The following is a 57,671-nucleotide window of genomic DNA, read 5'->3' on the forward strand; positions in this document are numbered from 1 at the left end:
CCTAAATTTAAAATAAATATTTACTTTCTGCTGCACCAGCTCAGCTCCTGTGGGACTTAAACAGCGTCGTTTAAGAGATTTCAAGAGTTCTTTGACTGTCTTGGCGCCGGGCATTACCCATTGCTTCAATTGATTACTGCGGGGAGAACTTCCCTATTTCTTTCTATCCCCATGTCCTGCTGTCTCCGGCCGGAGGCCATAGCCTTTAGAAACGATAGATTTTGTTTACAATATATTAATATATAATATATATTATATGCGCGCTTCAATATATAAATGTTCTTTTATTTAACTAGACTAACTTGAGATGCGCGTTTGTTTTTTTCACCATCGTTATACAAAGGATTGTATATGACAATAAACGGTTTTTCAACTGCCCTATCGGGTACTCGGCAGCCATGTGTCCCCCCCCCTACACGCAGCGTCGGCAGCATAAATACGAGATATCCCTCTGTCGATGCTCATGCCGCCTCTCAGGCAGCACTGCTGCTCTGCCTTGATCCCGCTAATTCAGCGCCGGCCTCTCAATTAAGGCTTGAAAATCGCTCTATTCAGCATCTGTCTCCTGAACCAACCGCTAATGCGCTTTCCAAGGAAGAGCGAGACCAGATCTGGGTGATGGAACCGACGATAACCTATGATGAGATAAGAAAAGTGAACCGGGTGGTGGTCCGTAAAAATGAAAAGGTGTGGGCGGAAGGCCACCATATCGATGACACTATCGTCAAAAACACTCCCAAAGCTTTCATTGCCGATGGGACGGACACTGAATTTTATGATGAAGAAGGTAATTTTATCTGTGGGATTATCTACAACATCGATGTTAAGGAGGGAGCGATCGGCGAGCTGGGCTCATTGGCACAGGCAACCACGAAACGAGGTGCTGGAGGTGGATTGCTACCTGATATTGACAAGATAAAGCAGAATCTCGAATCCGATGGGGCGACCAATATATCAATTAGCGGGGGATGGGCGATCAGTTATATAGCCTCTGGTAAAAAGCGTAAAACAACGAAGGCAAATTCACATCACTCCACTGTCTATGGTGTTTCTGGTAGAAGGGGTGATGGGGATATTGCTCCAAGTAAAAGAGCGGGGCTTACTGTAGTAAAACCTTATTTGGAGCTTCTAACTGATTGTTTTAAGAAGAGTTTTCCAGCTCAGTATCTGGATCATGACAAAAAGATGCGCAAGTGTCAGGGACATGTCTATTATCAGGAAAATTCCGTTTTTTCAACGATGGCGGTTAATCGTCATGAAATTGATAAAGAGGGTGCAGTCAAGAAGCAATCGCGCGCCGCGCTTCACACCGACAAGGGGCATCACAAAGATGGTTTTGAAGTGATGCTCACACTGAAGAAAAATATCGAGGGCGGGGATGAATTTCTACCGGAGTATGGGATTTTGCTAAAACTGCAAGATCGCTCTGTGACTTGCTTCAAAGGGACCGCGATACAGCACGACGTTACAGCCATCGGACGGAAAGATTTGTCTAAACAAGCCAATCGAGTGACGGCCCTGGGGTTTATGCTTAAACTTTCCGATGCAATGCTTACTAGCGCTAAAGAGCGTGCCACTTCAGCAGAGGCAGCTTTGCCGCCAACCGAGACAAACGTCATGCCCCAGATCGGGATGGCCACTCATGCGCACTCGATTCAAGGACATGAGACCCCGTTGCCAGCAGCTACCGTCCTGCCAGAACCGATGGATCCCTACGCATTCTCTCAGGAGATGGCAAACCTTCGGCAAGCACTAACCGAGAGTCAGCATGCTTTGCAGATTCTATCGCTGCAAAAGGAGCTTCTTGAGAGTCGGTTGCAAAACGAGCAGTTAATCAATGCAGAATTGAGGCGGCAGCTCTCTCTTTCAAGTCAGGGTGCCTCTCCGGCAGTAGGAGGAGCTTTTTTGAGTATGATGTCTCCTGGAGCGAACACTACTACCACAACGACTTCATTAAGCGATCAGGAATCTCGGCGTCTCAAGCATTCGCGCTCAGATTGCGAGGATGCAGACGTTGTCGTTTTACAGTCGCCGGCAAAGAGGTTAAGGACGGAGAAATTCTAACACACCGATGCGCTTGAGGAGAGGCGGGATGGTCTTTTTAGTCCCGCCTTTTGAATGGGTCTGGCTGCCAGCCTCCATAGGGAATTTTTTTTTTCTCATCCGCTCGGCGGAGGCTGCCAGAGCAGTCGGTCTTATATCTATAATCTAGTGAAAGCATCACTCAATTTGGCCATCTCCCAGCTCTTATGTCCAATTTTGAGGTGTATTTTTGTATTTAGTAACTATATAAAACCGTTTTTATTGTAAACCTTTTTTGTTTAACATCGCTTTAATTTGTTTTAATTTATTTTTTCGTACAAAGGAATGTATATGTCAATAAACACCCATTCAACACAGGTGTCAACTCCCTCTTTTCCTCCGGACTTCATCCCCTATGGAGTGGTAGTTCCAAATCAGCCGGGACCAGCTCCGGGTCATGTGGCGATTGCGCAAACCCTGTTGAATTTAGATCCTCAAAGCAGTGAGGCGCCCCCTCCAGACGCTCTTCAGAGCCGTTCATTTACACAGATCGCTTCGACCCTACCTCAGGAGACGGAAATGAACCAGCTTTCACAGGAAGAGCGGGATCAAATCTGGGTGACGGAACCGAAAGTGACCTTTGATGCGCAGAGAAATGTCAAAAAAGTGATCGTTACAAAAAACAGTAAGGAGTGGGCGCGGGGGACGTTCGTTGATGATGTTATTGTGAAAAGCACTCCGAAGGATTACATCGCTGACGGCGAGAATACTGAATTCTACGATGAAAATGGCAATTTCATCTGTGGAATCGCCTACGGTGTTAATGTGGAAATGGGGGCGATGAAGAAGTTGGCGCCTCTGGCAAACTCTTCGGCTCAACGAGGAGCGGCAGGAGGATTGATAGTCGATATAGAGGCAGCGAAGGAAAAGCTTAAATCGGATGGCTATCACGATATAGACGTTGTTGGCGACGGGTGGGCTCTCAGGTATAGAAAAAATGAGGGTAAGGGGCAATACTCTACGTTTGCTAACCGCCACTACTCGACGGCTTATGGTGTCACTGGATCGGCTAAGAGCTATATTGTTGACAAAGTAGCACCCACTAAAGCAAGCGGTCTTCAAACCCTGCAGCCTTATTTTCGGCTACTGACCCAATGTTTCATGAATCAATTTTCCGCTCAAACATTGAGTCATCTTCAGCGCATGAAAGAATGCGAGGGACACTATTTTTTTCAGCCGAGCACCTGCTTTTCTTCTTTGGTGGTTAATTGTCATGAAATTAATGAGAAGGGAGAAGAGATCAAAAATTCCCGAGCTGCGATTCATCTCGACGAATCACATCACCCCGATGCGTATGAAGTGATGCTCACATTAAAGGAAAATATTGATGGGGGAGATCTCTATCTGCCTGAGTACGGGATATTGCTTAAATTGAAGGACCGATCCGTCACTTGCTTTAATGCAACGCTTCAAAAGCATACGGTTACCAAAATCGAAAGAGAAAATGTCTACAAAAGTGCCTGCAGAGTCACTGCGTTGGCTTATATGAAAGGATTTTCAGAAAATGCCCTCGCAATGGCTAAGGTACATGCCAAGGAACGTTTGCTCGTGGCAGCTGCAGCTGGCAGCTGCAGCTGCCATACAGCAGCGGGCGGCTGGTTTTGTGCCTCAGGGTGTGGCAGCAAACAATCCGCACCCCTCGCAATTAATGAGCCCGCTTCCAAACACACCAATTCACGTACCACCCCAATCCACAACCACCGCCCCGGCTGCCCCGCAGCAGCAGGCAGCTGGCGTTGTGCCTCAGGGTGTGGCAGCAAACAATCCGTACCTCGCGCAATTAATGAGGCCTCTTCCAAACGCACCCATTCAGGTACAACCCCAATCCACGGCCACCGCCCCGGATTTGGGTGGTCTTTATAAGGTGATTGCGGAAAGTCAGGCGCTTATAAAGCAGCTTAAAGATGAAAATGAGGTACTTTCCCTGCAAAAACAGGTCGTAGAAAGTAAATTGGAGACGGCAAATTTAAAAATAACCGTCTTAACCGAGAAATTGCAGAGGGCAGAGGCTGCCTTGACAGGTCAAGGAAATCATCAAACTCCAGCTACCTTCTCGACAACAACCGATACCGGCAGCTCCCCCGAGAGGTTTAAGCGTGTCCTCTCCGATTTGGAGCAAGGAGAAGCCTCCTTGATGGAGCCTTCTTCGAAGAGACCAAGGCTAGAGAAGTACTAATTTTAGTGGGCAGTCTCTAACAGACTGCCCACAAACTCAAATCAGTGTGCAGCGGCACGTAAAATATATACCAGATACTCGTCTCAGTGACGTAAATCAAGGAATGATCATATGAATATCGATGGAACTAAAAACAATTCTGTCAGCAATGCCTTTAGGATGTCAGCTCCAAAACCTACAGAAACTAAGTTTGTCGATGAGTTGCCAAGCAAGGTGTCAAAATTTCAGCCAAAATCCCCGCTCAAATGCTCTACCAGGCAAATTCGCTCAAGATCTATCAGATCCCTTGGAGTACCCTCCGGTGCTACACCGAAATCGGCAAGTCTTCAACAAAATTTTTACCATTCCGCTCCATCGGACGCTGCCTCATTCAATAGGAGAGAAGTTCCAAAGCCTACAGAAACAAAATTTGTCGATGAGTTGCCAAGCAGGGTAAAATCCGAGCCGAAGTCCACTGCAAAAGTTTCTGCGAGGCAATCTGGCCCGCAAGTTTTTGGAGCCAAGGAAACATTCTCGCGTGTTGCTCCTGCCGCAGCGCCAAAAACACCAAGCGTTGGCCAAATTCAAAACATCCAAGTGGTGTCGGACACAGCTTTGGTCAAGAGCTCAATGGTAGAAAAAACGGTTTCGAAAAACAATCACAACTGGGTAATTGGCCAGCATGTAGATGACGAAACAATAGCTCAAGTCACTCCAAAAGAGAATATTGCCGACGGCGAGGATACGGTGTTTGTTGACGACAGTGGCAATTTTATTTGCTCGATCGCTTATGAAGCACTAGACGTAACTGACGATGCGATTGATATCTTGGCTTCACTGCCAAGATGCAGCCGTGAACGAGGCCCTGCGGGAGGTCCTATAGATCGGGAGACGATGGATAGTTTTTACAAAGATCTGAATGAGAAAAAACGAAATAGCAAGAAGGCCGAAGAGAGAGAAAAGTCCAATCAACAGCTAGTGTACTCGGAGGACAAATCTTGGCTGGCTTATCTCAATGGTGACAAAAGCAAGAAAAGAGGAAACCCTCATTATAGTACAACATTCGGTATCGCAAGGAATTACAGGACACCTGCTGAGGTCGAGGCTGCCGAAGGTGAAAAAATGCCGAAATACCATATTGTGAAGCCCTATTTCAAGTTGATCAGCGACTGTTTTGAGAAAAAGTGGAATGATCAATACAGGTCTTACACGCGAAAGATGAAAGACAAAGGCGGAGACGCCTTGTACCTGGCAGATTCTGTCTTTTCATCCATCGCCGTCAACACTCATGAAATCGCAAGAAATGGAGAACTTCGAAAAGATGCACGGGCTGCTATTCACATCGACTCGGGACATCATGATGAGAGCTACGAAGTCATGCTTTGCTTAAACATAAATGTCGATGGAGGAGACCTCTATTTCCCCGAGTATGGCATTCTTCTTAAGCTAAGACACAGGTGTGTGGTGTGCTTTAGAGGTAAGTTACACAAGCACGCTGTAACGGAGATCAGAAGAAAAGACCTCAATTCGGAGGCTTTAAGGGTCACCCTTGTAGCTCACATGATGCGTTTTGGCAGTGATACTTTGAAAAAGGCCAAAGAGAGTAAATCTGAGCATCCTCAGCTTGCATCACAATCCACATCTCCACGGTTTAAGCCAAGTGATTTTGAAGAGGGAGGAGAGGAAGAGAGTGAGCCGCCGGCCCCTTTCCAGGCCTTGAAAACGGGATTGGCGACGGAACGGGAAAGCGGCATTTCAATTCCTGCAGAGTACAAGGAACCGGCTTTCCCGAACTTCTTTAAAGGTGCCTATGTCGATCCCACCGCAGCAAAAGCAGCTCCTCTTGTGAGCCTTGCACCGCTAACGCAGGGTTTCTTTTACCCACCGCTCTCAGGCGCTCCTGTCAATCCCATGCCAGGGTATGTTCCACATCAATCCGCTAATTTCTCAGGGATGAACATGTCATTTATTCCTACGTATGGCGGCATCTCGCACGCTCAGCATGTCCAGGCATTGCGAGAGCAGCTGTTCGAGAGCCAACGGGAGCGGGAACAATTGCAGAGAGAGATTTTAGCGATGAGAGCCTTTACTGCTTACTCACAAGCAAGTCAACAGCCTCTTTTCAGATCTAATGAATCTAGGGATGAAGTTGCGGTATCATCAGTTTGGCACACTGAGACATGCACCTCTCCAGCAGGTATAGAGGCCCGCGGGTTAAAGCGCCCGCCCGACGAATTGGAAATCGACGAACTCTTGGGCTGTATGCCGCTTGAAAAGCAAGCGCGTCATCAGAAGCAGTGATTTTGCGGTACCGTTCATTGCCTAGATTCGATGAACGGGTTCATTAAGGAGTTTTTCTCTCATCCGCTTTGCCTTCGGCTGTCATTGCAGAGCGGACGGCTGGCTTTGTGCCTCAGAGTGTAGTGGCAAGCAACCCGTGCCACTCGCAATTTCTGATGCTGCCGCAAATCCCAGCGATTCCTGTTTAAACCTTGCCCAAAGCCTAAAATTATTATGCAATGCCAAATAGTATATACGGATTGTCGTCTGTGTAGCTTAAATCAAGGAAAGATCTTATGAATATAGATGGAACTAGCAATATTTCTACTGATATTACCTCTAGCATGAAAACTTCAATACCTCCAGAAACCTCGATAGTCGATGAGTTGCAGCGAAAGGTATCTAATTTTCTGCCAAAGCCCCCCAAAATAACCTCTGAGAGGCAATTTGGTCTGCAAGTTTTGGGGCACAAGGGCGCATCCCCGCTTGTTGCACCAGCAGCTGCTGCCAATTCGCTCTGCGTTGACCAAAATCAAAACATCCAAGTCGTATCGGATGCTGCCTTAGTCAAGAACTCAATGGTAGAAAAAAGGGTTTCGAAGAACAATCACGACTGGAAACTAGCCGAGCATGTCGATGACGAAACGATAGCTAAATTCACTCCCAAGGAAAATATTGCCGATGGAGAGGACACTGTCTTTCTTGACCAGGATGGAAATTTTATTTGTTCGATCGCATATGATGCAATCAACGTAGCCGACGATGCCATTGATACACTTGCTAAAGTGCCACAATCCACTCGTGAACGGGGGGCTGCAGCCGGTGTTGTCGATCGGGAGGCGATGGATAAGTTTTATCAAGATCTCAATGAAAGAAGAAAATCCAGCACAATGGCCAAAGTGAGAGGGAAGTCCAATCAAAGGGTTGAATATTCGGAAGAATTCCCTTGGCTGGCTCATCTCAATGGCGATAAAAAGGCCAAAAGAGGAAATGCCCATTACAGCACATCCTTTGGGTGCGCAAGAAACTTCAAAACGCCCGCTCAAGTGGAGGCGGACAAAGGTGAAAAAAAACCAAGATACGAAAAAGTGAGGCCCTACTTTAAGTTGATCAGCGATTGTTTTGAGAAGAAATGGAGCGATCAGTACAGGTCTTATACGCAAATCATGAAAAAGAATGGGGGAGATAACTTTTACCTGGCGGATTCCGTCTTTTCAACCATCGTGGTCAATACTCATGAAATTGCAAGCAATGGAAAGGTTCTAAAAGATGCAAGGGCTGCTATTCACACAGACTCGGGACACCATGATGAAAGCTTCGAGGTCATGCTTTGTTTGAAAAAAAATGTCGAAGGAGGAGACCTCTATCTTCCCGAGTATGGCATTCTTCTCAAATTAAGACACAAGTGTGTGGTTTGTTTCAGAGCTAAGTTACACAAACACGCCGTTACGGAAATCAGAAGAAAAGAACTCGATTCGACAGCCTTAAGGGTCACTCTTGTGGCCTATATGACGAAATTTTCGAATAGTACCTTGAAGCAGGTCGTAGAGAGTAAGGCTAAAAGTCATGAGCCTGTATCACAGCTGCCATCTCCACGGTTTAAGCCAAGCGATTTTGAAGAGGGCGGTGAGGAAGAGAGTGAGCCGTCGGATTCTTCTCAGGTGCTGAAAAAGACGGCGCTGAAGAACGACGGAAGCGGAATTTCAACCCCCTCAGATCAAAAAGATCAAGCTTTCCCGAATTCATTTGAAGGCGTTATGAACAATACCGTTGCAGCGCCAGCGGCTCCCTTTGCAGGCATTGCACCGCCATCGCAGGGTTTATTTTACCCGCAGCTTTCGGGCGCTTCTGTCAATCCAATTCCATGGGCGTTCCCGAACCAAGCCGCTTATTGCTTCGGGCCAACCGTGCCTGTTATTCCTGCTTATCAAGGCATTCTGCAAGCTCAACAGATCTATTTGCTGCAGAAACAGTTGGAGGAGAGTCATCAGAAGTTAGAACGACTAGAGCAAGAGAATTCAGCGATGAGAGCCTATCATGCTCAGTCACAAGAGGGTCAACAGCTTCATTTCAGGTCTGAGGAATCCAGGGAAGAAATGTCGAGCCCTGCGACACTGCCCGTTTGGCACACGGAGACCACAACCTCTTCAGTAGGTAAAGAGGATCGAGGCATAAAGCGTCCGTCCAGTGAATTGGATTCCGGACAATACTTGAACCCTATACCGCTTGAAAAGCAAACGCGTCCTCGAAGGCACTAATTTTTGCAGTACCTTTTATCGTCCAGATTCGATGAAGCAGCATAGCTTTGGTTAAGTACATAAAAGTCCCTTGCAGTAGCTACTGCAAGGGACGTTTTTTTTAATGGGCCTGTACCCAGTTTTTCTTAGCTTCCGCAAAAGCCCAGGGGACGTAGTTGGCTTTTGTGACACCGTGCGGAAGAGTGAACGTTGTGCTGCCTGTGATGTGATGCTTCTTCACGCGAGCAAGGCGAGACGCGGTCGGTTTGCTCAAAGGTTCCGCCATCGCCAGGGCTTTGGCGATCGCTTCATCTTGAGATACATCTTCCATCGGTGGTCTAAACGCTTCATCGATCTCCTGCTGCAACTTCAGTGCGATCTCCAGGTCTTTGGAGGTGTCGGCCGAAGACTGTTTTGGAAGCTCCATGAATTGCGAAAGCGTGAGCTCATCCTTTTTAGTGGAGGGCAGCTCCTGGTCTTGATTTTTGTGGAGTGTACGTGTGGGTGGGCGATGGTTGACTTTGGGTCGCGTCTTTTGCGGGTGGAAAAGAGAGAGCGGTTTTTCCTCTTTTGCCTCGCTCTTCCTAGTTTCGGAAGTAGCAATCACGCTTTCTTCACTCTCTTTTGCAGTGACAAGCTGAAGGGGGGCTTGTTCTCCTTCCTTCGATTCGCTTTCATTTTTCTTGGTGAGCATCATGACTAGAAATACCGTACCGACCACAGAGGCGACAGCGGCAATTGTGCCGAGAACGGCAAGGGCGATTTTCCTTCCACTCCATCCGCTTTCTACAGGTTTTGCCTGGATAGCTTTTTGATCAGCTGATACAGCCAGCGAAGTAGTTGGGTTTAAATTAACAGACATTTGGTTCTCCTTAGTAATAAATTAGTAATACAGCGTTGTTAATCTTATAACTTAATTGTTAATGAAATGTTAAATGTTAGTTAAGTGGAACTAAATAATGTTAGTTGTTGTGTAAGATATTTTTTGTATTCTTGAAATAGGTCACCACCCATAGTGGAGTGAAGGGCCTGTCCATTAGGTTCAAGAGGTAAAGTGCGGTATGGAAAACGAGAAAGATCCAGTCTGCGGGATGCAGGTTAATGCGAATAAAACGGAGTTCAAAAGTGATTATCGGGAAAAGGGCTACTTTTTTTGCAGCGCCCGCTGCCTCCAAGCGTTTGAGCAGAATCCTGAAAAATATCTCAGCGGCACACCTTCTCAGGACATGGGTGGAAAATCGGCTCTTTGGACCTGTCCGATGCACCCGGAAATTGTTCAGGATCATCCGGGAGACTGCCCGATTTGCGGAATGCGTCTAGAGCCTAAGGAGGGAGGCTCCCTTACCGAGGATACGGAATATCTGGAGATGAGAAAGCGGCTTGTCGTGGGCACTATATTGACAATTCCTCTTGCGATACTAGCTATGGGCGGTATGCTCATTCCCCTGCAAGAGATCGAAGCTCTAGGTACGGGATGGATTCAGTGGCTTCTTTGCACCCCCGTCATTTTTTGGTCGGGATGGCCTCTTCTCAGCAAAGGTTGGAGTTCATTTCTTCGTCTCAAACTGAATATGTTCAGCTTAATTTTTCTGGGCGTGCTTGCTGCTTACATCTTCAGCGCCTTGGCGCTTGTCTTTCCCGATTTTTTACCCGATTCCCTACTCCATGAGGGAGAGCCGCCGCTCTATTTTGAGACGGCCGCCATCATTACTGTCTTGGTGCTTTTAGGGCAGGTGCTCGAACTCCGCGCCAGAAGCCGCGCAAGCGATGCTCTAAGCGCACTGATGGGGCGTGCTGCCAAATTTGCAAGACGCATCGAAAACGGCGAAGAGAGGGATGTGCCTGTCGATGAGATTCATATTGGTGATGTTTTAAGGGTAAAGCCTGGCGATAAAATCCCGGTGGATGGAGTTATCTTGGAGGGGGCAACGTTTGTTGACGAATCCATGTGGACAGGAGAGCCGGTTCCAGTGGAAAAACAGGAAGGTAGCGCCGTTGTAGGGGGGACGATCAATTTCAAAGGCAGTTTTTTGATGCGTGCATCCAAAGTAGGAAGTGACACGCTCCTCGCCCGCATCGTTAGGATGGTGGCGGAGGCGCAAAGAAGCCGTGCGCCGATTCAAAGCCTTGCAGATAAAGTCTCTGAGTACTTTGTTCCTTTAGTTGTTGTCGTCGCTATCGCGACTTTTTTTGGCTGGTATTTTTTAGGTCCCGAGCCGCGTTTAAGCTTTGCTGTTGTCAATGCGGTTTCAGTCTTGATTATCGCCTGTCCGTGTGCTTTGGGCCTCGCCACACCAATGTCGATCATGGTGGGGATGGGGCGCGGCGCGAGCGAGGGTGTGCTGATAAGGGATGCTAAAGCTTTGGAAATGCTTGAAAAAGTAAACACCGTTGTTGTCGATAAGACGGGGACATTGACAGAGGGAAAGCCTAAGTTGACAGGCCTCATTACCGTGCAGGGAGGAGATGAAATCTATTTGCTGAAGATGGCCGCTTCCCTTGAGCGGGAAAGCGAGCATCCTTTGGCTCATGCGATACTCCAAGGAGCTGAAGAGAGAAAAATTCCACTTGCCAAAGCTGAGCGCTTTACTTCGTTTGCCGGAGGAGGAATCACAGGATGGGTGGAAGGGAAATGGATTGTGGCCGGAAAAGAGAGCTTTTTAAAAGAGCAGGGATGCGCGGGGATGGAGTCCTTGGCTGAGAGGGTCGGCCAAAGTCTCAAAGAAGGCGAAAGCGTGATCTTTGTTGGAGTGGATGGAAGGGCTCAAGGAGCCATCATGGTCAGCGATCCGATTAAGAAATCGACACCGGAGGCTATCGAGGCAATTCATGGGTTCGGCATCAAGGTTGTGATGCTTTCAGGTGATAATGAAAAGACTGCCTTAGCTGTAGGAAAAAAATTGGGAATCGATGGGGTGCACGCAAACGTCAACCCGGAGAAGAAATATCATTTTGTCGAAGAGTTAAAAAGACAGGGAATGATCGTCGCGATGGCGGGAGATGGGGTAAACGACTCGCCCGCCATTTCGGCCGCGGATGTCGGGATCGCCATGGGCACCGGCACCGATGTGGCGATGGAGAGCGCAACTGTCACGCTTGTGAAAGGTGACCTAAAAGGGATTGCGAAAGCTATCCGCTTAAGCCGGGCGATGATGCGCAATATCAGGGAAAATCTCTTTTTTGCGTTTATCTATAATTTGCTGGGCGTGCCGATCGCTGCGGGAATCTTATACCCTTTGACCGGGATGGTGCTAAGCCCTGTCATCGCTGCGTTGGCGATGAGCTTTAGTTCCGTATCGGTCATTGCCAACGCGCTTAGGCTGCGCCACAAGAAGCTATAGCGCTGTCAATACAGGCTGTCTTGCTGCCTGCACTTCATCGAGCCGTTTTACGCTCATCTTGTGAGGCGCGCTTTTAACGAGATCCGGGTCTTCCCTGATTTCTTCGATGATGCGCGTAAACGCGGCAGCGAATGCGTCAAGGGTTCTTTTTGACTCCGTTTCCGTAGGTTCTACCAGCATGCACTCTTTTATAATCAGGGGAAAGTAGACTGTCGGCGAGTAAAAGCCGTAATCGAGAAGGCGTTTCGCGATATCGAGAGCGCGCACTCCCTCTTCCAGAAAACTGTCGCACTGTATGACGAATTCATGCATACAGGGACCCTGGAAGGGTACGTTGACCTCTTTTGCCAGAAGGGTTTTCAAGTAGTTGGCGTTCAGTACGGCGTTTTCGGCAACATGTCTTAGACCCTTCATCCCAAGGAGTTTTATGTACAGGTATGCACGGAGATAGACGCCAAAGTTTCCTTGGAAGCTAGCGACCCGCCCGATGCTTTGGCCTTCGGTAAAGTCTCTTCTAAAGCCGTCTTTCTCTTTAATGACGCGCGGCAGCGGAAGAAATTCCTTCAGAAAGTCTTTGACGAGGACAGGGCCGGATCCGGGACCTCCGCCGCCGTGCGGAGTAGAAAATGTCTTGTGCAGGTTCAAATGCATGACATCGAATCCCATATCCCCGGGCCTTGCGACATTCAGAATGGCATTTAAATTCGCTCCATCGTAGTAAAGGAGGCCTCCTTTATCATGTACAAGGGATGAGATCTGGAGAATATTCTTGCTGAAAAGCCCTAAGGTGGAAGGGTTGGTGAGCATCAGGGCGGCAGTGTTGCTGCTTAGCTTCTCTTTAAGCATCTCCATATCCAGATCGCCATCGACGCCGCTGCGGATAGGAATAGTTTTTAGTCCGACGAGGGCGGCAGATGCCGGGTTTGTTCCGTGGGCACTGTCCGGAATTAAAACCTCCGGGCGTCGCTCCCCGCGGCTCCGGTGATAGGCTTCGATGATTTTGAGGCCGGCAAATTCGCCTTGGGCTCCAGCCGCGGGCGCGAGGCTGCCGCCGTGCATCCCGGTAATAGCCGACAGATCTTCGATCAGCTCGTAGATAATGCGAAGGCAGCCTTGCACCTGGATGTCGTCAGAAAGAGGATGGGCTTTGACAAATCCCGGATTGGAGGCAGCTTCGTCATTTGCTTTCGGGTTGAGCTTCATGGTGCAGCTGCCCAGCGGATAGAAGGTTGTGTCTATCCCTAAATTGTTTCTGGAAAGAGTGCTGTAGTGGCGGATGATATCGATCTCTGCGATTTGCGGCAGAGGCAGCTCCTCTTCTCTCTCCAACTCTACCGGTGGCAAGAGCGCGGAGAACGCAGCTTCCGGATAGGGCAGAGAGTAAGCTTTTTGTCCCTCTTGTGACTTCTCAAAAATCGTGACAGCGCTATTCATCGTCAATCCCTCCTCCCTTCGATAGCGGATGCCGTTTCGACATATCTGTCTAGCATCTCTTTACTTTTGATTTCTGTCACCGCGACAAGAAGTGTATTTTCTTCTTTCGGCATCAGTTTGCCAAGAGGGATGCCCGGCTCAATGCCGGCTCTCCTGAATCCTTGAAGCACCTCTTGAATCGGCTTAGAGAACTTGACGGGGAACTCGTTGAAGAAATCATTGTCTTCGATCACGCTTCCGGGCAGCTCCTTGGCAAGTCTAAGCTTTAAATAGGCAGCCTTTTGATAATTCATCAAAGCCAGCTCTTTCATTCCCTTTGGACCAAACCAAAGTGCTGTCATCAAGCTGGAGAGAGCCATGAGTGTCTGATTAGTGCAGATATTGGAGGTCGCCTTCTCTCTTCGGATATGTTGCTCTCTTGCCTGCAGCGTCAGGACATAGCCTGTTTTACCCTCGGTGTCTACCGTCTCTCCGACGATGCGTCCCGGCATCTGGCGCATCAACTCCTCTCTACAGGCGAGGTATCCGGCATAGGGACCGCCAAACTGCAGGGGGATGCCAAGAGGCTGCAGCTCTCCTGCCGCGATATCCGCTCCCTGCTCTTTCGCCGATTGAAAGGCACCGAAGGTGATTGGGTTGGATGAGAGAATAGCCAAAGCCCCGGTGGATTTTGCCTTTGAAAAAGCCTGTTTGGTGTCTTCAAAACGTCCAAAGATGTTAGGGCTTTGAATGATAAGGGCTGCGGTATCTTTGTTTAAGGCTTTTTCGAGGTGGGAAAAATCGGTTTTCCAGCTTTTGGGGTTATAGGGAACTGTCTCGATCTTATAACCTATCGATTCGGTGTATTGACGAATAATTTCCCTATAGGCCGGATGGACGGACTCGAAGACGACAAGAGTGTTTCTTTCTTTCTGCTGGCGCAGTGCCATCAGGGCCGCCTCTGCAAGAGCCGATCCGCCATCGTAGACGGAGGCGTTGGAGATGTTTAAGCCCGTGAGTGCTGCGACCATCGATTGAAATTCAAATATGGCTTGAAGCATTCCCTGAGAGGCTTCAGCCTGGTAGGGAGTATAGGAGGTTAAAAACTCCCCCCTTCGAATCAGCGCTTTGACACAGGCCGGGATGTGGTGCTCATAGGCTCCGCCGCCAAGATAGCTCACCAGGTCCAAAACTTTGTTTTCGCTCGCGATCTTCTCCATCAAGGCCAGTCCTTCGAATTCGGAAAGGCCTTCTGAAAACTCGTCCTTAAGTCGAAGGGAAGAGGGGATATCCCGATACAGCTCAAGGATATCTTGAATCCCTATCGTTTCCATCATCTCTTTTCTTTGGACAGGGCTGTTTGCGACAAAATCCATCAGAGCAATTCCTTCACTAGTTTCCGAGCATTTTTTGGTAGGCTGCCTCGTCCATCAACGCATTCAGCTCTTCTTTTTGCTGAAAGTCGATTTTGTAGAGCCATCCTGCCTGCTCGGGATCTTCGCTCAGCAGCTCCGGCGCTTCTTTTAGTTTCGCGTTTACCTCTGTGACCGTGCCAGTAAGAGGGGCATAGACATCCGCGGCAGCTTTAGTTGACTCCAGTACGGCAGCTACCTCTTTGACTTGGATTGTGCGACCCACTTCAGGCAGATCGACAAAGACGATGTCGCCCAGTTCCTTCGCTGCAAAACGGCTGATGCCGACGGTGGCTTTTGTCTCTTGAATGTCGATCCATTCGTGGGTGTCGGAATATTTTCTTACCATGGTTCACTATCTCCGGATTAAGATGCTTGATGATGAATAAAGGGCAGCGATACTATTTCGCCCGGTTCTTTTTTACCGCGGATTTCGATGGTGACGCGGTCGCCGATGGCGAGTTTGGAATTTAAGAGAGCGATGCCGACCGATTTTCCCAGAGTGGGAGAGAATCCTCCGGAGGTGATGACGCCCACGTTTGTATCTTCCTTGAATACAGCGTATCCCTCGCGCATGACCCCTTTGGATGAAAGGACAATTCCTTGTTCACACCTGCTTGTGGGCCAATTCATTAGAGCATCTTTGCCCAAGAAACGCTCTTTTTGCATTTTCACGGTCCAGAAACTGACGCTTTCCAGCGGAGAAATAGTCGGAGAGAGTTCGTGGCCAAATAGCGCATACCCCATCTCCAGCCTTAGGATGTCACGTGCCGCAAGGCCGCAGGGAATTACTTGCCTTTGCGAAAGTATGGTGTCCCATAGCGATCGCATGGTTTTGAACGATATGAGGATTTCGAACCCATCCTCGCCTGTGTAGCCGGTTCTTGATAGGGCAAGAGGTCCGAATTCATGATGCTTCTCATTGGCAAGAGTGTGCTTTTTTAAATTGAGCGCTCCCGGGATGATTTCTTTTAGAACATCCGCCGCTGTTTTTCCCTGAAGGGCTAAGAGGCCATGTGTATCGAAGAGGGAATGGACGGAAACGCTTTTGAATCGGGCGGCCTCTTGTTTGAAATGGCTCAACACGACGTCCCGATTCGAGGCATTTGCCACTACCAAGAAGTTTGAGTCGGAGACTTTCATCACCATGACATCGTCTATGCAGCCGCCCTCTTTGGAGCAGAGGACAGTATACGTTGCCGATCCCGTTTTCTTCCCTTTGATTTGATTGGTCGATACCCAGTCAAGAAAGGATTCGGCTTCTTCTCCTGCGATTTCTATGACTCCCATGTGGCTGACATCAAACAGGCCGGCCCCCTCCCTCACCGCTTTCACTTCAGCGAGAGCGCCGGTGTAAAAAAGAGGCATCTCGAAGCCTGCAAAGGGCGCCATTTTAGCTTTTTGGATATGATAGGAGTAGAGGGGAGTTTTGTTCATGGAGTGGCCTCGGCTTATGTCAAGTCTGTGGTGATTATGCACATCTGGAGTGTATGAGACAATCCCAGATTTCAAGAGTTTAATTACCACCCTTTGCTGATGAAATATACCATGAGAGCCTCAAAATCGAGCATGGGGGCCTTAAAAAGCCCCCATGCCGAATTTTGAGACAGCTTTCTTTGTTAAAACCAAATTTTGAGATAATTGCGGTATAATCAAGGGCGGTTAGCTTTTTTGATGCGTTATTAATCTTAGTTTTTATCAAGATTCTCTCTTTGGAGAAAATAATCAAATTTATTGTTTTTTTTTAGATAGAGGACTATCATTACTATATTTAATATTTATTTATGCAGGTATGGATGAGTTCTCTTGTTGTTGATGGTTTTGATTTGAATTGGTTTGCCAAAAACCCTGAATACCATCCAAATAAGTTGGGCTCAGGTAACTCTTCCGAAGAGAGGAACGGGGGCGATGAAGATAGGCTAGGCACATCCGTCATAAGAGAGGGGCGGAAATATACTCAGGTTTCTTGTCTCAAGGATTTGACCTTCATGGGGAGAGTCGCCAGACTTGTAGCTTTTGTGGCCGTAACGATCCTTACAGCGTTTATTGGCCTTCTTTTTCAGGGAGTGCGCAATCTTGGAGCAGAAGCTATCCAAGGAAAAGTGACAGTCGATGTTCTCTTCAAAACTCCTGACCATACCAAAACAGGGGAACCGGATAGGCCTTTGACAAGAACAACTTCTTCTGGTGCAGGAGAATCGAGGGGGCAAACAGCGCAATTGCCAGGCGGAGCTATTCCGTCGATTGATCTAGGCGAAAACACAGGTGAGGGAGCGACTGTTTCAGCCAATCCTTTAGTTCGGCAGATACAACTTCTGCTTCAAGAAGGATATTTGAAAAGCCTATCTCAGTCTCCTGAAGAGCTAAATTTAGCAATCGAGGCCCTTAGATATGAGGTGATAGAGGGAAGTGTTGCGGCAACTCTTAAGCTTCTGTGGTTGAGAATATTGCATGGAGACGTGGATAAACTAGTCAACTGTATAAACTTCTTGATTTCCAAGAACGCCTCTCAGGAAATGTTTGATTTTGTGAAAGACTTGCATGCAAAATCGCGTCACTACCTTTCTTTAAATAGGGAAATGGCGGCGTCTCTAACGATTGAATCGAAAGAGTTGATGCAAAAGTTCAGTAGCTTGTCGGTAGATTTTGCTAGCAAGGTCGGGGTACTGAAAGGAGCAATATCGTTTCAATGTGCTGTGAACGGTATCGAATTTCCGATTGACTAAATGCCATGGTTAGCTTTGGGCTGGACCTCCCAATTCCGGCACTTAAGAGTTAGAGGGGGCCGCCTCATCGCTTGATGGCCCAGGTGAATGCAATCCGGTTGAATTCAGCCGGATTACGAAAAGCCATCAAGACATCCCATCTGTCGGCGCCAAACCTCCTATCAGTCCATTCTTAAAAAAATAATTACTATTAAGTCCTCCCCTAGCTAGTGGCATGTCCCTGGCACTCGATGTTATAAATTTTGATGGATTGACCAACCCCGAAGCTTACCTGACGGTCCATTTTTTCGGTTTTATGTAATATTTTCTCTTCGTTAAAGGGGCGTTGTTGTTTAATATGACAGGCCAATGTGTTTAATTTTTGAAAGGTTATGAATATTTTGTTAGTAGAGCGTTTTGAAGCCGACTGGTTCGAGAAGCATCCTCAGTATTTGCCCTTGCAAGACCTCAGGAACGATTTGCAGGAAAATTCCGGTGAGATGGTTTCAGGGGGCGGATCTGTAATGCGGGGCGGTCGAAAATATGTAGGGATTGACTGCCTTAAAAGGATCGGCTTTCTTGAACGAGCTCTTCGGCTTGTTGTCGCTATTGCTGCAACGATTTTGACAGGGTTCATAGCTCTTGCTTTTCAAAACGTTAGACATCTTTGGCGCGACTGCTTTCGGGGTGAAATTGCCGTCACGGTTTTAATCGACGCCTCTAATCCGTCGGATGCTCTCTTAGCTAGGTTTCCAATTGAGGGTGCCCCCTCAGAGGACGGGTCTGCGTCTCCGTTTATTCCTCGCACTCTCTCCGAGGTTATGATTCCTGGTGTGGATGTCACGCGGAATGCTTTCGCGGATCTCTCTCTCGAACAGAGAAGACAGCATATCGTGAACTTATATCGAAGCTTTGATTTGAAAATTCTATCGGAAAGAGGGCTAGAAAGAGAGAGGTTGATCGATGTCAGGCTTAACGATCCAACGAGCTTAGGATCCAGTGTGACTGATGCTCCCTTGCTCCAGAATATGTGGCTCTATGTCCTAAAGGGGAATTCGGATGCCGCTCGACGATGTGTGCAAGGAGCTTTTGCAGGGCTAGATACCAGTTTGCTGTTCTGCTTTGTGCGGGAGCGCTTAGCGATCGCTAAGTATTACCGGGATTTCTATGTGCAAAACTCATCTTCGATAACCGATACACTCGCAGCGCAATGGGAAAATCTAGGCTGTGCGATCGGTGAGTACATTCACAAAGTGGCCGATCTGACAGAGGTGGTCGACGAATACTGCAGAATCCATGGCGTTGCTTTCTCCCGGTAGCATACCCGGAGCGCGAACGGGAGGTAAAAGGGGAGGAGTGCGATTTCTAGCGGACGAGCTGCACGCTGGCCCAAAGAGAGGGCTGGTCTTCCACGCGGTAGTCGTCGCTTCTGACAGTAAAATGCTGGGGGAGGCTGCCGAATCGGTTGATCCGGTAGGTAAATCCAATCCGGTTGAACTCAGCCGTGTCGTATCCGAAAAGGCATGAGGCAGGAATGAAGATGTCCAGGACGTAGGAGCTTTTGGTTTTCTTCGGCTTCACGATGAGATCATTGTGGTCGCAAAGAGGGTGGCTGTCTTCTTGTCTGAAGCGGGATATCTCGGCACCTAGCTTGCCATCAGTCTCCTCCGCAAAAAAAACAAAATGATGGCAGAAGCGCGTTGCAAACCCGGAGGTTTTCACATCCCTGGTGTCGATGAATACTTCAAGGCTATCGCCTTCCGTCGCATCAGGGTAAAATGCGGCTTCGAAAGGTTTGTCTATTTCGGCCCGGAGTAAAATCCCCTCCTCGTTCCAACCGAGGCCAAGAGCTCCAAAGGACTCATCGCTTGTCAGAAAGGAGAGGTCAGGCAGGCAAAAGGCCTTGCCCTCTTTGGTAGTCAGGGACGGGAGCGCTTTACCCCCGTGGTAAGGAGTTTTGGTGCGGATCTCAAAAAAATTAATCGGGGCTATCGCAAGCGGCAGCCCCTCTTCCTCTTCTCGCCACATCAGTTGACTGAAACCGCTTTTATTGGTTTCATATCGAGCGCGCCTTTCTCTTCCATCATCTTCAAAAGTTCATTGAAGAGATGTTTTTGGACTTCAGCACCCAGAATTTCCTGCATTTGCATGGCGTTTTCCGCCAGCTTGCCGAGTTGAGCGGACGACCCTTTGTCTCTTAGCAAGAAGAAATAGACATCTCCTTCTGGCTGAACGACGACATCGGAGTAGGCGCCCGATTCCATGCCCTTCGTATCCGCCATGAGAGGCGGTCTGGCAGACGATTTTGTGCTTTCAAAGGGAACCGCTTCAAACAGCCACTGAGTGGTAAGTCCGCTCTCTTCGCCGTTTTTTATGAACTGCTGCTGACCTTTACCTGTGACAACGCTATTCTTCGCTTCTTTGGCAAATTGCTTGAAGCGATAGGGAGCGAGATCGCGAATTCCAATGGCTTGCCCATCACCTTTTTTGGGAGCCTCTTTTTCCATCGCTTTCAAAGTTTTTTTGAAGAGGTCTTCGGCAACACGGTTTTCCACTTCAGCCAGGCTCTTCCACGATCCATCTTTGTTTTGATAGATGTCAGGGGAGGCGCTTCTGATCTTTTCATAATGGGCTGTGAGCTTTGCGCTCAGCAGCTTTTCCAAAACGCCTGATTCTTTGGCCTCTTTAAAGGTCATGACGACTGCCTCATCGCTCTTTTCCCGGATGCGGATGCGGTAGGTATTCTGGCCGTCTTTGGTTGCAATCGATAATGGTTTATCACTGTCCGGGATTGCCTTCTTCAGGTTGGCTAAGAGCTCTTTGCTGTCGAGTCCAGCAAGCGGCGAAGTGGCTTTGCTGTTGGAGATGTTGATTGTCATCTCCTCAAATGGCGCTTTTGCGAGAGCTTCCTCCAGCCATTCGGGGTGCCCTTTCAGAATCTCTTTTCTTGATAGCTGATTGACGCGCTGCTTGGTTACGCTGTCTAGTGCATCCAGTTTTTCCTGACGAGCGCTTGCGGTCTTGTATTCCTTAAGACCGAGCTCCGGGAAGTTTTTGATGAGAAGCGTCCAGCCGGCATCGCTTACTTGCCACTGCCACATTTCCTTGAGACCGACACGTGCCAGCAGGTCACCTTCAGTTACACGCGCGACATCGAGCACGAAGCGTTCGGTCACAATGTCAGGAGTCTCTTTACTGATCAACTGCAGGCTCTTGAGGTTTTTAGGAAGAGACAGGGGTGTGTCTTTTTCTTCTTTTCCTGCGGAAATTGCCTCCAGATAGACTTCAAACAGCTCAAAATCCTTTGGGGTCCTCAGTCTAAATTCTTCAGGAAGCTGATAGAGGGTTCCGCCTGCTTTTTCGCCGGCGAACGTTTGGAATTGCCTGAAGGGGATAGCCGAAATAAAGAGCGATCCTGCAGTGTCTTGCATCAAGCGCTTGAAGAGCAGAGCTCTCTGCCAGATGCGCACTGCTGCGGCCTGATCCATCTGCATGCGGCGCAGCTGCTCCTGAAAGTACTGCGTCACGTTCGGAGCTGTCATGTAGGGGCTGGATTTGTTTTCTTTGTAGCTTTCCAGGGCAAGCCGCATCAGGTCTGCGAGCGCTTCTTCCTTAGAAACAACATAGCCTCTCTCTTCGGCGATCATCGAGCCGTTGATGATGAACGCAGTCATCGCCTTGATAAACTGATGGCCGAACCAGTCATCTAAGCCTCTATATCCAAAAAGGGAAAGGTCGGCAGTACTCAAATCGCGGTCGACCATTTTCTCGCCGTACTGCGCCTGCTGGTACATGAGAAGTTGCTTGACGTAGTGTGGGGGTAGGTTTCTTTGTCCCAGGTAGAGAGTTACCTTCGCCTGAAATGCGGCTTCTTCAAATGGGTCGTTGGAGGATTTTAAGACGGAGAGCTGACGTGTCATTTCAGGCAGGAAGTAATTCCAGGTCGACTCAACGCTTAAGAAGGGGGCTTTCGGATTTTTGTAGGGAGTGAAATTTTTCTCTTTGGCAAACCGCGCCTGAGCCTCTTCTTTCAGATCGTCTTTAAGCGCCTCGAACAGAGGGAAGGCCAGGTTGTTTTGCAAGATGCCTTCCGCGATGATGCCATCATTTAGAAAATTAGGCCCGGCAACTCCTCCGAAGGCGATTTTATCGATGGCGTCCGAAGAGAAAAAGCGGACATATTCCTCCAGCTCATGGTTTGTCACACGCGTTCCATCATAAGCTTTGAAGGCCAGGCTGTTGTCTTGGGTATCTTGCGATAATGTGCCGTAGGTTCCAAAAAAGGAAAAAGAAATAACGATCACACAAGTGACGACAATATAGATATACTGCTGGTACTTACGGAAATGGTGGAGCATGTGCCGTTTCTCCTGATGGTAGCTTGTTATATGCTATTCAAACTTAATGATTTGCGTTTATTTTGACCGAAAAAGAAACTAACTTTTTTCGATCGAATCTAAACAATTGATTGATACTATCATAAAATTCGGCAAAGAAAAAGGCTTATTTCGTACAGAGAAACCGCTGCGAGAGCATCTCGTGCAGTGCTCTCTCCGAATGGGGCCCTTCAGGAAGATGTGGGTGTGTTGTTTTCATGAAGAAAAAACAATTCAATCCATCGCAGATAGCGCAGATAGGTTCCTTTGTTCTTTGTGTTCCAGGTCCCTTTCTTTACAGTGAAACCAACGGTGGCAATCGCTTTACTTAGTTGCATTAAAGAAAGTGTTTTGTCGGTGGCAGGAAGCGGGCGTACGGTCTTATAGCCTCGGCGGAAAGCCTGGAGTTGCTTCTCATCCATCCCCCAGCTACCATCTTCGATGGGGCAAAAATCTTCTTCCGCAAAGCCTGACCTCCCTCCCGCCCAGTCGATCACTCCTGTGATCTTATTGCCGTCCGTTAGAATATTGGCCGGCCTAAAATCGCGGTGGGCAATACAGGGGCCGTCAGCAGAATCTAAGAGTGGGAGCTGCTCCTGAAAGTAGATCCGGCACTTTTTCAGCAAAGATTCCGAGAGATTGCCTGTGCACTCGGAGAGACCCTCTTCGAATTTTTTTGCGAAATAGTCCTTGGGATCGAGGCTTAAGGTTTCCGGGTTGACGGGATCTCCGAATCCATGGATGCGGAAGAGGTGAATCTTCGCTAAAATGGCTCCCGCTTCGAAGGCAATCTCTTCGCTGAGAGTTTTATTTGTGAGGAGCGTTCCGGGTATTCGCTCCATCAGAAGAGCTCCGGGATAGCTGTCGAAAGGCTCGAGTTCCTTAAAAAGGCGCGGTACGGGGATTATCCCTGAGAAATGGTTTAAGAGCAGTTTTTCTCTTTTGTAATCTTCGGCCTTAGGGCTGATTTTCAAGATAAATTGCTGGCCTCCTTCCCCGGCGACTAGGTAAACAAGGGCGACCATGGCGTTATCATGCTCGATCAAGGTGAATGAGGCATCGGGAATATTCAACCGAGGCCGGAAGTGTGAAATTAGAGAGTCCATCTGTCTGCCGTTTTAAGGAGGGGTTTTTTAGGGTATATACCGAAATTGTCTCAAAATTTGGCTTTTGGCAAAGAGAACAGTCCCCAAGACTGCAAATCGCTTAAATTACGGAAATCTGAGGAAATTAGCAGTCAATTGTAGTGCTGCGTGGCCTTCTCTCAACCTCAAGGCCAAATTTATAGATGCTTTCGGGATACTTCGTTCGCAGTTGCAGCAGGGTGCGGATAAGACAACTCGGAGCGCTACGAACAGAGAGTGGCTCGTTCCTCATCTTTTTATTTCGGCAAAATTGGGCATGTTGCGGCAAAGCATACTGATTTGAGGTTAGGGACTGTCTCTTACTCTTGGCTCCAATAGGGATGGGTTAAGTCTTTGACATAGCGGTTTTCTTGCTCATCGAAGATGTGGCAGGGGCTGATATTTTCACCATACCGGATTTTCAGGTAATTTGCCGTCTTGTTTGGGACAGGCACTTCGATATCATCCAAAGTGGCAATCTTAAGGGGAAAAATCGTGTCGAACGAGACGGGAGCGATATAGCGCCGTTCACGTTCCTTCCACTGCTCAGGCAAGAAAATGTTTTCTTCGCCCGATATGATGTAGGTCAGTGTCTTGAGATCCGGATCGATCGCGTAGCAGTAGATGTCGATTAAGGAGCCTGTGTTTTTGACATAAACCTTGAGGTAGCTGTCTCGCCTGCCGCGGCTTGACCAGTCCTGGACTTGATACAAGTCCGGGTTGAGTTTCTTTAAAGCCTGCTTGGTTCGCTTAAAGTCGGGTTGTAAAATCGCGATATCAATGTCATTATCCCATGGGATGACCCCTCTGTAGCGATAGGCGCCAAGGCATGTGCCGCAGTCGGCAAAATAGGTGATGTTTTCTTTTTGTAACAGGGCGCTGATGGCTTTCAGGGCCTCTTTTTCATCTTTGAGGTGATGCTCATCTCCAGGTCTGCGTCTAAAGTTTTGGGCGATCAGCGGCTCTTTCTCTGATCGGGCAAAAGGAATAGGAATGCCCATAGAGCGAAGGTAGAGGTTGTTGCTTTTAATCTCAGGGTTGAGAAGCTCTTCCTGAATAGCCCGATGCCTGGCCTGCGTCTCCTCGCCGAGGTAGGCAATCGCTTTGATCAGCATGCCATGAGGGGTCAGTAAGGGGGCTAAAATCAGGGAGAGGGTAGCATTCCGGATGAAGTTTCGTTGGTAGTCAAATCGTTCTCGGAGAAAGACTTTTTCTTTACCGTTTTCAAAAATTTTGTAGGCATAATACCCATCCAATAGATATTGTGCAGGAGCAAGAAGAATGTTGCCGAGATGCTCTGTGGGGCTAGCTTCTTCGGAGGCAGTGTTCAGAAAGACATTTTCTGTCGAGCGGATGTAGAGATCGACCGCCGGCAAGCCGAAAATCATAATTTGCGAGGCAATGAAATATAGCAGGCGTTCCATGGGGGCGCTCTTTTACTCTTCAGCTTTTGAAAAATTAGGTTTAACTTATGGGAGATTTCATGCACAAGGCCGGAATTTTGATGTGTTCGCTTCTTTTGAATGGATCAGCCGCTGAGTCCGCTGAGTTGCTGCTAGAAAGAGACAGCGGGGAGGTGGTCAGTCTGGAAGTGGATGATAGGGCGCCCTTTTCGGTTGTTATTGAAGAGGCTCGGACTCTCTTGGAAAATGAACGGGGTGTGGCGCTGGCTGGCTGGCTCACGCGCGTCAGTTTTGAGAATCCGGCCGCTAAAGCTGCCCTAGACACAAGAGACTACTACCGCCAGACGAACAAAACCGAGCTGGACGCAATCCGCTATATCGTGCTGACCCTTGGTAACGAACCGCTCTTTAAGCTCTACAAGTACGAGGGCGAAATGAAAAAGGCGGGAGAGAGATTTTCGACTGTTCATCCCTTGAATATCTGGAAGGAGATTTTTACCTCCAACGATACGACATCCGCCCTCTTCAATGCCCGCGGCCGTAAACTGGTGTGGAAACCCTTCATGAAGGGAATGGCCGAAAGTTTGCAGGAAGCGTATGACGGCAACAATATGAAAGAAGAGTATATTGCCGATTTCGCGGCGAAAGTCGGCATTGATCCCAGCCAGGTCAAAAAGCCGATTTATGCTCAGGATTGGTCCGGTTTTGTTCAGACGCTGCTCGACAATGCCAAAAAGCCCGGTAAAGACGACCGCTACGACATGTAGGCTGTGTGCTGATGCCCTTCATTCGATTCATATACCTGATCGCGCTACTCACCACCATGGCTCCGCTTGACGCGGCTTTGGTGTTTGGGCCCCATCGGCTTTCCGCTTTTGCCGAGGGAGGGCGTGTCAGCCGTAAAAGGCAGGGAGGAACGCACCAGAAAGGGGCACTCCTAGGCTATGGCTGCGAGTATGAACGGTTGAAAAATTCAGGAATCTACCTCTTGGGCAGGGCTGTCGGTGATGAAGGAACACTAAGGGGTAGAACAGGATCGGGATTTAAAATAAAATCTCGCTATGACTCGCAGGAGTATTTCGGACGGGGAGGCTGGTCTTTTTGTTTTGGAGAGAGAGACTCTTTTGTCGTCGCTCCCTTTGCAGGAGGAGGATACTTCCGTTCAGAAAACAGATTTGTCGATCCTTCGCCGATCCCTGTGAATATGCAGGTTCACTTTCTCTATGCCCTCGGAGGGCTGACTTTTGAGTGGAGGAAGCAAGAAGACCTGTATTACACCTTCTCTTTCCAGGGGAAAAAACCATTCGATCCCGAATGTGTCATCAAAGACGATCCCGAGCTCTTTGAAATCCATCAGCTGTTCAAAAGTAAGATGCAGTGGGATGTTGAAACTGGCTTCAGAAAAATGTGGGGCGCCTGTTTTGGCTGCAAAGGTGCCTTGGAGGGACAGCTCTTTTACCGCCACAGCAGATATGGCAAGAAGGAAAACTTTCCTTTCGACTTCGCCGATACAAGGCAGAAATTCTGGGGAATAAGAATCGGTTTTTCCGCTCTTTTTTGAAACTCCTCCATTTTATACCGAAAGCGTTTGAACGTCTCAGATTTAGATATGCTTCCGGGGATGTGTGGACGGTTTCTAATCTAAGCTGATGTTTAGCTCGTATTGGGGAGTCTGCCCCAGGTTTCTGCTGACCACCTGCTTGGCTGCCTTATCTAAGAGAACATGCCAATCGGCGGGTTTTGGTGAGTTTACATCTTCAATCAAAAACCTTAAGAGGGCCAGTGTATAGAGGCCCCCGCTTTCCGTTCCCCAGGAAAACTCTCCGGGGATCGAGCTCCCGATAAGAATGGTCCCTTTGGTTTTCAAAAACAGCCTTTTATAGTTTGCCTGCTGGTATGAGATCGGTTTTAAGTGCTTGTAGGCATGGATGGGGACAACCGGCGGAGCGCTCTTCTCCGGTAAGACGTTATTGCAGCAGTCAGATAGGGCGATTAGCAGCCTTGGCTTTTTGGCCGAGAGGCTTTGAAAGACGGCGTAGAAATCAATCCCGATCTTGTCGGAGGTGAGGTAGAGATTGGGCCACTGATTGCCGCTTTTGGAATTGGTTCTGAAGCCGTGGCCTGAAAAGTAAAAGAACACCACGTCGTCTTCGTGGATGGTGATCTCTTTGAGCGCCTCAACGAAAGGTTTGCCGGCTTTTTCATTGGTGAAGGTGTAAAGAACCAGGGGAAGGCCTGTTCCTTTCGAAATCCTTTGCAGTTCTGCCTGCCAATTTTTTAAGTCGGAGCTCACTGACTTTTCCAGGTTCTGCGCTCTAGTGTCGCAGAGCAAGATGGCCTTGATTTCGCCCGCATCGCTGAAAGAGGAAAACGCAAGGAGGATAAGAAAAAGCCACCACCTGGCGCTTGGCTGGATGCAGGCGAAAATCAAAGATTTCATGAGCGGTCCTCTTCATTCAGGCGCAGTATGCGTTCGATGGAATCGGAAATAGCATCCGCTTCCAAGATGGTTTCCTTATCTTGCCTGATCACTTTGATCTGCTTGCACCAGGGACTGAAAAGGACGGTTACCGTCTCTTGGTTACGAGCTTTGAAATGCATGGCTGATTTGGGGACAAAAAGGCAGGACTTCATCCGGTGAAACTCGAAGTTTTCATCATTGAGGATGAGTCTTTTAAGCTGTTCTGCTTGCCTGTCTGACAGAGGCTTGCCAAATCCGGTGTAGACATGTCCTTTGTCCTTGGCTGGCCCGATTTCTTCAACCTCTATTAAGCCGGCTTGATGGATAGTCTCCAAAGCCTCTCCACCTACTCTTTCCCTTAAAAGGGGGAGGCTGATCTCTTTTTTAGCTTCGCCTCGCATACCGCAAGCTGCCGCCACAAACGAAATCAGGATTAAGAGACAGGCTGTAATGGCGTACTTTTTCATGACATCACTTAAATTTATCCTACTCATAGACTACCTCTTGATAAAGTTGCAATCAGTTCATCCAGATGATCTGGTATTGGGGTTGTTGCTGCTGATAAAGGACGGAACGCGTCTCCGATAAGATATGGTCCCAATCGGCTGTGCCGGCTGGATTGTTCACTGCCTGTCCAAGAAAGCGCAGGTAATGATACGTGAAATGGCCGCCGCGCACTTCGTCGCAGTAGGAGTAGAGTTTCGGGGAGGAGCCTGATGCGATGATAACCGCTTTAGTCTCCGCAAAAAGCTTTCGGTAGTTAGCACTGATGTTCTCTTCGTCTTGGAAAAAGTCGCGCTTGATCAGGGTTTCGGGTGCATATTTTTCCGGGATGACGTTGTTGCAGATATCTCCAATCGCCAAGATGAAACGGGGGTTTTTGTTGATCAGGATCTCCGTCATGTACTCCAGATTGATCCCTTTCCAACCCGGCAGGGCGATGTTGGGCCAGATGTTGTCTTGGGGATTATCTGTTCTGTAGCCGTGTCCGGAGTAGTAGAGGATGATGGCGTCATCATCGCTAACTTGCAGGTTTTCGAGTGAAGTGATGATGTTGGTTGAATTGAGGTTGCTGCCTGTGATCACGATTTCATTGAGCTCAAGGCCCGAGTATTTCGAAATGGTCTTGCCATGCTCTTTCATTTTGTTGACATCAAGATTGACGGTGCGACCGATGCTTCTGTCTTGGGTGTCCCCTAAGATAATGGTGTGCAGGGTGGCTGAAAAAGCCGCGTGCGGCAATAGGGCAAGGCATGCGCATGCAAACGCCAGGACGAGAGACAGGCGGATCTTCTTGTTCATCTTGAGTTCCTCAGAGGATTAATTGAATTTAATTGGTTTGGAAAGTGCTTATCTTAACGTTTTTTTGTTAAGGAGGTATTAAGAAATGGTGTGGGGTAAGTAAACGATTTTAAAATTTCAACTGAGTGTGAATAGTGGAGTAAAGGACGCAATCAGTGATTTTCTGAGGGCTGACCGGGCCGCTTCCAGAGACGGAGGCGAGGGCGGGCTCGTTTTCAGCAGGGGGCATGAGCTGCTGAGCATGGCGCTGACGATTTGGGGGTGGCCGGGCAAAAGAGCGTGCAACAGGTCTGATTCCGGAAGCGCCAGGGTGATGCTCGCTTGGTGAAGGAGTCCGGATTTGGTCCTTCGCTGCGCTGCGCCGCCGATTTTTTTCCCATGGAGCATAATATCATAGACTGTCGCCTTGGCAAGGCAGAATCCTCCCAGCGGAGATCCGGTCTTTTCCCCGTCTGCTGCCAATTCTGGCTCTACCGCAAAGACCTCTTTGACAGCTCTCAGGGCGTGGGAATTGATCAGCCGGTAGCTCTCTTTGACATTTTGTGGGAAAACCGGGTGGTCGATCGGCATGAGAAAGGAAAAGGTGAAATCGAAAGTGTGAAAGATGAGGCCGCCGCCGGTAGGGCGCTTGGCGATCTGCATGTCCATTTTTGCGACAGCTTCTCGGTCGAAGAAAAGCTCGGGCTTCATGAAGAGGCCGTGTGTACACGATGCCGGGGGAAACTGGTAGAATCGAATCAACGTTCTAGGGGTGTTCTCCAAGCCATTTAACAGGGCAAAATCGAGATCCATGTTTTCTTGAGCGGGGAGAACTCCTGAGTCCATGACGTGGAGGGTGTGATGAGTTTCCCGGGAGCATGTCATAGCCAAAAAAAGATCCTGTCGACTTAGCGGATGAGGTAGGGATGCTCCACGTCATTAAGTCTGTCGCCGAATCCAAACCCTAAATTTTTCAGATGATGGGTGCATGGGTCATTTTCTTGCAATGTGTATATCGATTTCTGCTTGGCTATCACGATGGTTAAATAGTTGCAGCAGGCAGGGGGGGTGTAGTCTTCAGCGAAGTCGAGTGGAAGGCCTCCTTTGAAGAGCACGACGTGGCCGGGTTCTTTGGAGAAAAAGAGTGAGGGTGCACCCTCTTCTTTGTCTTGGGATATTGAATTGTCGCCCCCGAGGCAGATGATCGCTCCCATGAGCGTTCCCTGAAAAGGGAAGGATTTCATCAGGTTGTTGCGGAAAGGCAGGGGTTCGCCGCCAAAGAGCCACTGGTCGGCAGCGAGCCTCAAGGGCCTTTGATGGATCAGCTGTGCGGACACCTTCCCCAGCTTGCCGTTCAGCAGCACTCTTCTGATATCGGAAGAGTCGCGGAAAAGGTCGCGGCTTTTGAGGTACCACTCTTTCGGTTTGAAGCGGTAGAACTTCTCTTTGGAAGCGTCGTAGCGCTTTTCCAAGGTGCTCTCAATCGAGTCTTTCAGCCTGGTAAGCTCTTTTTCCGTAAAGATACCGGGGAGTTCTACAAATCCCTTGCTTTCAAAGGAAAAAATTTCATCGCTGCCAACAATAAGTTCCATACTGCACATTTTAATTTTTCATATCCGGAAGATCAACCATTATTGGGGTACAACCCTTTAAAATCAAATATTCACTGGGGTTGGGCACAAATTTTTGGCTAGATTAAGGCTGTCTATGATGATTTAATTGATTTCAAACAATCATTTGTAATACAATTTTTTAAAAATAAACCTGTTTTTATATGCTAGTTAATTCTGTTTGCACTTTCTTTTTTCATCCCTTGAATGAGCGGCACTCTCTGCCCGTCAAGGTCATGTCGGTGATTACCATGGTTGCTTTGTCCATTCTGACAGCCGGGATATATCTCGCGGTCTTCGCTTGCGTGAATCTAGCGGAAAGCCGCTCCATTAGTCACCTGCCGATGCATACTAAACCGATGCTTCCCTTGGGAGCTGCAACGGGTTTTGTGGGAACCGAAGAGCTCAAAAGAAAGCAGAAAAGCCACCTTATGAAACTTGAGGCGTTGGCTGCCAAGGGCGAGTGGCAGCATTTACGAGAGCATACAGCGCATAGGGACAGTGGGTTTGACTGGTGGATGTTTCCCACCGATCGCTCTAGCGCGGGACAGGGGGATAAATATCAACTTGGCAAAGAGGACATTGCAAAACTGAAAGCCGATCCCGAGTTTATGGAGTCGTACCGAAATGGGGTGCGGCTGGTTCTTCTTTCCTGGGGCTGGGATTCCTCTTACGATACTTCGGTTCAAAACAGCAAGCAGCGTTGGACAAACTATCAGGTGCGCCTTGGCAAGATGGCCCATTCACTTTTCCTTTTCGAGGAAAAGGCACTTCTTCAAAGCATCCAAAAGTTTTGCGATGAAAGGGGAATCACTCCCCATCTCGAACCGTGGATCCGGAAGTATATCGCAAGCGCCTCAAAATTCGGCATTGGGCAAGGAGAGAGAGTTTTCTAAGATTGAAAGATTCTGATATTAGGTGACTTGAGGCTTGTCATCGCGAAGTCCTTTCAAAGCCCGCCTCCTTTTGCCAAATTTTGAAAAGCTTCCGGAAAGTCTCCAAAAGGCTAGGACGATCCGTCAAAGACTTACGCTTGTTGGATAAAAAATTGCTGCCGGACCGGCTGTTTCTCTCTCTTTCCTTTTTTGACTTAAGCAAAATCAATCCTTTCGTTACGATTTAGGCCATGGAAAAAAAACATCATTCGTTAGTCAATCTCAAATTCATCGAAGAAAAGTTAGGCGCCGTCTTTCATGACAAAAGACTCTTGGAGCTCGCTTTTGTCCACCGCTCTTTTGTGAATGAAAACAAAGGGATCAAGGAGCATAACGAGCGCCTTGAGTTTTTGGGCGACTCTATCTTAGGTCTTATTGTCTCGGAGTTTCTTTTTAAAAATCTTCCGCTAACCCGGGAGGGGGAGCTCTCGTTTTTGCGCTCGCGTCTTGTCGAGGCAAAGTCATGTGCTCATTACGTCCAAAAGCTTGGAGTCGGCGAGTTTATCTTGCTTGGCAAAGGGGAAAAGCTCAATGAGGGAAAGGGAAGGCTGTCGATCCAGGCCGATCTTTTTGAAGCGATCATGGGAGCACTTTTTCTCGATGGCGGATTTGATGCCTGCAAGAATTTTTTCTTCTCCCACTTCATGAACGAAGTGGACAAAATCCTGAAGATGCCGCTGCAGAACTGGAAAGCGATCCTGCAGGATCTGTCGCAGAAAACGTTTCAGGAAATGCCTGTTTACAACGTCCTTGAGGCAACCGGGCCCGATCATAAGAAATCGTTCAAAGTTGCCGTCCTGATTAAAAATAAGACTCTTGGCGAGGGAACGGGATCGTCCAAAAAAGAGGCTGAGCAGCAGGCAGCTTGTGAAGCCCTGAAAAAACTCAAGCCTGAACTTTTTTAAAGAGACTCTCTAAAAAGGCGCTTCATGGCGATCAAAGATAAGCAACGAACTGAATACGCCTGTGCCACATGCGGCACGAGGCAGATGAAGTGGACGGGACAGTGTCCCAAATGCCTTGAGTGGAATACTTTCCATGAAGAGGTCCGCTTTGTGGAAAAGTTCGATGCCAAAAAGAGCCGCATCACCGAGAAACCAAAACCCATCCGCTTAAAAGATGTCACCCTCAAAGAAACAACCCGCTTTGAGACGGAGATAAAAGAGTTTGACCGGATGATCGGGGGCGGCATTGTGCCTGGATCGCTCGCTTTGGTGGGAGGAGAACCCGGCATCGGCAAGTCCACCCTGATGCTGCAGCTCTCGGCACGGATTGCCAATAAGGGAAAAACCGTTCTCTATGTTACGGGTGAGGAGTCCGTCGAACAGACGACAATCAGAGCCCGGCGTCTTGGAATCGAGGAAGAGGGGCTGTTTCTTCTTGCAGAAACCAATTTCAATCACATCCTCCAAGAGATCGATGACATCAATCCCGATGTGCTGATCGTTGACTCCATTCAGGTGATTTACAAAGCCGATCTTCCTTCTGCCCCGGGGTCGGTGACCCAGGTGCGGGAGACGACGCAGGAGCTGATGCTGCTTTCGAAGGGCAGAGCCATTACGACCTTCATTATTGGTCATGTGACGAAGGGAGGGGATATCGCCGGCCCGAAAGTGCTTGAGCATCTTGTCGACACCGTCCTTTATTTCGAAGGCGACAAACAGAACAATTTCCGGATGATCAAAGTGGTCAAAAACCGTTTTGGCCCGACAGACGAGGTCGCCGTGTTTCAGATGTTGAAAGGGGGCCTTGCCGAGGTGCCGAATCCCTCCGAGCTGTTTTTGGCGGAACGGGTGCTGGAAGTGCCCGGAGCTGCCGTCTCTGCCGCCCTTGAGGGCAACCGGCCGATCCTGATCGAGGCGCAAGCCCTTGTTAGTGAAACCAATTTTCCGGCTCCGATGAGAAGGTCTTCAGGTATCGATCAAAATCGCCTGGCTCTTTTGCTTGCCGTCTTAGAAAAAAAAGTCCGCTATCCTCTTTATCGCTGCGATGTCTTTGTTTCTGTTGCCGGCGGTTTAAAGATTGTCGAGCCGGGTCTTGACTTGGCTTTGGTCCTTGCCGTCGCCTCCTCTTTCCGCAGTAAGCCAATCGACAGAAATACCTGTATGGCAGGAGAGGTCGGCCTCTCCGGAGAGGTGCGCCCGGTAGCCCGGATTGAAAGCCGTATCAAAGAGGCTAAACACATGGGGTTCAAGCGCTTTATCTTGCCTAAGAGGAATATGAAGGGTCTCTCGAAAGAGGCCAGGGAAGGGATTATTCTTGTAGGAGCTGATTTTATCGAGGAGGCGATCGATGCCTGTATCAATTGAGATTAGAGTAGGAGCGAGGAGCTCCAATCTGTCTAAAGCGCAAGTGGCCGAGGTGCTCGCGTTGATCCGAACGAACTTCCCGGAGATCTCATTTGAGCCTGTTTTTGCTTTAAGCGCAGGGGATAAGGACAAGGCGACCTCTTTGAGAGATATCGGAAAAACCGATTTTTTCACAAAAGAGATCGATGAGATGCTGCTTAACGGGTCGGTCAGAATTGCCATCCATTCCGCCAAAGACCTGCCGGATCCTTTGCCTGAAGGGTTGAGTCTGATCGCCCTGACAAAGGGTGTTGACCCCGCCGACTCCCTCGTTTTAAGGCATGGTGATTCTTTAGACACCTTAAAAAAAGGGGCCGTGATCGCGACATCCTCCGAAAGAAGGGAACAGGAGTGTCTGAAACTTAAAGATGATTTTACCTTTATCGACCTTCGGGGAACCATTGAAGAGCGTCTTTTGAAGCTGGACAGGAGAGAAGCCGACGGGGTTGTTGTGGCGGAGGCTGCCTTGATTCGTTTGGGATTGACTCACTTAAACCGCGTCCGCCTCCCGGGTGAAACGGTTCCGGGGCAGGGGCGTCTTGCCATCTTGGCAAGAGAGGGAGACTCCGAGATGCAGCAGCTTTTTTCCTGCCTCCACTTCAAGCAGTGATGAAGGAAGCACCGCGCGTTCTCTATCTTGGGCTGCAGCCTCCCCTCGAGGCAAACATCACTCACTATCCTGTGATCGCTATTTTTCCGCTTCATTTTACCGTGTATGAAAAAGAGCGCCTTCGCTCCTCCTTTATTCAGGCCGAATGGGTTTTGTTCACCAGTAAGAGTGCCATCGATCCCCTTCTTCGCCTCTTGGAAGGCGCTTCCTTTGAAGGGAAGACAGTCTTCTCCGTGGGGAAGAAAACGGCTTCCGCTTTAAAAGAGAGAGGAATTCAAGTGGACCAGATTCCTGAGGAGGAGACGCAGGAGGGGCTGATCGCTCTTTTCAAGAAGCACCCGTTGCGGGGCCGGACTGTGTTTTGCGGCAGATCGTCTCTCTCCAGGAATGTCCTGAAAAAGTTTCTTCTCGACCGGGGAGCCATCTATTTCGATCCCGTACTCTATGAAACGAAAATATCCTATGATGAATCGAACAAGCCCTCGCTCAATGACTTCGATGAGGTGCTGTTCACAAGTCCCTCAACTGTCGATGGTTTCGTCCAGGCCTTCGCCGGCTGTCCCCTCCCTAAAAATCTGAAGTTGAAAGCAATCGGTCCTGTCACAGAGAAAAGACTGGAGGAGGTTTTCTCGAAGTGTTGATGTTTTATAAAAAAAGGCTCAATATCGAGGAAAAAGGAGTCTAACCATGGCGAAAAAATTTGAACTTCCCAAACTGCCTTACGCACTGGAAGCGCTAGAGCCGGTAATCAATGCCGAGATCATGAATCTGCACTATAATAAGCACCATAACGCTTATGTCACCAACCTAAACGTCGCGCTGGAGAAGTTCGAAGAGGCCGAAAAAAAAGGGGATATCGACGCACAGATCGCCCTTCAGCCACAAATTCGTTTTAATGGCGGCGGACACATCAACCACTCCATTTTCTGGAACAATTTAGCTCCCAAAAACGCAGGTGGCGGCGAGCCTCCCAAAGGCGAGCTTGCGGAGATGATCAAGAAACAGTTCGGTTCGCTCGATCAGTTTGTCCAAGACTTCAGTGCCCAGACGGTGGCGATCCAAGGATCCGGATGGGGATGGCTGGGCTTCAATCCCAAGAAAAAGTGTCTTGAGACATCCATATGCTCAAACCAAGATCCGCTCTCTATGACAGGCTTGGTTCCGCTGCTTGGCATCGACGTGTGGGAACACGCCTACTACCTCCAGTATAAGAACGTCAGGGGCGACTATGTTAAAGCCATATGGCAGATCGTGAACTGGAGCAATGTCGAGGAGCGATTCAACAAAGCAGTTTCTGCTTAATTTTCTTTCATTCCCTTAAGCTCTTGCTCTTAGAAGCAAGAGCTTGTGGGTGAACTACCCCTATATCTCTGCTGCTACCTTCTATTTACTCCTTTATAAACAGTATCTTGCCATTGCTTGCCCAGTTGGGCGATGCTCATCATACTGTTAAAAGGGGTGTGATTTTTCCTTTTTGATGAAAACCAAACAAACCACAAAAAAATTAGTGAATGTTCTCGCAATTGACTGACCACAAGTTACCTAATATTAGAAATATGAGGTGAGTGTCATTCGATCCCACGAATATCTTGGAGCTAAAAGGGTAAATCTTGAAGGTCTTTTAGTGTTAATATTGATTTATTAATTAGTATTTAAATGATTGTGTTCAAGATCTTTTTATTTGAGTGGTCGATAAAGTGGTTTTTCAATTTTATGTTATTTGGTTTATAATATAAAAAATGCATGTATTTAGAGGCTGGGTTTTTTTATGGATGTATCATCGTCTTCTTCGTTATTCTCACCATCTTCCCTTCTATCTAGTTCCTCGCTGGACACTAATTTGTTTGCAGTCGAGCCCCATGAGGTTGCTTTCACTCAAGGTTCACTTAAACTCGGAGCTGATGTTTCCGTCGGATTGGGAAATGGACTGAAGCGCGTCTTTGAATATTTGCAGGACGAATTGGCGGATCGCAAAGTAGCACTGAAGATTTCCGATGATACCGAACACATCATTTCCATCGGCATCGATGCGGATGTCGTTCCTGAAAATGAAGGTTATATTCTTAATATAACCGAGAAAGGCATTTCGATCGTTGCACATGATGAGCAAGGGGCCTTCTGGGCTGTTGTCACCCTTTTGGAGGTAGTGGATAGTTCATCGAAAATTGCGGGAAGCAGAATTAAGTTGCCATGCCTAACCGTACATGACTGGCCGGATTATTCTGTAAGGGGATTCCTTCTCGATGTCAGCAGGGACAAGGTTCCATCCATGGAAACGTTATACCGCTTGGTGGATCGATTAGCGAAGTATAAAATCAATCAGTTTCAGCTCTATTTTGAACATGTTTTTGCGTATAGAAAGCATAAGGCGGTATGGAAAAATGCGTCTCCATTTTTGCCGGAAGAGATACAGGCCTTGGATCTATATTGCAAAAGAAAAAACATTGAACTTGTAGCGAATCAAAACAGCTTGGCACACATGCACCGCTGGATAATGCATAAGGGATATAAAGAGCTGGCTGAAACTCCTTCTACGGTTTCCAAAAAAAATCTGGAACGGGAGAACTACGAGCATGAGGGTAATCCGGGGTATAGCTTATGCCCGACGAACCCAGGTACTCTTGAGTTGATTGAAGGACTCTACAAAGAGCTGTTGCCGAACTTCACTTGCCATACGATCAATGTCGGATTGGATGAGCCGAATGATTTGGTGCGAGGGGGCGAGAAATCGCGGGCTCTGATTAGAAAAAAAGGCATTTCAGAAGTCTATTTTGACTACCTTCAAAACATCTACAAGTTGGTGAAGAGTTTTGGTAACGATCGTGTCATGCAGTTTTGGGCGGATTTTATCATTACGGAAGACGAGTTAATCCGTCAACTTCCTAAAGATGTCGTGCCTCTGCTTTGGGGGTACGAGGATGAATTTCCTTTTGAGATGGGACGGAAATTTTATGAAAACGGCATTCGCTGGTTTGTATGTCCTAGTACATGCAGCTGGAGTTCAATCGGGGGCAGAGCTGATGATGCCATAAAAAATTTGTCTCAGGCTGCCTTGAAAGGCAAAGAGAATGGAGCTGCCGGATATCTTATCACTGAATGGGGTGATAACGGTCATCATCATCCTTTGTCCGTAAGTCAATTAGGACTTTATCTTGGCGCCCGCTTTTCGTGGAACACCCGTTCGGCAAAGAAGTTTTCTTCCGATAGTTTGCCGCTTTTGCTCGATAACCATGTGTTTCATGATAAAAACCACAAAATGGGCCAGATTTCTTTAAAAGTGGGCGATGTCTACAAGCAGGTGTTAAAGCCCAATTCAACTCTGACATGCTGTTCAGCTCTCTTGCGGATTCTTGTGTTTAACAATGATTTGCCGGATAGAGAGGTTTTGGAATCTCTTTCTAAAGAGGGATTGCAAAAGGCAATTGAGACACTTTCTGAATCAAAAAAACACTTGCAAGAAGCGGCTCTCGATGGATGGGAGGGTGGTTTAGTGCTCCAGGAATATCATTGGGTGATTGATGCTTTGTCTTTTGCCGCCAAATTTGGAATCGTACTTCTTGAAAATCCCGCTATTAAATCAGTGAATGATTTGAAGAAAAGTGATCGGAAAGAGCTTTTAAAAGAATTGATTCCCGTTCTTGATCTTTATAAAACAACCTGGGCTTTACGCAATAGGAAGGGGGGTTTTGAAGATTCGTTCCGGAGACTCGACCACTTAAGAACACTCTTAAAGTAACTCACATGGACCAAAATACCTGTCAGAGGCAAATCAAGAGCCAAATGGGTTTACTCCCTTGGGATCAAGCTACTCCTGCGACAGCTTGTAAAGATAAAACTATACGGCAGCGTTGGAGAGTAGGCTCTCAAGACGGCAGCGTTGGAGAGTAGGCTCTCAAGGAGATAGTTGTCGAAACCCTGCTTGAAGAATCGGATCGATTAATCTCTTAAACAAGCGATCATCACGGGTCTGTCAAAAAAAATGTGTAAATAAATTGATTAGGTAGAGTTTTTTTACTCCGCCTATTCAAGAGAAAATTACCACAGCGAAACGGAGTGTAGCTGTGGTTACTTGCACTAGGAGACAGACAAATGAATCTCTCTTTAGTTTTAGAATTAGCAGGAGCCGGTAGGGATTCTCGAAGCTTTCATGCCAAATTTTGAGATACTTTCAGTATAAAGCAACTTTTAACTTTGGAAACCTGAGTCTGCTTTAATTTTTTTCCTGTGGTAGCTTTGCAAGACCGCTAGGTGGGGGCGCCTTTTTCTGAAGTTGATGTGATTGAAAACACCTTATTCTAGTGCATGATGTCCAACGTGCCAATGAGTTTGCTGACAGGCGAAGCTAAGCTATCGACTGTTTGCTGGAATTGACCGCTCGGCATTGGTATCGGCGTGTCGGCTCTTACACGTGTGCCATTTGATCTTAACTCATCCCGAGCATCCATCTCTTCAGAGCTTAATTTCGAGGTGGTCTCTTCTATTTTCTCCAATTCCTTTTTGACAAGTGGGGTCGTGTGTGAAATCAGCCCTCTCTTCACTTTCAGCTCCAACCTCTTGCCTAAGTCAAATTCTTCCTGGACTTTCGCTCCATATTCTCTGAAATTGGCTCTTGTGCTGGGGTCTTTGAGAGCTGACGCAATGGATTCATAATCCATTTTCCCCTCAAAACACTGCATTTTTTCCATGACTTGCTGAAATTGGGGATCGATGGTGCCAGCAAGTCCGGACATTTGTTGGCCTAAGCTTATGTCGTTCGGCAATTGTTCATAAAAAAAGGATTTTGAGGCAGAAACTGCTTCACCAAAACTTTGGTTGCCAGTTATTAATGTCTCAGGTTCGCTATGTTCAACCAGCTTCATCACATCGGAATGAGGGATGGGAAAACAATCGATGATACGCAAAGTTTTACCATCGCTCGGCGCTCCAGGGACATCATGCGAGATGGAGCCTTCAAGTTTAAATGTACCGTCGTCATTTTTGACCGGAACAAGTCGGGTGACTTTGGATTTGGTCCCATCGGGGTTTTCAACTTCAATAGTTTGAATTTCCCGTTTAACTTTGATAACTTCCACTTTCGATATTCCGTTTTCTTTGAGTAAATTGAATGAGATATCATCGACCTCCCGGCCCTTTCCTCCAAAATTGTCCATAAAATGAAGTCCTTGATTGTCGACGTTCAGGTTCCAGTTAGCGCCGGGGATATGATTTTCTGTTCGCATGAAGAAATCGATGTCTTTCTTGTCATCATCATTCATTTTAATAATTGATTTCATGAAACCGGCGGAGGGGTTGGGCATGTGCGCATAAGCGAAATACAGTTTGTTAGAAGCGGAATAGTCTTCGGGAGATTTACCATTCAGAATCAGATCCCGGGCTTGGTGAGATGCCATTTCGGAAACTCCCTTGCCGCTAGTTTGCGTGTCGCTGATGTGGGTGAGCCGGGAGTCAAGAAAAATTCCCAAGGAGGCGCTGCCGAGTCCGCCGCTGGCAAGCGGTCCTCCCCAGCCATATTCTTTGACCATCAATTTTTCTGGTGGAGTCTGAAAATTACTCCACAGGTGTTCAGCTTCCGTACAGGCATTATCAGGCATGATTAGAATCATACCGGGTTCTTTTGCATCGCTCGGTCGTTTGTCGAAGGCGTTGACATTTCCAGCCGGCAATCCGGAGTTTTTTGTCTCGCCGCGGATTTTTGCGATGGCGTCATCCATTTTAATGGTTCTCACTTCCAGCGAAACCTGAATGTCTAAATTGGGAAACTTTTCCTTCAAAGCGTTGACTGTTTTTACGGCAAGCATCAAGTCTCCCATCCCATTGTCTTCCCTGACGTGAACCATGATGCTCTGGCCGTCTGGAATTTTAGCTTTGTCAAAAAGCATGTCAACGTGCATGTCGACTTTTCCAATCATACCGCGATAGTCGCTTCTGGAACTTTCGGGAACAGCGGCTTCTAGTCCACTGTGAGCCTTTTCCAAGTTTTTGGTAGCTTTGCTCATCTGCACGGTTGAGCTTTTGCTTTCCTGTACGTTTTTGGGCAAAAGGTGTTCTGCAACTGATGATTTGACTCGAGCTAGAACACTGCCTGATTTGTAACTATCTTTCATGACCTTCATCTGGCTTAGCTTATCAAGGGCCATCTTCGCTTCTTGTGGGGATAATGTTCCGCTTTCTGCTGCTTTGCCTATTTCTTTTGCCAATTTAGCCAGGGTCATCGATTTTCCGGAGATCTTAACATCCTGACCTTTATAGGATTGTGTGTTATAATTGTTAACGAAAGAATTAACTAGATTGTGGCCTATATCCATATAAACCTCTCTTTCTTTAGTATAATTATAAAACAAAAAACGAAAAAATATATAATTAAATTTTTAACTTAGTTCTTCTTGTTAAGAATTTTTAAATATTAAAAAGGGTGTATTTGAGAAAAACTTGGCGGAAGCCCTTTAGATTGCCGGGGGTATCAAGATTGTTGGTCTTTCACCTTAACGAGCTGGTGAACGCATGCCCGTCTTTGCATAAAATAAAAAACATGGTACGATTCGCGTAGTAATCGATAAAATTAAGTTGAACAGATTCAAAATGATAAATTGTAGCGACGCACTGGAGCATTTGCTTCTGTCAACCAAACAGGATATGTAAAGAAGTCAGGTATGGGTCTTTTTTCCAGAAGCAAGCCGAAAATCAAGATACAGACGACCAAAAAAGATGGTTACAGCGGCTGGCTGAAGTGTGTTGACTGCAATGAGATGATTCATGCCAATGAGCTGAGTAAAAACTACAGCGTGTGCCCTAAGTGCGGCTATCACTATCGCCTTTCGGCCGAAGAAAGGATAGCGCTTCTTTCCGACGAAGGCACCTTCGAGCTCATGTTTGACGATATCCGCTCGGAAGACCCGCTGACTTTCCAAGACACGGAGCCCTACGGTGAAAGGCTTACTAAAGCGATGGAAAATACCGGCAGGACGGAAGCTGTTTTGGTGGGGCCGTGCCTTATCGGCGGTCAAAAGGCCGCTCTTGGCGTGATGGATTTCAATTTCATGGGGGGGTCGATGGGTTCGGTGGTCGGCGAGAGGCTGACTCTTCTCATCGAATATGCCATCAAGAAAAAACTCCCGGTCGTGATTGTATCTACCTCCGGTGGAGCGAGGATGCAAGAATCGATTTTCTCCCTCATGCAGATGGCCAAGACGAGCGCAGCTCTTGCCAAACTCGAAGAAGTAGGCCTGCCTTTTATTTCCATTCTGACAAATCCCACTACCGGCGGAGTGACGGCCTCTTTTGCCTCCCTCGGCGACATCATCATAGCCGAACCTAAGGCGTTGATCTGCTTTGCCGGACCCCGCGTGATCGAGCAGACGATCGGACAGAAATTGCCTGAAGGAGCCCAAAAATCGGAATTCCTCTTGAATCACGGTATGATTGACTGTATCGTGAAAAGGCATGACCTGAAAGATACCGTTTCAGAGATGCTCGAACTTCTCGTCAACAAACAAAAGTAATAAATATATACTTCTTTCACTGTTTCAAGTATTAAATTAGGACAACACCCATGCCAGCTGCACAAAATTTGAAAAAAGTCGTCATCAGGACAAAAATGGACAAGGGAGCGGAGCTTCCCGTTTATGCATCCAAGGGTGCTTCCGGAGCTGATGTGCGTGCGGCGATTGAGGGGGAGCTTACTATGCAGCCAGGTCAGTACCTCGCCGTGCCGACAGGACTGTATATGGATATCCCGGAAGGTTATGAAGTTCAGGTCAGGCCGAGAAGTGGACTGGCTCTGAAAGAAGGTGTAACCGTTCTGAACACTCCAGGAACGGTAGATCACGATTATCGCGGGGAGCTGAAGGTGATTTTAATCAACTTCAGCAATAAGCCTTTTGTGATCACTCCCGGAATGCGTATTGCCCAGCTAGTCGTGGCACCTGTTTTGCAAGCGGAGTTTGAAGAAGCCGATGCAGTGAGTGCGACCGCCAGAGGGGCTAACGGTTTTGGAAGTACAGGGCTAAACTAGGCGAGGAAGGAGTTTTCGCCGGGCGGTTTTTATGAAAAAAATCTACAATTACATCAAAGAAGAACTGATAGGTTTTTTTGATCCGAAGTCCAGGGACGAGGCTATAGCGGACATGGTCGAGATGGCTCATGCCCAGTTTTTTCTTCAGGACCAAGAGCAGTTTTTAAAGGCCATATTCGAAAGGGAAAAGATTGTCTCTACCGGGATCGGGCTGGGTGTTGCCATTCCCCACGCCAAGCTGACGCATGTCGACGATTTTTTTATTGTGATCGGCTGTCTGAAAAATGGGGTGGAGTGGAACGCGATGGATGGCCAGCCGGTGCGCATTGTGTTTCTGATTGGCGGGCCTGATGACAAACAGACAGAATACCTGCAGATCCTTTCGGGGTTGACGGTGGCCATCAAGGACGATGCCCGCAGAAAAAAGATACTGAACGCCCAGAGCAGGGCGGAAATCATGGACGTTTTTAAGAATCTCTAATCATTTATAGCTGAACACTAGGTTCCTTTGTGGGAAAAGCGAGGATGCATCGATGGATCTGAAAGTAAAAGAGGTCGCCGATCTTCTTAATGTTTCTTCAACGGTTGTTGAAGAGTGGGTGCTGGAGGGCAGGATTCCTTGCTACCGTATTGGTGGAGAGTACCGTTTTAGCCGTATTGAAATTGAGGATTGGGTTCTTAACAAAAATAATCAATCGATCAGGGAAGAGGAGCTGAAGCCGGGTAAAGGCAATCGTCAGTTCAGCCTTTACAGAGCGATCCACAAAGGGGGCGTGCTCCATTCGATCCCGGGAAAAAATAAAGAAGAGATCATCCGTTTTGCGATGGAGATTATCGCAAACGACTTGAAGCTGGACAAAGACGTGCTTACCGAGATGATTCTCGACAGGGAAGAGCTGCAGCCGACTGCCGTTGGCAACGGCATTGGCGTGCCGCACACAAGAGAGTCTTTCATCCAGTCGCATCAAGACGCCGTTTACGTTGTCTATCCGGAAAAACCGATCACAGATTATGGCGCGCTCGACGGCATTGCAGTCGACACGCTGTTCTTCATCTTTGCCCACGACGACAAGAGCCACTTGCACCTGCTTGCCAAGGTGGCGCATTTTGCGAGCCAGGAAAAGTCGAGAACCCTGTTAAAGCAGATGCCCAACCGTCTTGCACTTCTTGAGGAGATCAAGAATTGGGAAAGCGGTCTAAACCATTAAGAGACTGTTTTCTCTTTCCGACGAGCGTCAAGTAATCCGGAGCAAATTAGGTCCACTTTATCTTGCTCAAGAACCTAGGTGGCGTAAAAGGCTGTTACCAGATTCGGCTCCTGTTGAACCAATTTTCGATCTTTTTTGGGGTCGATAACAGCTTTCACATAGTGATCTTAAAATCGATGAACTCCCAATTCGTTAACCGTCTCTAAGCTTTCCTAAGCTAGTCCGGATCGGATAATCGCACTTGATTGAAATAGCCGGGTGGAAACCATCTGTCGGGACAGCCTGAGCTTGCTATATGAGGTATGAAACCGGTCGGAGGAGGGGTGCCAAAGACCTCTTGATATTGCGAAGATGTATAGGAATCGAAAAAATCTATACCCCCATCGTCAATACTCCATGAACCGCGTGTGCCATATCCCCTTGCAAAGAAAAATATCCAAACGTTGCGCAAGAAATCACGAAAGGCACAGAAAATTCTGGTTAGAATATTTTTATCCCTAGAGTAGTTGCTCTCATAGAGTTTGCTTATCAGAGGCGTAATTTCCCTTCCAAGCTTCCGCTCTTCGTCAGTCGGTTCAAAATGAGTTTCTTGTAGCTCCATAAAACGAGCCGCTATTGCGTCTATGTCTACAGTTCCCTCATACCCTTCAGCATAAATATATCTGCCGCCGAAAAAGGAAATATCCTCTTTGGCATTTTTTACAATCGGGGCTATCTCTAAAAAATTGGATGCCCTGGATAAAGCAGTTTGCAGGTGTATTGTCATATCGTAATCTTATGTTTTATATTTTTTGATAGTCTGGATGTGTCAGATAATACTCAGGTTTTTGAGTGTATGATTTAGTTTGAGTAAACAAGACACCAAAGCCAGGCCAGCCTAAATCAATACCAACTGATTTTAAATAAGAATGAGCCCATGTAAAACAATTATGACCGCCGCCTCCGAGCGCTGAATAAGCCCCTAGAATGCTAAAAGGAGTGGTTTGTTCATCCCTTTCTTTTACCATTGCGTTGACCATCATTGTTATTTTTTTGCTTGTTAGCAGCCATACCCTGGTTCTTTCAATGAATCTTAATTTATTCTTGTCTACAAATTTCAATTTTATTTTGTTTTCATGCATTAAATGAGAAATGAGCGTGAATCTCTCTCCCAATCTTGTACGCTGTTGGTTATCAATCATAGATAATGATCCATCATAGATTCCCTGAACAACTATTAAAGCATGTTGGCCTGAATAAGCATTCGTATCATCGCAAATTAATGAAATAGCCCATCGGAATTTGCTAATACGGACATTTGCATCTAGTGTGCACGGAATGGTTCGTGGTTCGACGATTACATAAAATGGGAAGATGGATTCTACTAGAGGTCGTATCTTTTCTGACACAAGCAAATTTTTAGGAGCCGTGGAGGGTAAAAATTGACAAAACAGCTTTGTGATCAATGAAGGCAAGTGGCTTGGACCGTGTATTAAACTTTCTTGTCTGTGACCTAAAACTTGTGAACGAGAATCACTTGTCAGAAAATTACACCTAACTATTGTATTGTAAATAGCAAATCTCTTTTCTTTTTCCTCGATCCGGTTACGATTTTCTGCGCTTCCATAAATAAAGAGATCCTCTGGATCTTCATTATTATTTCCCTCGTTGTTTTCTGATGGAAGCAGAAATCCAGTAGATGGATAGGTTAGCCTGAGGTTCATGCTTCTCATGCGAGATGAGAGCCTCTCCATGTTTGGGCTCTTCCAAGCTTTTTCTTTTTTGAGATCGTATACTTTTTTTCGTTCCTCTTCGGCTTTCGCTTCTAGATCAAGAGATAATGGTAGATCTGTATCTGTTTCCTTTAAAAAAACGATATCTTTTATCAGGAAATCCTCTTCGAAGTCCTTTAGGATTCCGATAGCTCTTATATCCGCTTGCATCCACTCCTTGTGTTTTTCGAACATATTCCATGTTTTGCGGTGACAAGCATCGGAAACAAATGTGGCTGAAAATTTTTGCCATCTAGTTTCTCTGGTATTTCTATCGTACAATTGCCAAAGCGGGCCAAATCGTGAGTATACTAAGGATAGTTTTAATTGATTAAATTTTCTTTTAAATAGCAAAGGGCAAAAATCATAATGCTCTTTGTTATTCATAACGTGAATGTATATTTGATCTGTTGCATGGATTCTTCTAACAGCTGCTTCAGTTAACTCGACTCGGTTAGTTATCCTATTGTTTTCGCAGATTGTAAAATAGGGTTCTGTTCCTAGGAATAGTTTTATTTCCTTATTATTGACAACCCACATCTGATGGGGATTTTCGACAAAATCATTTGCAGTTGAATTCTGAAGCTGTGAGGTGGGACTTATATTCAAAATTAGATACTCCTAAAAACTTAATGCTCACATCGAGTTGTAATGAGCAATGATGTATTTGATCGTTCCTGCAATCAGTTGTAGTTATTCGGTAGAGTGATGTTGGTTATTTATTTGAAATTTAAATTGCAAAGGTAAATATCCACAGTTTTTTTATTTCTTCTATACGCATATTAACTTGTTTGGGCTGAAGGCAAATGGCCTAGAGCAGACAAGGGAATGTTGATTTTGTTTTCAGGCATAAATTATTAATTTTCTTAATTTTGGAGCTGTTTTAGGCAAGGCATGCAGTCGTCATCGGATTCTTAATGGTCAGCCGGAAGAGCATTCCTTATTCAACAACTAAAAATTAAATTTTTCTGCGCAATATGCTGGATTTTTATCTTTTCGCAGATAGTGAAGAGAACTTACTCGGAATCGGATTCGGAATCGGAGAAATATGGCATATTATGAACGCGCACTAACGTTTTAGTTCCATCGGGATTTTGGTGGAATTCACTTCTCATAACTAGTCTAAATGATTCAACGCCGAGGACACCAACACACTTTAAACTTGCAGCTGAAGTGGATATAGAAGCGTGGCCGATGTTTTTTGATACACTGGCCATCTTATCCACAAGAGAATCTGTTGAAGCGGAATTACACATTGATTTTTTAGAGCATGATGCGACTCTGTCAATGCTATATTTGATAGAACCTGTGTTTTTATCCACGCATTCTGCATTGAAAGTGTTATCAAGACAAAGGTGTGCCTTTTTAATGCCATCCTCGCAGGATAAACTTTTTTTGAAGCCACTGCTGTAACGATTGAAATCTCTGTCTATGTCAGGAAAAGTCCAAAATGTGTCTGTGGGGTCAGGAGTAATCATTAGTATTCTCGAGTTTGTTAAAAATTGATTTTGTAATTAGATAGAAATGCTAATTCATTTATGATAAAAATTCAATCGTTTTAATTTGAGATCTGTGCAGATTTACTACTTAAAAATTCTTGGAGAGACTGTGAGAGACGTTTAGGGATGTCAATCAATGGCAGGCAAGGTAGTTGGTCTCTGTCGAGAGGTGGCCAGAATTAGCACTTGCAAAGTGATCTTTTAAGTCGACGAACTCCCAATTCCTTAACCGTCTCTAAGTTAGACCGGATCGGATAATCGCACTCGATTGAAATAGCCGGGTGGGTACCATCTGTCGGGACAGCCTGATCTTGCCCAATGAGGCATGAAACCGGTCGGAGGAGGGGTGCCAAAGACCTCTTGATATTGCGAAGATGTATAGGCATCGAAAAATTTTATATCCCCATCGTCAATGCTCCATGAACCTCGTGTGCCATATCCCCTTGCACAGAACAAAATCCAAACGTTGCGCAAGAAATCACGAAAGGCACAGAAAATTCTGGTTAGAATATTTTTATCCCTAGAGTAGTTGCTCTCATAGAGTTTGCTTATCAGAGGCGTAATTTCCCTTCCAAGCTTCCGCTCTTCTTCAGTCGGTTCAAAATGGGTTTCTTGCAGTTCCATAAAACGAGCCGCTATTGCGTCTATGTCTACAGTTCCCTCATACCCTTCAGCATAAATGTATCTGCCACCGAAAAAGGAAATATCTTCTTTGGCATTTTTTACAATTGGGGCTATCTCAAAAAAATTGGATGCCCGGCATAAAGCAGTTTGCAGGTGTATGGTCATAGTGTTTGATGCTCTGGATGTTCAGGTTTTTTGAACCACACCATGCAAAACTATTGTTATTGTATCAAAAACCGGCCCGATTATAACAATGCTCTTATTAATCGAAGTATATCGAAAGTGTTTCTAAATTTGGTTTTTGGCAAAGAGAAGACTCTCTAGATGGGTGCGCAAATCACGTAATATTAGTGGTATGTGGTAAATTGCAACCTTTTCATCCGAGGAAGTTTTTTCAAAGCCACGCCCAAATTTTGAGGTGCTTCCGGTACAGATGGGAAATTTCATCCAGTATAAAAATAGAAGGCGGCTTGAGGATCAAGCCGCCTTTGAAGCGTAAGAGATAAAAGAGTTATGTCTTACTCTTTTGCGTGGGTATGAAGGTCGTCCTTCGAAAGAGTCTTCTCGCCATTTTGGCGGCGCACTCGTTTCTTTGACTTATCTTTTTTGATATCGACCAGTTCCAAATCCTTGAAGACAAGCGAGTCGTCTTGCGCCGTGATGAGGCATCTTCTGCCTTTGTCGGGTTCGGCAAGAAGCTTTTCGGCAAGCGGGTCTTCCAGATACTGCTCGATTGTACGGCGCAGAGGTCTCGCTCCCATCTCGGGTTGGAAGCCTTTTTCGACCAAGAACCCTTTGGCGCTGTCGTCCAGCTCGATGAAAATCTGTCTGGCCTCCAGCCTCTTCTGCAGCTTTTGCACTTCGATGTCGATGACATGGAGCAGGTGCTCGCGGCTTAAAGGATGGAAGATGATGAAGTCGTTCAGACGGTTCAAAAACTCCGGCTTGAAATGCTTTTTAACTGCCGTCTCGATCTTGTCTTTGATGGTGTTATAATCGAGAGTGTCCTCTTTCGCGCCAAAGCCCACTTCGGAGCTTTTCTTGATCAGGTCGGCACCCAAGTTGGATGTCATGATGATGACGGTATTTTTGAAGTCGATCTTGCGTCCAAACGAGTCGGTCAGACGCCCCTCTTCCAGGATCTGTAGGAGGATGTCCATCACATCGGGGTGAGCTTTTTCGATCTCGTCAAAGAGGACGACAGCATAGGGACGCGCTCTGACTTGTTCTGTCAGCTGGCCGCCCTCTTCATGGCCGACATATCCCGGAGGCGATCCGGTCATCCTGCTGACGGCAAACTTCTCCATGTACTCTGACATGTCCACCTGGATCAGGGCGTCCTCGCCGCCGAATAGGTTGATGGCAAGCAGTCTTGCCAGAAGCGTTTTACCGACGCCTGTAGGGCCGAGAAATAGGAAGGCACCGATAGGGCGGTTGGGGTCTTTGATGTCAGCACGGCTTCTGCGGATAGCGCGGCAAACGGTTTTGACAGCGTCATCCTGGCCGATGATGCCTTCTCTCAGCACCTCTTCCATCTTCAGCACTTTTTGTGTCTCGCCTTCTGTCAGACGGCTCAGCGGAATGCCGGTCTGCTTGGCGATCACAGCTGCCACATCCTCTTCATCGACGATCACTTCGTGGGACTGTTTATCGATCTCCCAGTCGGAACGGATTTTTTGCAGGTTTTCGCGGAGCGTCTTCTCTTTGTCGCGCAGCTTGGCGGCCTTTTCATACTCCTGTTTGCTGATTGCCGTCTCTTTGGCGATCCTGACCTCTTCGATATCCATCTCAAATTTGCTGATATCTTGCGGTTGGTTCATCATGGAAATGCGCATCTTGGCGCCGGCTTCATCTAGCAGGTCGATCGCTTTGTCAGGCAGGAATCTGCCGTGGACATACCGATCCGATAGGACGGCCGACGAGCGGATCGCATCTTCGGTATAGATACAGTTGTGGTGCTCTTCGTACTTTCCTTTCAGTCCGCGCAAGATCTCGATCGTCTCTTCGACAGAGGGCGGCTGAACCATGATCTTCTGGAAGCGCCTCTCAAGCGCAGCGTCCTTCTCGATATGTTTGCGGTACTCATCGACGGTTGTTGCGCCGATGCACTGAATCTCACCTCTGGAGAGCGCCGGTTTTAAAATGTTGGAGGCGTCGATGGCCCCTTCTGCCGCTCCGGCGCCGACGATCGTGTGCAGCTCGTCGATGAAAAGAAGGATGTTTCCATTCTTTTTAATTTCGTCCATGACCGCTTTGATGCGCTCTTCGAATTGCCCGCGGTATTTGGTACCCGCGATCATGAGGGCGAGGTCTAGGGTGATCAGTTTTTTCTTGAGCAGATTGTCCGGCACTTCCCCCTTGACAATCGCTTGCGCAAGCCCTTCGACGATAGCGGTCTTGCCAACACCTGCCTCGCCGACGAGCACCGGGTTGTTTTTCCGTCTTCTGCACAAAATGAGGATCAGTCTTTCGACCTCTTCTTTCCTGCCGATGACCGGATCCATCTTCCCTTCGCGGCACATTTCGGTTAAATCGTAGCCATAGGCTCTCAGGGCCGGCATCTTGTCCTGGGCATTGCCTCCGCTCGCCTTTTCAAATGGCTTGTTGGGGTTTTGTCCGCCTCTTGTTGTCTGCTGCTCTCCCATCACTGTCGAGCTGCCGATCGGGGGCAGCTGCAAGTTAAATGTCTCCAGCTCCTTAAGGACTTCTTTGCGGACTTCCTTGAGGTTGACGTTCAAGTTTTCGAGCACTTGTGCCGCAACACCGTCCGTCTGTCTTAAAAGGCCAAGAAGCAGATGCTCCGTGCCGACGTAGTTATGATTTAAGTTGGCCGCCTCTTCGTTGGCGTATTCGAATACCTTTTTTACCTTGCCTGTAAGCGCCGGGTCGCCATAGACCTGAATCTCGGGACCGAAGCCGACCAATTTTTCCACTTCACTGCGGACAGTCTCAAAATCGATATTGAGGTTCCTTAGAACGTTGACGGCGACACCCTGACCCAGTTTGAGCAGCCCCAAAAGGAGGTGTTCTGTGCCTAGATAATTGTGATTTAGTCTCTGAGCTTCTTTTTTGGCGAGTTTGATGACCTGCTTTGCTCGGTTAGTAAATTTATCAAACATAAATTGCTCGCTTTTGAATCGATGTTGAGGCTCTAAAAACCAAAATCTTAAGGCAAATGCCCCTGTTTGGTTTCATTGGCTAATGCTCGGGCGATGAGGCGGTTCTTAGAAATCCTTTTCCGGCTGGGAGTTGGCGTCTGCAAATCCCGTAGCTTAGAATGCTTAGTCGCTAGAGGCAGTATCCTCTCCTTAAGGTTTACTACCTAACTTTAATTTAGGAAGGCTCCCTATTTTTTGCAATCATTAGAGACTGTTATCGATGAACGAGGGGATGAATTGATATACCGAATGAGTCTTTGCTGCAGTTGAAGAAAGGTTGGAAAGGGGGGTGTCTGCTTTTGTCAAACAGACACTACCCCGGCATTTTTTAGAGGGACATGACAAATCCCAAGGTGACGGGAAATGTCCAGACGGGGCCGGTGTGGCCGACGGAGATGGCTTGGATATCTCCGGCATTGCCTCCCAGATAGATTTTGTTGTTGGCGCGGAACTGTCCTGCCCAGATAGCTTCGCCCATCAGCACCATGTCGATACAGTCGATGAAGTTGAACGAGAAGCCAAGCTGGAGGCCCATGGCCGGCACAGTTTCTTTTTGGAAGTATGTCAGGCCATGCTCCGAGAAGCTGAACTGGTGAGAATGGTAGTCGGCCTTGACTTTGCTCAAAAACTTGGCACCGACTTTAAAGCCGATAAAAGGATCGAAATAGCAGCCGCAGGAATCGGCCCCGACGAAGTGGTAACGGTAGCCTATCCAGAGACCTAAATCGCTGTAGCTTTTGAATTTGAATTCGCCATGGATGTCATCGACATTAAAGTGGAAATCCTTCCCTGTCGCCTTGGCGTAGGTGATGCTGAAAAACACTTCGCTGCTGTCCGTATCGGCATAGCCTACATCCAGCCCGATAGTCCAGGGAAGGTTAAACTGATCGCGGAAACCGGGTGAATCGTCCTCACCGACGATGCCGCCAATGCCGTCGGGTCCGATGAAGAGATTGTCGCTTCTATGGGAATAATAAGATGGAACGATGCCTCCATAAACCCCAATACGTACCGAGGAAGGGGGTAGGGGTCCTTGGCACCAGTAGGAACATGAATCGGCACTGAGTTGTCCAAAAAACATGCTTAGAGCGAAGCATGTAAAGGCGATGCGGCTTAATGGGAAACGCATGGATATAACCTCCCTTATCTTTAAGAAAGGAGTTATCGCAAGCTCTTGCTTTTTTCGCAAATTAAAAGACAGGCTCTTAGCGTTTCTGCCGCGGCCCGATTGGCGGTGTGAATGCAGTCTCCGACTGAAACTCCTCCTACTGAAGATCCTATCCACTGCAGCGTAGGGAGCTTGGTTTTAAGCTCTTGTTGAAAGCGCGCCATCTCCCGGCAGTGGGCGATGCCATATTGAGGGATGGCCGATGCAATCCGATGCACTTCGATAAAATCGGGCTGCAAGGGCTTTATTTTTAAATGCCGGCTAATCTCTTTCAGGGCAGTTTCCTTAATTTCCTCGTCGGTTTGCTGAAGGAAGCCAGGGTGTAAAGCTCCACCCAGCATCGCCGTCATGCGTGTTTTGAATGAGCCTTCCCCTTGGCTTGGAAAAATTGAGGAATCGAAAATCGCTCCCAAGAGCGGGCTTTTTTCCTGAGACGGGACAAGGTATCCGAAGCCTTCGGGGACTTGATGTAATTTAGATTTGAAGCCAATCGGAACGACGGCAAGAGAGGCGTAGGGGATCTCGAAGCCGCAAGCTGCTTCCGGCAAAAGGGGGCCCAGGAGTTTTTTGAGTGGGGGGAGGGGGAGGGCGGTAATGATCGAGCGCGCTTTGAACTGTTTCCCTGACAAAAGGGTGATGGTCCAGGTTTTGTCGAAAGTGAGTTTAACAACCTCCTCTCCTTTGAAGAGAGTGTCTTGCAGATCCTTTTCTAAAGCGTCAGTTAACGTGGCCATTCCTTGCCTGAAGGAAAACAGCGGTCCTTGCCGCTTGTAAACTTGCATATCGACAGGCGGTGGCGTCCTGTCTCCGAAAAGCATCCACAGGATGAGTGAGCGATGGGTCGTTTCTGCCACCGATAAATCGGGAAAACAGGCTCTTAAGGATAACTGGCGGCTGTCGCCTGCAAATATCCCCTTCATCAGGGGGTCGATAAAAGTGTCCGCCAGATCTTTTGAGAAACGCCGCGCAAAAAAATCGGCGACCGTTTCATTTTCATTGTTACCTCTGGCAACAAAGGGTTCTCTTAAAAGGGCTGGCAGGAGTTTTCGTGACAAAGGAGAGAAAATTAGGGATAGAAAGCCTGAAGGGGCCTTTTCAAGCTCTCCATTCTGGAGGATATAGCGTGCATGACTTGCTTTGGCCGGGAACAGAATCTCATTTTGAAGATTTAACGAGAGAGCGAGCCTCAGTGCCTCAAGCCCCGTGCCCCTTGTCCGGATCGTGTGAGGGCCGAGATCAAAGAGAAATCCTTCTCTCCGAAGAGTTTTGATCCATCCTCCGACTCTGTTTTCCTTTTCAAAAAGGGCTTGCTTGACTTTTCCGCCGCCTTCGGTCTTTAAAGCATAAGCTGCCGCGAGTCCGCTGATGCCTCCCCCGATGACTGCGACGTCAAGCATCCGGTCTATCTCCTGACCTCTTCGATAAGCGTTTGAACTGCAGCTATCGGAGTTTCAGGGTGTATGCCATGGCCTAAGTTGAAAATGAAGCCCGGATCGCCCTGCATGCTGTCAACTATCCTTCTCGCTTCCTTCCTGATTGCCTCTTGCGATCCAAGGAGGATATCGGGATCGAAATTGCCCTGGATGGCCAGATGCGGCATGTCCTCTCGCATCCGCCTTAAGTCAGCGTTGATGTCGAAGCTGATCCCTTGCGGATTGACTCCTTTGATAAGCTCTGCGAAAGAAGAACAGGCTTTGGAGAAGAAAATGACCGGTACTGAGGGCTCGATGGCGCGGATGATTTTTTCAATATAGGGAAGCGATAGCTCTTTCATCTGGCTTGAGGAAAGGGCACCAGCCCAGGTGTCGAACAATTGAACCGCGTTGACACCGGCATTGATTTGCATCTGAAGGTACTGGATTGTCAGGTCGCTTAAAATCTCCATCAGCTTTTTAAAGGCCTGAGGATTGTTGACGACCCATTTTTTAGTCTTTAAAAGGTTTTTAGAAGTGCCCCCCTCGATCATGTAACTGGCAACGGTGAATGGAGCTCCGGCAAACCCGATCAGGGGAACGTCCAGCTTATTTTTGATCAGCTCAATCGTCTCGGGGATGTAATCTAAGCATGGGGGAAGGGTGTCCTGCTCGATGCGATGCAGATCAAGAGGTGTTTTCAGGGGGTATTTGAAAACAGGTCCCAGTTTTTCTTCAAATGTGAGTCCCAGGCCCAAAGCATCCGGAAGCACTAAAATGTCAGAAAAAAGAATGGCAGCGTCAAACTGGAACCGCCTTATAGGCTGGGGGGGGGTTTCTATAGGCTGTGTTGTGATTTCACAGGCTATTTTGGGAGTCTGCACCATCTCCATAAAAGAGTGACGCGAACGTATCGCCCTATATTCAGGGAGGTAGCGTCCGGCCTGGCGCATCAGCCATAGCGGGATCTTTCCCGACCTGTTTTCTAAGCGCAGGGCGGAGAGAAAATGGGTATTTTTATGAGCGATTGCAAAGGGCATGTTTTGTCTTTGATCTAGAGTTACAGAATACGTTCCAGAATGGAGGGCACGGTAAACCCAAACTCTTCCGCAAGCTCGGGAGCCGGTGCGGACAGGCCGAATGTATCCATCGAGATGGCGATACCTTCGCGGCCGATGTACTTGTGCCAGCCAAATTCGACCCCCGCTTCAATGCTGACCCGTTTCCCAAGGTCGCCTCCGAAGACGCTCTCCTTATAGCTTGCGTCCTGTTCTTCGAAAATCTCAAAGCAGGGCATTGAGATGACGCGGACGGATTTGCCGAGCTTCTCCAATTCTTTAGCAATGTCGAGAGCCAGTGAAAGTTCCGATCCTGTCGCTACAAGCATGTAGTCAGGTTTTCTCGTCTCTTTCATGACGATGTAGGCCCCCCTGCCCATTCCCTGGGAGTAAGGGACTTTTGTCTCTTTCAGCTCCGGCAGATTCTGACGCGACAGGCTGAGTGCAGTCGGGCCTTTGTAAGTCAGCGCGGCAAGCCAGGCCATTTTCACTTCGTTGCTGTCTCCCGGACGGATGAAGTGCAAGTTGGGTATTGCCCGCAGGGCGGCGTAGTGCTCAATCGACTGGTGGGTAGGGCCGTCTTCTCCTAAGAAAATGGAGTCATGCGTAAATTGGTATACGACCTGAACTTTCATGAGAGATGCAAGGCGGATTGCGTTGCGCATGTAGTCGGAGAAGGTTAAGAAGGTGCCGATGTAAGGGATTATCATTCCTGTTTCGGCCATTCCTGTCGCCATCGTCGCCATTCCGAATTCACGGACGCCGAATTTGATGTTTCTTCCCTTGAAACTTCCCGGCTTTACCGCGTCGGCCTCTTTGATCCAGGTCATGTCGGAGCAGGAAAGGTCTGCCGATCCGCCGTAGATAAAGGGCATGGTCTTGCAAAGTTCCTGGATGACGGCGTTGGAAGCGTTTCTGCCTGCGATGGGGTTCTTGATTTCAATCTTATAGAGTCTCTCTTCGATGTCTGTAGGGAGAGACTTTTCCTGCATTTTCACAAATTCGTCGAAGAGAGCGGGGTTTTCCTGTTTCCAGGCGGCGAATTTTTTATTCCACGCCTCTTCCAAGGCTTCTTGCTCTTTCAGTTTTTTTGCGAAGTAATCATATACCGATTGCGAAACATAGAAAGGTTCCAAGGGCAATCCCAGAGCTTCTTTTGTCAGTTTAAGCTCATCAGGTCCAAGAGGTGATCCGTGTACTTTACTTGTTCCTGCCCTGTTGGGAGAGCCTTTCCCGATGATGGTGCGGGCGATGATCAGTCTGGGTTGCTTTTGGTCTTTTCTTGCCAGGGTCATCGTTCTGTGGATGTCGTCGAAATCGTGGCCATCCATCTCGAATACTTCAAAGCCATAGGCCTTGTAGCGCTCTTTGGTGTTTTCGGAACAGGAGTCGCTTAAAGGACCGTCCAGGGAGACTTTGTTGGCATCATAGATAACGATCAGGTTGTTTAAGCAGAGGTGTCCTGAGAGAGAAGAAACTTCGGAAGAGACACCCTCCATGATATCGCCATCGCCGACGAGGCAGTAGACTTTACTGTCGAATAGGGATTGCTTTTCGGTATTGAACTTGGCGGCCAGTAGCTTAAGGCCAAGAGCTTGCCCTGAGGCGTTGCCGATTCCTTGGCCGAGCGGGCCTGTCGTTGTTTCCACTCCGTCTGTTTCATGCGATTCGGGGTGCCCGGGAGTAATGGAGTGGAGCTGTCTGAAGTTCTTGATGTCTTCCAGCGTCACTTTGAATCCCGACAGGTGCAGAAGGGAGTAGAGCCACATGGAGCCGTGTCCGGCAGAGAGGATGAATCGGTCACGGTTGATCCAGGAGGAGTGTTTTGGGTTATGGCGCATTGCGATGCCATAGAGGTAAGCCCCAATCTCAGCGCAGCCAAGAGGCAGTCCGGGGTGGCCGGAGTTCGCTTTTTGGACAGCGTCGATGGAGAGAACACGTACGGCCGCAGCGATTTTTGCTAAATTGGCTTTCGTTTCGCTATCAAGAGCAGGGATGTCATTTGGCATATTCATTCCGCTGCCTTTCATCTGTTGAGTCTCCATGGAGCTGTCCTTTCTTTCAATATTAGCAGGAGCATTGAGCAGAGGAGTTGAAGAGTTGTCTGCCGTGCACCTTCAAAATCATTCACTTTGTGCGGTCTTTTTGCTCTGTTGCCCAACTTGTCAAAATCGGCGAAGTTGGGTGCAATCGACTATATACCGAAAGTATCTCGAAATTCCAAATTTTGAGATACTTTCGGTATAACCGGAACGGAGCCGGGTTCGCATTAGACCGCTCAAGGATAATGTAACTGCAAGATGGGATAAGTGCAAGCGGCTCTTTAGCAGGTGCTCATTTCTTGACGATTGCCGCCCACTCTCTCAGAAACTGACTCTAAAAAAATCATGCGATTTCAGTTTTAAGACGGGCTCTTAGAGTCTAATTCAATGGCAAAGCGTACCGATGCATTTTTTAAGAAGCGATGGTCGTCAGTAGCTTGGGGATGATCTCTTTGATGGTTCTAGCCCGGTGGTTCCAGGTGTGATTTTGCAGCACTTTCTCCTTGGCCAGTCTTACCATGCCCTCAAGGCTTGTCGGGTCTTTCAGCACAGCATTGATCCGGTCGTTCATATGGCTCCATCCTTTGGGGGGATAGAGAATGATGTCGCGGCCATCGATAAACTCCTTTCTCGTATAGACAGTGTCGTTGGCGACCACCAAAGCACCAAGTAGAGGGGGGACGAATAGCCTCTCATGCGATCCGGTTTTAAAAAAGGGACTGCTGTTCAATGAAATGCGGCTTCTTTTCAGGATTCTGTGGGATTCTTCGTAGTCGACGGGATTGTGGACGGTCACGTTAGCCATATCGGAGAGGTAATCCTGCCATCCTCTGTAAGGGAAGATATCCCCTTCGCAGCTGCCTCCAAAGACGTGAACTTTAGCATCCTTGATAGAACGGATCAGCCGGATGCGGTCCAGCCCTCGCGTGTAGATATCGAGATAGCGGAAGATCTGCATGAAGTCGATCTCTTTTGGCGAGATGTTTTGGTTGCTCAGAGCGACTGCCAAGGCGGCATGAAGGGGAGTGACGTTGTCATTTAAGAAAATTTCGATGCTCTCTTCCAAAAGGGAGACCTCCCCTTTCGTTAGCTCCTCTTGCCACCTTTCCCTAAGCGATAGATAGTCGTAGCAGCTGCCGATGAAAACTACATCGAACTCTTTCTCTTCCGCTTTCTCCTCTGCAAGCTCCCGGCTTGCGCCATGGGGGAGAAAAAAGACGTTTTGCTTTCCAAAGCTTTTAATTCCTTCTACATCGGATCTGTCGACTACCGAGACGATGCTATAGGGAGCGGCGACCATATCCATATAGTAAAGAGCCGGGTCAACCAGGATGCTGAGGTGAGGTATTTTCAGCTGCTCCCAAAGGTACTTGCCGTCAGCGCTTGGCACAAAGCTGTTAAAGGAAATGGTAAGATCGGGAGAGGCCTGATGGATTTTAAAGTGGGGCATTTTGCGGAACTGGGGATCTTCTACATCAAAGATCGTCGATTCAACACCCTCTTCTTCAAATGCTTTGGATAGTTCTTTGGTGAAATGGCGCTTTGATTGGTACTGATTATAATTGGTCAAAAAACAGACTCGTTCCAGCATGGTGCTTAGTACCTTCGTTAGAAAGCCAGTCTCTGGCATTTCGTTCATAATTGTAGATCTGAATCCAGTCATTCGGAGGATAGCGGGGATGGCGATGATTTTCAACCATCCATTCAGGCTCTTTCGGCGGAATCCACTCTAGCGGCATATATCGATGCATGTTAACGGATTGAAAAAGTCCGAACATCATATGTTGAAAGGCAAAGCGGCTCACGTCCTTCAATGCGCTCCGCCTTCCGATCAACCTTCGGCTGGCGGAGGCAGCTTCCTCCACTTTTGAGACCATCTCCCGATAGGTAGGGGATGCTCCTGACAGCTCGAACACCATTTCGATGACACCCTTGTTCTCTTCAAGAAACCCCAGCAGCAGCTCTTT

46 protein-coding genes (1 of these 46 running past the window's edge) are annotated in these 57,671 nt (G+C 47.7%); 21 read left to right on the forward strand and 25 right to left on the reverse strand.

Features of this window, described 5'->3' with window-relative positions:
- The first annotated feature begins 351 nt into the window (after nucleotides 1-351).
- The 5 genes from ELAC_RS01190 to ELAC_RS01210 all read left to right on the forward strand — a co-directional run bounded on the left by ELAC_RS01190 (nucleotide 352) and on the right by ELAC_RS01210 (nucleotide 8,775).
- Nucleotides 352-2,064, forward strand: a complete 1,713-nt coding sequence (locus ELAC_RS01190; protein ID WP_098037455.1) for a hypothetical protein — start codon at nucleotides 352-354, stop codon at nucleotides 2,062-2,064.
- A gap of 309 nt (nucleotides 2,065-2,373) precedes the next feature.
- Nucleotides 2,374-3,945 (forward strand): hypothetical protein, encoded by a 1,572-nt coding sequence (locus ELAC_RS01195; RefSeq protein ID WP_098037456.1) that lies wholly within the window; start codon nucleotides 2,374-2,376, stop codon nucleotides 3,943-3,945.
- Nucleotide 3,946: 1 nt separating this feature from the next.
- On the forward strand, nucleotides 3,947-4,258 hold the full coding sequence (locus tag ELAC_RS01200) for a hypothetical protein (protein ID WP_098037457.1): 312 nt from the start codon (nucleotides 3,947-3,949) through the stop codon (nucleotides 4,256-4,258).
- 111 nt (nucleotides 4,259-4,369) lie between these two features.
- Nucleotides 4,370-6,538, forward strand: a complete 2,169-nt coding sequence (locus ELAC_RS01205) for a hypothetical protein (RefSeq protein WP_098037458.1) — start codon at nucleotides 4,370-4,372, stop codon at nucleotides 6,536-6,538.
- 275 nt (nucleotides 6,539-6,813) lie between these two features.
- Nucleotides 6,814-8,775: a hypothetical protein gene (locus tag ELAC_RS01210; RefSeq protein ID WP_143406399.1), complete on the forward strand. Its 1,962-nt coding sequence runs from the start codon at nucleotides 6,814-6,816 to the stop codon at nucleotides 8,773-8,775.
- 100 nt (nucleotides 8,776-8,875) lie between these two features.
- Here the strand turns inward: ELAC_RS01210 and ELAC_RS01215 are convergent, their stop codons facing one another.
- Nucleotides 8,876-9,616 carry a hypothetical protein gene (locus ELAC_RS01215; RefSeq protein WP_098037460.1) on the reverse strand — a complete coding sequence of 247 codons (741 nt, stop codon included), beginning with the start codon at nucleotides 9,614-9,616 and terminating at the stop codon, nucleotides 8,876-8,878.
- Nucleotides 9,617-9,815: 199 nt separating this feature from the next.
- On the opposite strand from ELAC_RS01215, the gene ELAC_RS01220 reads away from it, so the two are divergent.
- On the forward strand, nucleotides 9,816-12,095 hold the full coding sequence (locus ELAC_RS01220) for a heavy metal translocating P-type ATPase (protein WP_098037461.1): 2,280 nt from the start codon (nucleotides 9,816-9,818) through the stop codon (nucleotides 12,093-12,095).
- On the opposite strand, the gene gcvPB is transcribed toward ELAC_RS01220, so the two are convergent.
- The 4 genes from gcvPB to gcvT are packed head-to-tail and all read right to left on the reverse strand — an operon-like array spanning nucleotide 12,090 to nucleotide 16,357.
- Nucleotides 12,090-13,535, reverse strand: a complete 1,446-nt coding sequence (gene gcvPB / locus ELAC_RS01225) for an aminomethyl-transferring glycine dehydrogenase subunit GcvPB (protein ID WP_420810323.1) — start codon at nucleotides 13,533-13,535, stop codon at nucleotides 12,090-12,092. The two genes, ELAC_RS01220 and gcvPB, sit on opposite strands and share 6 nt — an antisense overlap.
- Nucleotides 13,532-14,884 carry an aminomethyl-transferring glycine dehydrogenase subunit GcvPA gene (gene gcvPA, locus ELAC_RS01230; RefSeq protein WP_098037463.1) on the reverse strand — a complete coding sequence of 451 codons (1,353 nt, stop codon included), beginning with the start codon at nucleotides 14,882-14,884 and terminating at the stop codon, nucleotides 13,532-13,534. Before gcvPA ends, gcvPB begins: the two co-directional genes overlap by 4 nt.
- A gap of 16 nt (nucleotides 14,885-14,900) precedes the next feature.
- Entirely contained in the window at nucleotides 14,901-15,269 is a 369-nt protein-coding gene (gene gcvH, locus ELAC_RS01235; RefSeq protein ID WP_098037464.1) for a glycine cleavage system protein GcvH, read from the reverse strand.
- A 17-nt stretch (nucleotides 15,270-15,286) separates the two neighbouring features.
- The gene (gene gcvT, locus ELAC_RS01240; protein WP_098037465.1) at nucleotides 15,287-16,357 is read right to left on the reverse strand and encodes a glycine cleavage system aminomethyltransferase GcvT; all 1,071 of its coding nucleotides are present in this window, start codon (nucleotides 16,355-16,357) and stop codon (nucleotides 15,287-15,289) included.
- 359 nt (nucleotides 16,358-16,716) lie between these two features.
- Here gcvT and ELAC_RS01245 point away from each other — a divergent pair, with 359 nt between their 5' ends.
- Both ELAC_RS01245 and ELAC_RS01250 read left to right on the forward strand, forming a co-directional pair.
- Nucleotides 16,717-17,646 carry a hypothetical protein gene (locus tag ELAC_RS01245; protein WP_143406400.1) on the forward strand — a complete coding sequence of 310 codons (930 nt, stop codon included), beginning with the start codon at nucleotides 16,717-16,719 and terminating at the stop codon, nucleotides 17,644-17,646.
- Between the two features lie 371 nt (nucleotides 17,647-18,017).
- The gene (locus ELAC_RS01250) at nucleotides 18,018-18,944 is read left to right on the forward strand and encodes a hypothetical protein (protein WP_098037467.1); all 927 of its coding nucleotides are present in this window, start codon (nucleotides 18,018-18,020) and stop codon (nucleotides 18,942-18,944) included.
- A gap of 46 nt (nucleotides 18,945-18,990) precedes the next feature.
- Here the strand turns inward: ELAC_RS01250 and ELAC_RS01255 are convergent, their stop codons facing one another.
- The 4 genes from ELAC_RS01255 to ELAC_RS01270 all read right to left on the reverse strand — a co-directional run bounded on the left by ELAC_RS01255 (nucleotide 18,991) and on the right by ELAC_RS01270 (nucleotide 24,549).
- Nucleotides 18,991-19,653 (reverse strand): DOMON domain-containing protein, encoded by a 663-nt coding sequence (locus ELAC_RS01255; RefSeq protein WP_098037468.1) that lies wholly within the window; start codon nucleotides 19,651-19,653, stop codon nucleotides 18,991-18,993.
- Nucleotides 19,653-21,983 carry a hypothetical protein gene (locus ELAC_RS01260; RefSeq protein WP_098037469.1) on the reverse strand — a complete coding sequence of 777 codons (2,331 nt, stop codon included), beginning with the start codon at nucleotides 21,981-21,983 and terminating at the stop codon, nucleotides 19,653-19,655. The genes ELAC_RS01255 and ELAC_RS01260 overlap by 1 nt, the downstream gene beginning before the upstream one ends.
- Nucleotides 21,984-22,192: 209 nt before the next feature.
- Nucleotides 22,193-23,107, reverse strand: a complete 915-nt coding sequence (locus ELAC_RS01265) for a phosphotransferase family protein (protein ID WP_098037470.1) — start codon at nucleotides 23,105-23,107, stop codon at nucleotides 22,193-22,195.
- Nucleotides 23,108-23,445: 338 nt separating this feature from the next.
- On the reverse strand, nucleotides 23,446-24,549 hold the full coding sequence (locus ELAC_RS01270; protein ID WP_098037471.1) for a LicD family protein: 1,104 nt from the start codon (nucleotides 24,547-24,549) through the stop codon (nucleotides 23,446-23,448).
- A 59-nt stretch (nucleotides 24,550-24,608) separates the two neighbouring features.
- Here ELAC_RS01270 and ELAC_RS01275 point away from each other — a divergent pair, with 59 nt between their 5' ends.
- A complete protein-coding gene (locus tag ELAC_RS01275; RefSeq protein ID WP_143406401.1) occupies nucleotides 24,609-25,295 on the forward strand; it encodes a DUF8085 domain-containing protein in 687 nt (228 codons plus the stop codon).
- 11 nt (nucleotides 25,296-25,306) lie between these two features.
- Nucleotides 25,307-26,089, forward strand: coding sequence for a hypothetical protein (locus tag ELAC_RS01280; RefSeq protein ID WP_098037473.1), 783 nt, complete (start codon nucleotides 25,307-25,309; stop codon nucleotides 26,087-26,089).
- A 75-nt stretch (nucleotides 26,090-26,164) separates the two neighbouring features.
- Here the strand turns inward: ELAC_RS01280 and ELAC_RS01285 are convergent, their stop codons facing one another.
- The 5 genes from ELAC_RS01285 to ELAC_RS01305 all read right to left on the reverse strand — a co-directional run bounded on the left by ELAC_RS01285 (nucleotide 26,165) and on the right by ELAC_RS01305 (nucleotide 29,862).
- Nucleotides 26,165-26,968, reverse strand: a complete 804-nt coding sequence (locus ELAC_RS01285) for a caspase family protein (RefSeq protein WP_098037474.1) — start codon at nucleotides 26,966-26,968, stop codon at nucleotides 26,165-26,167.
- Nucleotides 26,965-27,483 carry a hypothetical protein gene (locus ELAC_RS01290; protein WP_143406402.1) on the reverse strand — a complete coding sequence of 173 codons (519 nt, stop codon included), beginning with the start codon at nucleotides 27,481-27,483 and terminating at the stop codon, nucleotides 26,965-26,967. The genes ELAC_RS01285 and ELAC_RS01290 overlap by 4 nt, the downstream gene beginning before the upstream one ends.
- 25 nt (nucleotides 27,484-27,508) lie before the next feature.
- A complete protein-coding gene (locus ELAC_RS01295; RefSeq protein WP_098037476.1) occupies nucleotides 27,509-28,291 on the reverse strand; it encodes a caspase family protein in 783 nt (260 codons plus the stop codon).
- A 117-nt stretch (nucleotides 28,292-28,408) separates the two neighbouring features.
- Nucleotides 28,409-29,155, reverse strand: a complete 747-nt coding sequence (locus ELAC_RS01300; RefSeq protein WP_098037477.1) for a lipoate--protein ligase family protein — start codon at nucleotides 29,153-29,155, stop codon at nucleotides 28,409-28,411.
- A gap of 23 nt (nucleotides 29,156-29,178) precedes the next feature.
- The gene (locus ELAC_RS01305; RefSeq protein WP_098037478.1) at nucleotides 29,179-29,862 is read right to left on the reverse strand and encodes a hypothetical protein; all 684 of its coding nucleotides are present in this window, start codon (nucleotides 29,860-29,862) and stop codon (nucleotides 29,179-29,181) included.
- Between the two features lie 182 nt (nucleotides 29,863-30,044).
- Here ELAC_RS01305 and ELAC_RS01310 point away from each other — a divergent pair, with 182 nt between their 5' ends.
- The 7 genes from ELAC_RS01310 to ELAC_RS01340 all read left to right on the forward strand — a co-directional run bounded on the left by ELAC_RS01310 (nucleotide 30,045) and on the right by ELAC_RS01340 (nucleotide 37,509).
- A complete protein-coding gene (locus ELAC_RS01310; protein ID WP_143406404.1) occupies nucleotides 30,045-30,776 on the forward strand; it encodes a hypothetical protein in 732 nt (243 codons plus the stop codon).
- A gap of 230 nt (nucleotides 30,777-31,006) precedes the next feature.
- Complete coding sequence (gene rnc, locus ELAC_RS01315; protein WP_098037480.1) at nucleotides 31,007-31,720, forward strand: ribonuclease III; 714 nt, start codon at nucleotides 31,007-31,009, stop codon at nucleotides 31,718-31,720.
- A gap of 30 nt (nucleotides 31,721-31,750) precedes the next feature.
- Complete coding sequence (gene radA, locus ELAC_RS01320) at nucleotides 31,751-33,124, forward strand: DNA repair protein RadA (protein ID WP_420810324.1); 1,374 nt, start codon at nucleotides 31,751-31,753, stop codon at nucleotides 33,122-33,124.
- Nucleotides 33,108-33,773, forward strand: a complete 666-nt coding sequence (hemC, locus tag ELAC_RS01325; RefSeq protein ID WP_098037482.1) for a hydroxymethylbilane synthase — start codon at nucleotides 33,108-33,110, stop codon at nucleotides 33,771-33,773. The genes radA and hemC overlap by 17 nt, the downstream gene beginning before the upstream one ends.
- Complete coding sequence (locus ELAC_RS01330; RefSeq protein WP_098037483.1) at nucleotides 33,773-34,414, forward strand: uroporphyrinogen-III synthase; 642 nt, start codon at nucleotides 33,773-33,775, stop codon at nucleotides 34,412-34,414. Before hemC ends, ELAC_RS01330 begins: the two co-directional genes overlap by 1 nt.
- A gap of 46 nt (nucleotides 34,415-34,460) precedes the next feature.
- A complete protein-coding gene (locus ELAC_RS01335; RefSeq protein WP_098037484.1) occupies nucleotides 34,461-35,075 on the forward strand; it encodes a superoxide dismutase in 615 nt (204 codons plus the stop codon).
- Between the two features lie 538 nt (nucleotides 35,076-35,613).
- Entirely contained in the window at nucleotides 35,614-37,509 is a 1,896-nt protein-coding gene (locus tag ELAC_RS01340) for a glycoside hydrolase family 20 zincin-like fold domain-containing protein (protein ID WP_158227772.1), read from the forward strand.
- Between the two features lie 559 nt (nucleotides 37,510-38,068).
- Here ELAC_RS01340 and ELAC_RS01345 read toward each other — a convergent pair.
- The gene (locus ELAC_RS01345) at nucleotides 38,069-39,985 is read right to left on the reverse strand and encodes a hypothetical protein (RefSeq protein WP_143406405.1); all 1,917 of its coding nucleotides are present in this window, start codon (nucleotides 39,983-39,985) and stop codon (nucleotides 38,069-38,071) included.
- A 438-nt stretch (nucleotides 39,986-40,423) separates the two neighbouring features.
- Between ELAC_RS01345 and accD the strand changes: the two genes are divergently transcribed.
- Genes accD through ELAC_RS01365 form a run of 4 tightly spaced genes read left to right on the forward strand, consistent with a single transcriptional unit; the run spans nucleotide 40,424 to nucleotide 42,992 of the window.
- Entirely contained in the window at nucleotides 40,424-41,272 is an 849-nt protein-coding gene (gene accD / locus ELAC_RS01350) for an acetyl-CoA carboxylase, carboxyltransferase subunit beta (RefSeq protein ID WP_098037487.1), read from the forward strand.
- A 50-nt stretch (nucleotides 41,273-41,322) separates the two neighbouring features.
- A complete protein-coding gene (gene dut / locus ELAC_RS01355) occupies nucleotides 41,323-41,784 on the forward strand; it encodes a dUTP diphosphatase (RefSeq protein ID WP_098037488.1) in 462 nt (153 codons plus the stop codon).
- Nucleotides 41,785-41,815: 31 nt separating this feature from the next.
- A complete protein-coding gene (locus ELAC_RS01360) occupies nucleotides 41,816-42,265 on the forward strand; it encodes a PTS sugar transporter subunit IIA (protein WP_098037489.1) in 450 nt (149 codons plus the stop codon).
- A 52-nt stretch (nucleotides 42,266-42,317) separates the two neighbouring features.
- Nucleotides 42,318-42,992, forward strand: a complete 675-nt coding sequence (locus tag ELAC_RS01365) for a PTS sugar transporter subunit IIA (protein WP_098037490.1) — start codon at nucleotides 42,318-42,320, stop codon at nucleotides 42,990-42,992.
- A gap of 217 nt (nucleotides 42,993-43,209) precedes the next feature.
- Here the strand turns inward: ELAC_RS01365 and ELAC_RS01370 are convergent, their stop codons facing one another.
- From ELAC_RS01370 to ELAC_RS01420, 10 genes are all read right to left on the reverse strand, one after another.
- Nucleotides 43,210-43,758, reverse strand: a complete 549-nt coding sequence (locus tag ELAC_RS01370) for a hypothetical protein (protein WP_098037491.1) — start codon at nucleotides 43,756-43,758, stop codon at nucleotides 43,210-43,212.
- 16 nt (nucleotides 43,759-43,774) lie between these two features.
- Entirely contained in the window at nucleotides 43,775-45,352 is a 1,578-nt protein-coding gene (locus ELAC_RS01375; protein ID WP_098037492.1) for a hypothetical protein, read from the reverse strand.
- Nucleotides 45,353-46,482: 1,130 nt separating this feature from the next.
- On the reverse strand, nucleotides 46,483-47,031 hold the full coding sequence (locus ELAC_RS01385) for a hypothetical protein (protein WP_098037494.1): 549 nt from the start codon (nucleotides 47,029-47,031) through the stop codon (nucleotides 46,483-46,485).
- Nucleotides 47,032-47,384: 353 nt separating this feature from the next.
- Nucleotides 47,385-49,985, reverse strand: coding sequence for an ATP-dependent Clp protease ATP-binding subunit (locus ELAC_RS01390; protein WP_098037495.1), 2,601 nt, complete (start codon nucleotides 49,983-49,985; stop codon nucleotides 47,385-47,387).
- Nucleotides 49,986-50,352: 367 nt separating this feature from the next.
- Entirely contained in the window at nucleotides 50,353-51,153 is an 801-nt protein-coding gene (locus tag ELAC_RS01395) for a hypothetical protein (RefSeq protein WP_098037496.1), read from the reverse strand.
- Nucleotides 51,154-51,185: 32 nt separating this feature from the next.
- Nucleotides 51,186-52,589 carry a protoporphyrinogen oxidase gene (gene hemG, locus ELAC_RS01400; RefSeq protein ID WP_098037497.1) on the reverse strand — a complete coding sequence of 468 codons (1,404 nt, stop codon included), beginning with the start codon at nucleotides 52,587-52,589 and terminating at the stop codon, nucleotides 51,186-51,188.
- Nucleotides 52,590-52,594: 5 nt separating this feature from the next.
- On the reverse strand, nucleotides 52,595-53,644 hold the full coding sequence (hemE, locus tag ELAC_RS01405; RefSeq protein WP_098037498.1) for a uroporphyrinogen decarboxylase: 1,050 nt from the start codon (nucleotides 53,642-53,644) through the stop codon (nucleotides 52,595-52,597).
- A gap of 20 nt (nucleotides 53,645-53,664) precedes the next feature.
- Nucleotides 53,665-55,677 (reverse strand): transketolase, encoded by a 2,013-nt coding sequence (tkt, locus tag ELAC_RS01410; protein ID WP_420810325.1) that lies wholly within the window; start codon nucleotides 55,675-55,677, stop codon nucleotides 53,665-53,667.
- A gap of 439 nt (nucleotides 55,678-56,116) precedes the next feature.
- Nucleotides 56,117-57,295: a glycosyltransferase family protein gene (locus ELAC_RS01415; RefSeq protein ID WP_158227773.1), complete on the reverse strand. Its 1,179-nt coding sequence runs from the start codon at nucleotides 57,293-57,295 to the stop codon at nucleotides 56,117-56,119.
- Nucleotides 57,261-57,671, reverse strand: partial view of a hypothetical protein gene (locus tag ELAC_RS01420; protein ID WP_098037500.1) — the end only. It continues 708 nt past the right edge of the window; only the last 411 of its 1,119 coding nucleotides appear in the window; its start codon lies beyond the right edge, outside the window; its stop codon occupies nucleotides 57,261-57,263. The genes ELAC_RS01415 and ELAC_RS01420 overlap by 35 nt, the downstream gene beginning before the upstream one ends.

The organism is Estrella lausannensis, assembly GCF_900000175.1.
GTDB lineage: Bacteria > Chlamydiota > Chlamydiia > Chlamydiales > Criblamydiaceae > Estrella > Estrella lausannensis.

What these genes read in the sequence shown, in the direction of transcription:
- ELAC_RS01190 (WP_098037455.1), top strand. Translation starts at nt 352, where the DNA reads ATGACAATAAACGGTTTTTCAACTGCCCTATCGGGTACTCGGCAGCCA.
- ELAC_RS01195 (WP_098037456.1), top strand. Translation starts at nt 2,374, where the DNA reads ATGTCAATAAACACCCATTCAACACAGGTGTCAACTCCCTCTTTTCCT.
- ELAC_RS01205 (WP_098037458.1), top strand. Translation starts at nt 4,370, where the DNA reads ATGAATATCGATGGAACTAAAAACAATTCTGTCAGCAATGCCTTTAGG.
- ELAC_RS01210 (WP_143406399.1), top strand. Translation starts at nt 6,814, where the DNA reads ATGAATATAGATGGAACTAGCAATATTTCTACTGATATTACCTCTAGC.
- ELAC_RS01215 (WP_098037460.1), bottom strand. Translation starts at nt 9,616, where the DNA reads ATGTCTGTTAATTTAAACCCAACTACTTCGCTGGCTGTATCAGCTGAT.
- ELAC_RS01220 (WP_098037461.1), top strand. Translation starts at nt 9,816, where the DNA reads ATGGAAAACGAGAAAGATCCAGTCTGCGGGATGCAGGTTAATGCGAAT.
- gcvPA (WP_098037463.1), bottom strand. Translation starts at nt 14,884, where the DNA reads ATGGATTTTGTCGCAAACAGCCCTGTCCAAAGAAAAGAGATGATGGAA.
- gcvH (WP_098037464.1), bottom strand. Translation starts at nt 15,269, where the DNA reads ATGGTAAGAAAATATTCCGACACCCACGAATGGATCGACATTCAAGAG.
- gcvT (WP_098037465.1), bottom strand. Translation starts at nt 16,357, where the DNA reads ATGAACAAAACTCCCCTCTACTCCTATCATATCCAAAAAGCTAAAATG.
- ELAC_RS01245 (WP_143406400.1), top strand. Translation starts at nt 16,717, where the DNA reads ATGAGTTCTCTTGTTGTTGATGGTTTTGATTTGAATTGGTTTGCCAAA.
- ELAC_RS01250 (WP_098037467.1), top strand. Translation starts at nt 18,018, where the DNA reads ATGAATATTTTGTTAGTAGAGCGTTTTGAAGCCGACTGGTTCGAGAAG.
- ELAC_RS01255 (WP_098037468.1), bottom strand. Translation starts at nt 19,653, where the DNA reads ATGTGGCGAGAAGAGGAAGAGGGGCTGCCGCTTGCGATAGCCCCGATT.
- ELAC_RS01260 (WP_098037469.1), bottom strand. Translation starts at nt 21,983, where the DNA reads ATGCTCCACCATTTCCGTAAGTACCAGCAGTATATCTATATTGTCGTC.
- ELAC_RS01265 (WP_098037470.1), bottom strand. Translation starts at nt 23,107, where the DNA reads ATGGACTCTCTAATTTCACACTTCCGGCCTCGGTTGAATATTCCCGAT.
- ELAC_RS01270 (WP_098037471.1), bottom strand. Translation starts at nt 24,549, where the DNA reads ATGGAACGCCTGCTATATTTCATTGCCTCGCAAATTATGATTTTCGGC.
- ELAC_RS01275 (WP_143406401.1), top strand. Translation starts at nt 24,609, where the DNA reads ATGCACAAGGCCGGAATTTTGATGTGTTCGCTTCTTTTGAATGGATCA.
- ELAC_RS01280 (WP_098037473.1), top strand. Translation starts at nt 25,307, where the DNA reads ATGCCCTTCATTCGATTCATATACCTGATCGCGCTACTCACCACCATG.
- ELAC_RS01285 (WP_098037474.1), bottom strand. Translation starts at nt 26,968, where the DNA reads ATGAAATCTTTGATTTTCGCCTGCATCCAGCCAAGCGCCAGGTGGTGG.
- ELAC_RS01290 (WP_143406402.1), bottom strand. Translation starts at nt 27,483, where the DNA reads ATGAGTAGGATAAATTTAAGTGATGTCATGAAAAAGTACGCCATTACA.
- ELAC_RS01295 (WP_098037476.1), bottom strand. Translation starts at nt 28,291, where the DNA reads ATGAACAAGAAGATCCGCCTGTCTCTCGTCCTGGCGTTTGCATGCGCA.
- ELAC_RS01300 (WP_098037477.1), bottom strand. Translation starts at nt 29,155, where the DNA reads ATGACATGCTCCCGGGAAACTCATCACACCCTCCACGTCATGGACTCA.
- ELAC_RS01305 (WP_098037478.1), bottom strand. Translation starts at nt 29,862, where the DNA reads ATGGAACTTATTGTTGGCAGCGATGAAATTTTTTCCTTTGAAAGCAAG.
- ELAC_RS01310 (WP_143406404.1), top strand. Translation starts at nt 30,045, where the DNA reads ATGCTAGTTAATTCTGTTTGCACTTTCTTTTTTCATCCCTTGAATGAG.
- rnc (WP_098037480.1), top strand. Translation starts at nt 31,007, where the DNA reads ATGGAAAAAAAACATCATTCGTTAGTCAATCTCAAATTCATCGAAGAA.
- hemC (WP_098037482.1), top strand. Translation starts at nt 33,108, where the DNA reads ATGCCTGTATCAATTGAGATTAGAGTAGGAGCGAGGAGCTCCAATCTG.
- ELAC_RS01330 (WP_098037483.1), top strand. Translation starts at nt 33,773, where the DNA reads ATGAAGGAAGCACCGCGCGTTCTCTATCTTGGGCTGCAGCCTCCCCTC.
- ELAC_RS01335 (WP_098037484.1), top strand. Translation starts at nt 34,461, where the DNA reads ATGGCGAAAAAATTTGAACTTCCCAAACTGCCTTACGCACTGGAAGCG.
- ELAC_RS01345 (WP_143406405.1), bottom strand. Translation starts at nt 39,985, where the DNA reads ATGACCCTGGCTAAATTGGCAAAAGAAATAGGCAAAGCAGCAGAAAGC.
- accD (WP_098037487.1), top strand. Translation starts at nt 40,424, where the DNA reads ATGGGTCTTTTTTCCAGAAGCAAGCCGAAAATCAAGATACAGACGACC.
- dut (WP_098037488.1), top strand. Translation starts at nt 41,323, where the DNA reads ATGCCAGCTGCACAAAATTTGAAAAAAGTCGTCATCAGGACAAAAATG.
- ELAC_RS01360 (WP_098037489.1), top strand. Translation starts at nt 41,816, where the DNA reads ATGAAAAAAATCTACAATTACATCAAAGAAGAACTGATAGGTTTTTTT.
- ELAC_RS01365 (WP_098037490.1), top strand. Translation starts at nt 42,318, where the DNA reads ATGGATCTGAAAGTAAAAGAGGTCGCCGATCTTCTTAATGTTTCTTCA.
- ELAC_RS01370 (WP_098037491.1), bottom strand. Translation starts at nt 43,758, where the DNA reads ATGACAATACACCTGCAAACTGCTTTATCCAGGGCATCCAATTTTTTA.
- ELAC_RS01385 (WP_098037494.1), bottom strand. Translation starts at nt 47,031, where the DNA reads ATGACCATACACCTGCAAACTGCTTTATGCCGGGCATCCAATTTTTTT.
- ELAC_RS01390 (WP_098037495.1), bottom strand. Translation starts at nt 49,985, where the DNA reads ATGTTTGATAAATTTACTAACCGAGCAAAGCAGGTCATCAAACTCGCC.
- ELAC_RS01395 (WP_098037496.1), bottom strand. Translation starts at nt 51,153, where the DNA reads ATGCGTTTCCCATTAAGCCGCATCGCCTTTACATGCTTCGCTCTAAGC.
- hemG (WP_098037497.1), bottom strand. Translation starts at nt 52,589, where the DNA reads ATGCTTGACGTCGCAGTCATCGGGGGAGGCATCAGCGGACTCGCGGCA.
- hemE (WP_098037498.1), bottom strand. Translation starts at nt 53,644, where the DNA reads ATGCCCTTTGCAATCGCTCATAAAAATACCCATTTTCTCTCCGCCCTG.
- tkt (WP_420810325.1), bottom strand. Translation starts at nt 55,677, where the DNA reads ATGAATATGCCAAATGACATCCCTGCTCTTGATAGCGAAACGAAAGCC.
- ELAC_RS01415 (WP_158227773.1), bottom strand. Translation starts at nt 57,295, where the DNA reads ATGCTGGAACGAGTCTGTTTTTTGACCAATTATAATCAGTACCAATCA.